This is a genomic window from Pseudomonas tremae (genome assembly GCF_001401155.1).
Lineage (GTDB): Bacteria > Pseudomonadota > Gammaproteobacteria > Pseudomonadales > Pseudomonadaceae > Aquipseudomonas > Aquipseudomonas tremae.
Window position 1 is genome coordinate 1 of sequence record NZ_LJRO01000353.1, and the last position, 50774, is coordinate 50774.

General features: G+C 56.8%; 50 protein-coding genes and 1 tRNA gene. 30 read left to right on the forward strand and 21 right to left on the reverse strand.

What is annotated here, in order from left to right:
• Window positions 1-340 precede the first annotated feature (340 nt).
• Window positions 341-1066 carry an amidotransferase gene (locus tag ALO43_RS19640; RefSeq protein WP_005887507.1) on the forward strand — a complete coding sequence of 242 codons (726 nt, stop codon included), beginning with the start codon at window positions 341-343 and terminating at the stop codon, window positions 1064-1066.
• A 35-nt stretch (window positions 1067-1101) separates the two neighbouring features.
• Here ALO43_RS19640 and ALO43_RS19645 read toward each other — a convergent pair whose 3' ends face one another.
• The 3 genes from ALO43_RS19645 to ALO43_RS19655 all read right to left on the reverse strand — a co-directional run bounded on the left by ALO43_RS19645 (window position 1102) and on the right by ALO43_RS19655 (window position 3281).
• The gene (locus ALO43_RS19645; RefSeq protein ID WP_053931337.1) at window positions 1102-2073 is read right to left on the reverse strand and encodes a magnesium and cobalt transport protein CorA; all 972 of its coding nucleotides are present in this window, start codon (window positions 2071-2073) and stop codon (window positions 1102-1104) included.
• A gap of 124 nt (window positions 2074-2197) precedes the next feature.
• Window positions 2198-2887 carry a crotonase/enoyl-CoA hydratase family protein gene (locus ALO43_RS19650; RefSeq protein WP_053931336.1) on the reverse strand — a complete coding sequence of 230 codons (690 nt, stop codon included), beginning with the start codon at window positions 2885-2887 and terminating at the stop codon, window positions 2198-2200.
• A gap of 100 nt (window positions 2888-2987) precedes the next feature.
• Entirely contained in the window at window positions 2988-3281 is a 294-nt protein-coding gene (locus ALO43_RS19655; RefSeq protein WP_005887510.1) for a DUF6388 family protein, read from the reverse strand.
• A 159-nt stretch (window positions 3282-3440) separates the two neighbouring features.
• Between ALO43_RS19655 and ALO43_RS19660 the strand changes: the two genes are divergently transcribed.
• Window positions 3441-3770: an EthD family reductase gene (locus tag ALO43_RS19660; RefSeq protein WP_005887512.1), complete on the forward strand. Its 330-nt coding sequence runs from the start codon at window positions 3441-3443 to the stop codon at window positions 3768-3770.
• A gap of 1 nt (window position 3771) precedes the next feature.
• Here ALO43_RS19660 and ALO43_RS19665 read toward each other — a convergent pair whose 3' ends face one another.
• On the reverse strand, window positions 3772-4191 hold the full coding sequence (locus ALO43_RS19665) for a DUF4124 domain-containing protein (RefSeq protein WP_054991553.1): 420 nt from the start codon (window positions 4189-4191) through the stop codon (window positions 3772-3774).
• Between the two features lie 150 nt (window positions 4192-4341).
• Here ALO43_RS19665 and ALO43_RS30955 point away from each other — a divergent pair, with 150 nt between their 5' ends.
• A complete protein-coding gene (locus tag ALO43_RS30955; protein WP_005887515.1) occupies window positions 4342-4509 on the forward strand; it encodes a DUF6021 family protein in 168 nt (55 codons plus the stop codon).
• Between the two features lie 52 nt (window positions 4510-4561).
• On the opposite strand, the gene ALO43_RS19670 is transcribed toward ALO43_RS30955, so the two are convergent.
• From ALO43_RS19670 to ALO43_RS19680, 3 genes are all read right to left on the reverse strand, one after another.
• Window positions 4562-4930: a c-type cytochrome gene (locus ALO43_RS19670; protein WP_005887516.1), complete on the reverse strand. Its 369-nt coding sequence runs from the start codon at window positions 4928-4930 to the stop codon at window positions 4562-4564.
• Window positions 4931-4996: 66 nt separating this feature from the next.
• Window positions 4997-5527, reverse strand: a complete 531-nt coding sequence (locus tag ALO43_RS19675; RefSeq protein ID WP_005887517.1) for a hypothetical protein — start codon at window positions 5525-5527, stop codon at window positions 4997-4999.
• 270 nt (window positions 5528-5797) lie between these two features.
• Window positions 5798-6301, reverse strand: a complete 504-nt coding sequence (locus ALO43_RS19680) for a cupin domain-containing protein (RefSeq protein ID WP_024670687.1) — start codon at window positions 6299-6301, stop codon at window positions 5798-5800.
• Window positions 6302-6479: 178 nt separating this feature from the next.
• Here ALO43_RS19680 and ALO43_RS19685 point away from each other — a divergent pair, with 178 nt between their 5' ends.
• A complete protein-coding gene (locus tag ALO43_RS19685) occupies window positions 6480-6737 on the forward strand; it encodes a DUF1652 domain-containing protein (protein WP_005887520.1) in 258 nt (85 codons plus the stop codon).
• 525 nt (window positions 6738-7262) lie between these two features.
• Window positions 7263-7727 (forward strand): DUF3429 domain-containing protein, encoded by a 465-nt coding sequence (locus tag ALO43_RS19690; protein WP_024670685.1) that lies wholly within the window; start codon window positions 7263-7265, stop codon window positions 7725-7727.
• 287 nt (window positions 7728-8014) lie between these two features.
• Here the strand turns inward: ALO43_RS19690 and ALO43_RS19695 are convergent.
• Window positions 8015-8104, reverse strand: a tRNA-Ser gene (locus ALO43_RS19695).
• A 178-nt stretch (window positions 8105-8282) separates the two neighbouring features.
• A complete protein-coding gene (locus ALO43_RS19700) occupies window positions 8283-9032 on the reverse strand; it encodes a 3-oxoacyl-ACP reductase family protein (protein ID WP_005887522.1) in 750 nt (249 codons plus the stop codon).
• Between the two features lie 113 nt (window positions 9033-9145).
• On the opposite strand from ALO43_RS19700, the gene ALO43_RS19705 reads away from it, so the two are divergent.
• Window positions 9146-9712: a cysteine hydrolase family protein gene (locus ALO43_RS19705; RefSeq protein WP_005887523.1), complete on the forward strand. Its 567-nt coding sequence runs from the start codon at window positions 9146-9148 to the stop codon at window positions 9710-9712.
• A gap of 15 nt (window positions 9713-9727) precedes the next feature.
• On the opposite strand, the gene ALO43_RS19710 is transcribed toward ALO43_RS19705, so the two are convergent.
• The 3 genes from ALO43_RS19710 to mfd all read right to left on the reverse strand — a co-directional run bounded on the left by ALO43_RS19710 (window position 9728) and on the right by mfd (window position 16548).
• Complete coding sequence (locus ALO43_RS19710) at window positions 9728-12484, reverse strand: DEAD/DEAH box helicase (protein ID WP_005887524.1); 2757 nt, start codon at window positions 12482-12484, stop codon at window positions 9728-9730.
• A gap of 75 nt (window positions 12485-12559) precedes the next feature.
• A complete protein-coding gene (locus ALO43_RS19715) occupies window positions 12560-13084 on the reverse strand; it encodes a CsiV family protein (RefSeq protein ID WP_005887526.1) in 525 nt (174 codons plus the stop codon).
• 11 nt (window positions 13085-13095) lie between these two features.
• Window positions 13096-16548 (reverse strand): transcription-repair coupling factor, encoded by a 3453-nt coding sequence (gene mfd / locus ALO43_RS19720; protein ID WP_024690331.1) that lies wholly within the window; start codon window positions 16546-16548, stop codon window positions 13096-13098.
• A 189-nt stretch (window positions 16549-16737) separates the two neighbouring features.
• Here mfd and ALO43_RS19725 point away from each other — a divergent pair, with 189 nt between their 5' ends.
• Window positions 16738-18201, forward strand: coding sequence for a glyceraldehyde-3-phosphate dehydrogenase (locus ALO43_RS19725; protein ID WP_007252208.1), 1464 nt, complete (start codon window positions 16738-16740; stop codon window positions 18199-18201).
• A 146-nt stretch (window positions 18202-18347) separates the two neighbouring features.
• The gene (locus tag ALO43_RS19730; protein WP_053480580.1) at window positions 18348-19610 is read left to right on the forward strand and encodes an MFS transporter; all 1263 of its coding nucleotides are present in this window, start codon (window positions 18348-18350) and stop codon (window positions 19608-19610) included.
• Between the two features lie 66 nt (window positions 19611-19676).
• Here ALO43_RS19730 and tcuC read toward each other — a convergent pair whose 3' ends face one another.
• Complete coding sequence (tcuC, locus tag ALO43_RS19735) at window positions 19677-20969, reverse strand: MFS transporter (protein ID WP_005887534.1); 1293 nt, start codon at window positions 20967-20969, stop codon at window positions 19677-19679.
• A 376-nt stretch (window positions 20970-21345) separates the two neighbouring features.
• On the opposite strand from tcuC, the gene ALO43_RS19740 reads away from it, so the two are divergent.
• Window positions 21346-22389: an FAD:protein FMN transferase gene (locus ALO43_RS19740; RefSeq protein ID WP_005887536.1), complete on the forward strand. Its 1044-nt coding sequence runs from the start codon at window positions 21346-21348 to the stop codon at window positions 22387-22389.
• Between the two features lie 162 nt (window positions 22390-22551).
• On the forward strand, window positions 22552-23946 hold the full coding sequence (gene sthA, locus ALO43_RS19745; RefSeq protein ID WP_005887538.1) for a Si-specific NAD(P)(+) transhydrogenase: 1395 nt from the start codon (window positions 22552-22554) through the stop codon (window positions 23944-23946).
• 42 nt (window positions 23947-23988) lie between these two features.
• On the opposite strand, the gene ALO43_RS19750 is transcribed toward sthA, so the two are convergent.
• Window positions 23989-24711: a glycerophosphodiester phosphodiesterase gene (locus tag ALO43_RS19750; protein ID WP_024670680.1), complete on the reverse strand. Its 723-nt coding sequence runs from the start codon at window positions 24709-24711 to the stop codon at window positions 23989-23991.
• A gap of 57 nt (window positions 24712-24768) precedes the next feature.
• Window positions 24769-25356, reverse strand: a complete 588-nt coding sequence (locus ALO43_RS19755) for a PilZ domain-containing protein (RefSeq protein ID WP_024670679.1) — start codon at window positions 25354-25356, stop codon at window positions 24769-24771.
• A gap of 102 nt (window positions 25357-25458) precedes the next feature.
• On the opposite strand from ALO43_RS19755, the gene ALO43_RS19760 reads away from it, so the two are divergent.
• The 4 genes from ALO43_RS19760 to queF all read left to right on the forward strand — a co-directional run bounded on the left by ALO43_RS19760 (window position 25459) and on the right by queF (window position 29696).
• Window positions 25459-26709: a lipoprotein-releasing ABC transporter permease subunit gene (locus ALO43_RS19760; RefSeq protein WP_054997936.1), complete on the forward strand. Its 1251-nt coding sequence runs from the start codon at window positions 25459-25461 to the stop codon at window positions 26707-26709.
• Between the two features lie 7 nt (window positions 26710-26716).
• Complete coding sequence (gene lolD, locus ALO43_RS19765; RefSeq protein WP_173402282.1) at window positions 26717-27400, forward strand: lipoprotein-releasing ABC transporter ATP-binding protein LolD; 684 nt, start codon at window positions 26717-26719, stop codon at window positions 27398-27400.
• Window positions 27401-27472: 72 nt separating this feature from the next.
• Entirely contained in the window at window positions 27473-28717 is a 1245-nt protein-coding gene (locus tag ALO43_RS19770; protein WP_005887547.1) for a lipoprotein-releasing ABC transporter permease subunit, read from the forward strand.
• A 148-nt stretch (window positions 28718-28865) separates the two neighbouring features.
• The gene (queF, locus tag ALO43_RS19775; protein ID WP_054997937.1) at window positions 28866-29696 is read left to right on the forward strand and encodes an NADPH-dependent 7-cyano-7-deazaguanine reductase QueF; all 831 of its coding nucleotides are present in this window, start codon (window positions 28866-28868) and stop codon (window positions 29694-29696) included.
• Between the two features lie 257 nt (window positions 29697-29953).
• Here queF and ALO43_RS19780 read toward each other — a convergent pair whose 3' ends face one another.
• A complete protein-coding gene (locus tag ALO43_RS19780; protein WP_005887549.1) occupies window positions 29954-30223 on the reverse strand; it encodes a DUF4404 family protein in 270 nt (89 codons plus the stop codon).
• Between the two features lie 103 nt (window positions 30224-30326).
• A complete protein-coding gene (locus ALO43_RS19785) occupies window positions 30327-30935 on the reverse strand; it encodes a phosphatase (RefSeq protein ID WP_053480576.1) in 609 nt (202 codons plus the stop codon).
• 202 nt (window positions 30936-31137) lie between these two features.
• Between ALO43_RS19785 and ALO43_RS19790 the strand changes: the two genes are divergently transcribed.
• A complete protein-coding gene (locus ALO43_RS19790) occupies window positions 31138-31839 on the forward strand; it encodes an MlaA family lipoprotein (protein WP_053931330.1) in 702 nt (233 codons plus the stop codon).
• Window positions 31840-31927: 88 nt separating this feature from the next.
• Here the strand turns inward: ALO43_RS19790 and ALO43_RS19795 are convergent, their stop codons facing one another.
• Window positions 31928-32227 (reverse strand): PilZ domain-containing protein, encoded by a 300-nt coding sequence (locus tag ALO43_RS19795; RefSeq protein ID WP_005887554.1) that lies wholly within the window; start codon window positions 32225-32227, stop codon window positions 31928-31930.
• A gap of 268 nt (window positions 32228-32495) precedes the next feature.
• Here ALO43_RS19795 and rssB point away from each other — a divergent pair, with 268 nt between their 5' ends.
• Together rssB and rssC are read left to right on the forward strand one after the other, a co-directional pair.
• On the forward strand, window positions 32496-33680 hold the full coding sequence (gene rssB / locus ALO43_RS19800; protein ID WP_054997938.1) for a two-component system response regulator RssB: 1185 nt from the start codon (window positions 32496-32498) through the stop codon (window positions 33678-33680).
• On the forward strand, window positions 33677-34162 hold the full coding sequence (gene rssC / locus ALO43_RS19805) for an anti-sigma factor antagonist RssC (protein WP_005887556.1): 486 nt from the start codon (window positions 33677-33679) through the stop codon (window positions 34160-34162). Before rssB ends, rssC begins: the two co-directional genes overlap by 4 nt.
• A 78-nt stretch (window positions 34163-34240) precedes the next feature.
• On the opposite strand, the gene tal is transcribed toward rssC, so the two are convergent.
• Window positions 34241-35167, reverse strand: coding sequence for a transaldolase (tal, locus tag ALO43_RS19810; protein WP_005887557.1), 927 nt, complete (start codon window positions 35165-35167; stop codon window positions 34241-34243).
• A 282-nt stretch (window positions 35168-35449) separates the two neighbouring features.
• On the opposite strand from tal, the gene ALO43_RS19815 reads away from it, so the two are divergent.
• The 4 genes from ALO43_RS19815 to ALO43_RS19830 all read left to right on the forward strand — a co-directional run bounded on the left by ALO43_RS19815 (window position 35450) and on the right by ALO43_RS19830 (window position 38862).
• The gene (locus ALO43_RS19815) at window positions 35450-36700 is read left to right on the forward strand and encodes a M20/M25/M40 family metallo-hydrolase (RefSeq protein WP_053480574.1); all 1251 of its coding nucleotides are present in this window, start codon (window positions 35450-35452) and stop codon (window positions 36698-36700) included.
• Window positions 36701-36840: 140 nt separating this feature from the next.
• Window positions 36841-37281 carry a LexA family protein gene (locus tag ALO43_RS19820; protein ID WP_054997939.1) on the forward strand — a complete coding sequence of 147 codons (441 nt, stop codon included), beginning with the start codon at window positions 36841-36843 and terminating at the stop codon, window positions 37279-37281.
• Between the two features lie 76 nt (window positions 37282-37357).
• A complete protein-coding gene (locus tag ALO43_RS19825; RefSeq protein WP_005887563.1) occupies window positions 37358-37597 on the forward strand; it encodes a hypothetical protein in 240 nt (79 codons plus the stop codon).
• A 137-nt stretch (window positions 37598-37734) separates the two neighbouring features.
• Entirely contained in the window at window positions 37735-38862 is a 1128-nt protein-coding gene (locus ALO43_RS19830; RefSeq protein ID WP_005887565.1) for a sensor histidine kinase, read from the forward strand.
• A gap of 86 nt (window positions 38863-38948) precedes the next feature.
• Here ALO43_RS19830 and ALO43_RS19835 read toward each other — a convergent pair whose 3' ends face one another.
• Window positions 38949-39764 (reverse strand): isocitrate lyase/PEP mutase family protein, encoded by an 816-nt coding sequence (locus ALO43_RS19835; RefSeq protein WP_054997940.1) that lies wholly within the window; start codon window positions 39762-39764, stop codon window positions 38949-38951.
• A 143-nt stretch (window positions 39765-39907) separates the two neighbouring features.
• Here ALO43_RS19835 and ALO43_RS19840 point away from each other — a divergent pair, with 143 nt between their 5' ends.
• The 8 genes from ALO43_RS19840 to ALO43_RS19875 all read left to right on the forward strand — a co-directional run bounded on the left by ALO43_RS19840 (window position 39908) and on the right by ALO43_RS19875 (window position 47537).
• The gene (locus tag ALO43_RS19840; protein WP_083492205.1) at window positions 39908-41017 is read left to right on the forward strand and encodes an alpha/beta hydrolase; all 1110 of its coding nucleotides are present in this window, start codon (window positions 39908-39910) and stop codon (window positions 41015-41017) included.
• Window positions 41018-41031: 14 nt separating this feature from the next.
• Complete coding sequence (locus tag ALO43_RS19845) at window positions 41032-41961, forward strand: ThiF family adenylyltransferase (RefSeq protein WP_005887573.1); 930 nt, start codon at window positions 41032-41034, stop codon at window positions 41959-41961.
• A complete protein-coding gene (locus tag ALO43_RS19850) occupies window positions 41870-43252 on the forward strand; it encodes an MFS transporter (RefSeq protein WP_235662581.1) in 1383 nt (460 codons plus the stop codon). The genes ALO43_RS19845 and ALO43_RS19850 overlap by 92 nt, the downstream gene beginning before the upstream one ends.
• Window positions 43203-43862 carry an N-acyl amino acid synthase FeeM domain-containing protein gene (locus ALO43_RS19855; protein WP_053480569.1) on the forward strand — a complete coding sequence of 220 codons (660 nt, stop codon included), beginning with the start codon at window positions 43203-43205 and terminating at the stop codon, window positions 43860-43862. The genes ALO43_RS19850 and ALO43_RS19855 overlap by 50 nt, the downstream gene beginning before the upstream one ends.
• A gap of 29 nt (window positions 43863-43891) precedes the next feature.
• A complete protein-coding gene (gene ectB / locus ALO43_RS19860; RefSeq protein ID WP_053480568.1) occupies window positions 43892-45172 on the forward strand; it encodes a diaminobutyrate--2-oxoglutarate transaminase in 1281 nt (426 codons plus the stop codon).
• Complete coding sequence (locus tag ALO43_RS19865; RefSeq protein WP_024670666.1) at window positions 45172-45882, forward strand: TenA family transcriptional regulator; 711 nt, start codon at window positions 45172-45174, stop codon at window positions 45880-45882. The genes ectB and ALO43_RS19865 overlap by 1 nt, the downstream gene beginning before the upstream one ends.
• A gap of 7 nt (window positions 45883-45889) precedes the next feature.
• Window positions 45890-46336, forward strand: a complete 447-nt coding sequence (locus tag ALO43_RS19870) for a cupin domain-containing protein (RefSeq protein ID WP_024670665.1) — start codon at window positions 45890-45892, stop codon at window positions 46334-46336.
• A 277-nt stretch (window positions 46337-46613) separates the two neighbouring features.
• Window positions 46614-47537 carry a LysR family transcriptional regulator gene (locus tag ALO43_RS19875; RefSeq protein ID WP_024670664.1) on the forward strand — a complete coding sequence of 308 codons (924 nt, stop codon included), beginning with the start codon at window positions 46614-46616 and terminating at the stop codon, window positions 47535-47537.
• A gap of 121 nt (window positions 47538-47658) precedes the next feature.
• Here ALO43_RS19875 and ALO43_RS19880 read toward each other — a convergent pair whose 3' ends face one another.
• Entirely contained in the window at window positions 47659-48201 is a 543-nt protein-coding gene (locus tag ALO43_RS19880) for a GNAT family N-acetyltransferase (protein WP_054997942.1), read from the reverse strand.
• 206 nt (window positions 48202-48407) lie between these two features.
• On the opposite strand from ALO43_RS19880, the gene ALO43_RS19885 reads away from it, so the two are divergent.
• Entirely contained in the window at window positions 48408-49958 is a 1551-nt protein-coding gene (locus ALO43_RS19885) for a sensor domain-containing diguanylate cyclase (protein WP_054997943.1), read from the forward strand.
• Window positions 49959-50774 lie beyond the last annotated feature (816 nt).

The window sequence follows — 50774 nt, forward strand, 5'->3', positions numbered from 1 at the left end:
GGGCGCGGTCAATTGACCGCTGGCCCGAGCGCTGAATGGATTTTGCGCGAATCCTGTTACAACTCTAACCATAGAGGTCATAAATGCAGGGGTTTATACCTGTTAGGCATTTGAGAGCGAAATAATCGATCTTAATGTTATTAACTATTGCAGCGAATGACCTGAAGGCCTTTGCTAGACACGTCGAACATAATCATCAGTTTTCTACCGTTCGTCCGAGTCGGATATTTCCTGCGATGATCAAGCATTCGTCTGGCACGCTCATCGCTTGATTTGGGCATGCCTACAGGGCAGTCTCCACCGTATATTCTCGCCTCATCGCCGCTTCAGGGTCCCATTTATGTCGTTACGCATCTGCATTCTTGAAACCGATAATCTCCGGCCTGAGCTGGTCGAGCAGTATCACGGGTATGGGCGGATGTTCGAGCAACTGTTCGCCCTTCAGCCTATTGCTGCAGAGTTGTCGGTATACAACGTCGTCCAGGGTGTCTATCCGGCTGAGAGCGAGCGCTTTGACGCCTACCTGGTGACTGGCAGCAAAGCCGATTCGTTTGGCACCGACCCCTGGATTCAAGTCTTGAAAGGTTATTTGCTGGGCTTGTATCAGCGTGGCGAAAAACTTCTGGGCATCTGTTTCGGCCACCAGTTGCTGGCTTTGCTGCTGGGCGGCAGAACCGAGCGGGCTGCGCAGGGCTGGGGTGTGGGTATCCATCACTATCAGCTGGCGTCGGCCAGGCCGTGGATGACCCCGGGCATGGACAGGCTTACGCTGCTGATCAGTCATCAGGATCAGGTCACGGCTCTGCCAGAGCAGGCGACGGTCATTGCGTCCAGTGATTTCTGTCCGTTTGCGGCCTATCACATCAATGATCAAGTGCTGTGCTTCCAGGGACACCCTGAATTCATTCACGACTTTTCACGCAGCTTGCTGGAGCTTCGCCAGGAGGCGCTGGGCGAGCAGCTGTATCGGCAGGGTGTCGCCAGCCTGGATCATGACCACCACGGGGCGATTGTGGCTGAATGGATGATGCGCTTTGTGGCCCACAGGCCCGATGATCGGGCCTGATTCAAGCTTTATCTGCGAGCGATGGATGCTCCACGCTACAGCCATCCCGACCGTTTGAAACTGGCGAACAGCGCTGCGCAGCCACCGAAGATCACGCTCAGCACGATGAAGTAGCCGTAGTGCCAGGTGAGCTCGGGCATGTTCTCGAAGTTCATGCCATAGATCCCGGCAATCGCCGTCGGGAAGGCCAGAATCGCAGCCCAGCCAGCGAACTTGCGCTGCACGATGCTTTGTCGCGAGGACTCCAGCAGCAAGCCGATTTCTATGGTCTGGCTGGCGATGTCGCACAAATTGCCCAGGTCTTCCATCTGCCGCTTGACGTGAATCTCTACATCGCGGAAGTAGGGGCGCATGTTCTTGTCGATGAAAGGGAAACTAAGGCGCTGCAGTTCTTCGCCCACTTCAACCATCGGCGCCACGTAGCGACGCATCCGCAGCAGGTCGCGGCGCAGGGCATGAATGTGCTGGATGTCAGACTCACGCAATGAACCGCCGATCACGCTTTGCTCGAGCATCTCGAGCTCGGCGTGGATGGCTTCGGTTACCGGTTGATAGTTCTCGGTCACGAAATCCAGCAGGGCGTAGAGCACGAAATCTTCGCCGTGCTCCAGCAGCAGCGGTCGGGCTTCGCAACGCTGACGCACCAGCCCATAGGACTTGGAGTGGCCATTGCGCGACGTGATGATGTAGCCCTTGCCGGCAAATATGTGGGTTTCGATGAACAGCAGCTTGCCGTTATCGCGAACGGGTGCGTAGGTCACGATGAACAGCGCGTCGCCGAAGGTTTCAAGCTTCGGGCGACTGTGAACTTCCATCGCATCTTCAAGGGCCAGTTCATGCAGGTTGAACTGCTCTTTCAGACTGGTCAGTTCGTCTGCGCTGGGTTGTTCCAGGCCGATCCATACGAAGTGTTCAGGCTTGGCGGCCCAGGCAGCGCCTTCTTCCAGACTGATATCGCGGACTTTCTTGCCTTTGCTGTATACCGCTGCTGCAACAACTCGACCCATGGTGCTATCACTTCTTCAATATGTCAGTGGCGCAAAGGTTCATGCGCGGTGCTGATCAGATTGATCAAATGCGGATGAGTTCGCCGTTAAGCAAAATCCCGCACATGCGGGCCAGCGTCGAGCATCAAAGCATGTTCTGACGGTCCTGCTCAATGGCTGTCTCAAGCGTGTCGAGCAGCGCTTTTCTGACCTTTAGCTTGGTCTTCCTGTGCGCGCTCATATTGATTTTCTTCATTTGCGCAGCAACCGCCAGAGCGGCGTCCCGCAGTTCTTCGACGCTGACTACCTTGTCCAGAAAGCCTGCGGCCATCGCGCCTTCCGGATCGAACATCTCTGCATTGATCACGGAGCGGTTGAAAGCCGATTTACGCAGTCGATCGCGGGCCAGTTCGATACCGGCGTGGTGCATGGTCATGCCGATCTGCACTTCGTTGAGCCCTATGCTGAACGGGCCTGCAACGCCTATCCGGTAGTCGGCGGACAGCAGCAGAAACGCGCCCTTGGCAACGGCATGGCCGGGGCACGCGACGATGATCGGGAAGGGGTGCGACAGCATGCGCCGCGCGAGCGTCGAGCCTTGAGTGACCAAGTTGATGGCAGCTTCGGGACTCGATGTCATGACCTTGAGGTCGTAGCCACCCGAGAGAATACCGGGCTGACCGGTCAGGATAACGATTGCCCGGTCCTTCTCCGCCTGATCCAGGGCCGCATTGAACGCAACAATCACGTCTGGAGAAATGGCATTGACCTTGCCATTGTTCAGGGTCAGCGTGGCGACACCGTCGTCCAGAGAGTACGAGACCAGATCACTCATGGTGTGATTCCTTTATTGAAGTGAGCAGACGTTACTCATCCACAAAGACGAGGTAAAGTGCTGACTGCCGGGTCACGAAACAACGCGTGCGCTTATGTGCTCACGGCTGGATATCATTCAGGCCGCAATACTCGTCCCATTCCATGCCCAGTGCTTCTGCCACCTGGGCATGGGCCTCCAGACGCATGCTTTTCAGCTGTTCAGGTGATTCGGCAATCAATTCCAGTGCCAGCTCCCACGGCTCGATGCCCTGCGTCTCGGCCTCGTCCTCGAATGCCCATTGCAATTGCTGCTTTTGCTCCTTGGGGCTCAGCACGCTTATTTCATCTTTCAGGGTCGGATGGGCCGCGAGGTATTTCGCCAGCGCAGCCTCGTTCCACTCAAGTGTATTCATGCCTGTTCCTCATACTGTTTGATGGCCGGGGCCGTGGTGATGGGCGACCCGACAAGACGGCGTGATTGTGCGCGAGCCGCTCATTGATGTCAGCAGCTGAACGCGACAATCGCCAGAGGGTCCGAGCATTTGTGACCAATCAATCAAGAGGACATCGATATGATCAAAGTCAGCGTGCTGTATGCGTATGAAGAGGGCGCCCGTTTCAACCATGATTACTATCGCGACAATCACTTGCCACTGGTGCAGGAACTGATGGGTGACTACTGCAAGGGCTACAGTGTCGACAGAGGTATCGGTGGTGCTACGCCAGGTTCGGACCCAGCGTACATCGCCATGTGCCATATCTATTGCGATTCCATCGAAGACTTCGAAGCCGGGATGGGGCCGCACTCAAAGCGGATTAATGGCGACATTATCAACTACACCGACCTGATCCCCGAGATACAGATAAGTGAAGTGCGTGCAGAGGTCAAAAACGCTCAGTAAGTTACCGGGCGCCATCCTGGCGAGCCGTTTGTTTTTTTGAGGACATGCCGCCCGAAGGATCGAAGCACTGACTGTTGTAGAGCGGGCTCTGACATTGCGAAGGCACGTTCGGTGCTGGAGGGCGGTTTCGCTGATAGGCCTTGTAGCGCTCCGTTTCGTACACTGTCACACGAGTGCGACCGCCGACCTTCAGGTATTCAGTGGCCTTGAGGTTGGTCTTGTGCACGTAATCCAGCGGCTCGCCCTCGCGCCGTATGTTCGGTGGCCCCTGACGCTGCAGCGCGCTTTGTGCAGTTTCATCGCAGGGGATCGACGCATAGCTCACCTTGCCCTGCGGCGACGTGCATTTGAATATCTCGCTGTGCGCAGTGTTCGCACCCAGCAAGGCTGCCAAGGCAAGTGTGATTGAAAGCCTTTTCATGGTTTCTCCCTATATGGCGCAAGGCTACCAGTTGCTTCCAGGTGTCGCCAGACCCTCTTGCTGCAAGGGGCCGTTCGTCAGTCGCGTCGCACGGTTATACCGATTTGCTTTCTGAACATCAGGTTCTGAATTTCAACAGTGGAGGCGCATATGACCGGCACACCGCCAGGCAACAACGAAGACAAGAATCATCCGGGCTTTGATGAAGAGTCACCGAAGACCAAAGACCCGCAAATCGACCCGACCGAGCCTGCAAAGACTCCGGCCAGTGATAAGGGCAGCAAGGATGACTACCCTCCATACACGCCCGACAAGTAATTGACCGATTGCCCTTGGTGAGCACCGAGGGCAATTCGTTTTCCGGCTTTTGCTACTTGTTTGCATCCAGGTATTCGAGCAGATCTTCCATTTTTTCATCGCTGCCCATCCACCATAGTTTCATCCGCGTACCAGGCACGACCTCGCTGGGGTCCTTGATGTAGGTGCGCAATTCTTCTCGATTCCAGACCACCCCGGAATTTTTCATTGCGTCGGTATAGACATAGCCTTCCTGCTGCCCCGCCTGCCGACCAATGATGCCGTTCAGTGGCGGGCCAAAAGCGCTGCGTGCTGAAGGGCCTATCTTGTGGCAGCCGGAGCACAGCCGCGTAAAGACCGCTTTGCCGGCTTCCGCATCGCCTGCACCTTGTGCAGGCGAGTGCAGCATCAAGGCCAACACCAATAACGCCGTCTTTTTCATCTATACCCCCTCGCGCATCCGGCCATTCGGTCAAAAGCGGCGAATCTTAACGCAGTTTTCTTCCGCTCACTTGCTGGCAGGCACCTGACTCGCCAGTTCATCGAAGTCACGCTTGTAACTCGCCATCTCGGCTGCACTGACGAAACTCTGTTCGAGCACCAGCTTTTTCGCTCCGGCCTCGAGACTGTCGAGTTGATGGAGAAAACGCTTCTTTTTTCTGGCTTCCATTCGTACGCCCGCTGCGTCGATTGACTGGCGAAGCTCTTGCGCACGGGTGTGGACAAATTCCTGCCCGCGTCGATCAACCGTCAGGCTATTGTTCTCGAGGTAGCCCTCCAGCCCGGTCTTTTTCAACACCAGCCAAAGAGCCTGATCCGGAGTGAATGTGCCTTTGAATTTTTTCACTTTTTTGCTGCTGTCCGCGCCGAGATTGACGTTGATCGGGCATCCGGAGCGATGAGCCAGTTGCTGCAGCGCCTCGTCCAGGCGTTGCGATGGCATGTCGTAGGCGACAGGGGCCATTTGACACGCGGCATAGGCCGGAGCACCTGCCATGCACGCAACGGTGAGGGCCAGCATTTTCAGGGTTTTTTTCATGTTTGCAGGGTTTTCATCTGAATGGACAGGGCTTGGAAATCGTTTTCTGCTGGATGTTCCCTATCTGCCCGACATGCGAGAGCCGTCGTATGCGGTGTATACCAAAACCTGTGAGGCGCATGGCAAAGAGGTCGTGCTCAAATTGCGGACAAAGAAAAGCCCGCGATGGGGGGTAGCGGGCTTAAGGTCTTGCTGGGAATTGAGTTAACAATAAACCCGCGAACGTGAAAAAAGCGTGAACTGCCTGATACAAATTTAAAACAATTGAAATCAGGGTTCGCCGTCCCAGTAATCAAGGTTTTCAGAGGTCCGCTGGTTGGCGCTGAACACACGGGTTCCGTTGGCTGAAACCATCGCCTGATACTTGCCTGAGTCCGGGTATTCACACACCTCCGGCGTCTCCCGCGTGCTGATCGACAGGTATTTCAGCGGTGCCTGCGAAGTATTGATGATCTGGTGAGGGTATTCAGCGCCTGGCGGGATGAACACGATGTCGCCCGTCTTGATTGGCAGCAGCTCGCCTGCGACACGCAAACTGCCTTCGCCCTCGATGATTACGAACATTTCTTCCTGCGCATGATGAAAGTGATAAGGACACGAGCGTTTGCCTGGCGCGACAACGTCAATCGAGGCCCCAAGCTTTTGCGCCGCGGTTCCCGTGCCGAGGCGGGCAGCTGCGCTTTCATACAGCGGCTCGCGAATTTCCTGTGCGAGTGGCGCCTCATTGAAGTTGCGGATCAGACGAGACGCCAAGTCACGTGCGCGTTCATTCATGTCGTCGAGGCTCTGAGAGTTCAGGAGAGAGTACTTTAGACCAGAGAGGGGGATGCGTTACAAGCCAGTGCCTTGATCAGGCAAAACAGCCTGCTGTAGTTGCGCAGTTCGGAAACCTATTGGCATAAAACTCGTCTACACTTCACATCACGATTTGGCCCTTTTCAGAGGACGCACCATGTTTTCAAAAACCGATATTCAGCGAGTTCTTGAAACAGCTTTTCTGCCTTCCCGGTGCGAGTGCGTCGTAGCGTCGAATGAAACCTTCTCAGTGAAGCTTCTGCACCCTCAATCAGGCGATATCCAGTTATACGTGATGGGGCTGTCTTTTTCCGAGGTAGAAAGCAGCAGATCCATCGCGCGGCTGGTGCTGTCCCTGAGAGAGCAGAGAGACCTTATGGGGCAGATGGAATTGTCCATGCGCCGACTGGCGTAGGACGAGAGCGGACATTCCAGCACCGAGCTTGAGGTATGCCTTTAAACAGGCGAGTGTGCTGAGACAGTTGTAGTAGTCAGATGACACCGTGTACTGCGACATCCACATGCCTGTGGCCGAAGGAAGAGAACTACTCCAGCGGGTTACCACGTTGCGAGGCTCTAAAGCCTACCCGAGCCTTGATAGGGTTCTCGAGCACATGCAGGACGAGTTCAGTGCCTCAATCGACATCGTTGATAACTCACTGACTTGGCGACCTGGTGCCAGTAAAACTCGCCACGCTCATAGAGTTTCTTTATCCCGCATACCCTGCTAAATGTCATTACCGGCATCGTACGATCTTGGTACTCTCGGCACCGCCATGTTGATTCTGCGCCAGAAGGCTTCAGAGAAACTGTAAACCGAGAAAGCAATCAGCCCTGATATCATTATCACCATCAACTAACCAGTTGGAAGATTTTGGAGCGGGTCTGAAGCCTTTTTTGGGTCTTCAGCCCTGAGTTTTGCTCACTGCAAGGAATACAAATGAACGCGTTACCTTCAACCTCTCTGCCAAAGCACGTCAGACTGCTGGGTTATGGCGGTCTGTTGCCGTTTATTTTTCTAGCGCTGCTGGTCCCGTTCTCTCTCGACTATCGGCCGTTGATTACGATTGCGCTAGTTAACTATGGTGCAGTTATCCTGAGCTTCGTCGGAGCCTTGCACTGGGGTTTCGCCATGACCGCGCAAGACATGAGTGCCGAGCAGAGAAGCGCCCGGTTCGTCTGGAGTATCATTCCTGCGCTTATTGCCTGGATTGCCACGTTATTGCCAATGCCATTGGGTTGCTTGCTGTTGGTCATCGGCTTAGTTGCCCACCTCCGGCAGGACAGACAGCTGTTGCGGATTATTAGCTTGCCCGCCTGGTACCTGCCGATGCGGTTGCGGCTTACCCTAGTGGCTAGCGCCTGCTTATTGCTTGCCGCGATAGTTGAGGCGCTTCACTCGTGAAGCCTCCTGTGCCTGGCAGTGGGGCCAGGGCAAGCTTCAGGTGCTTGGCGAATTACTGTCAGCGTCGGGGAATGTGCATCGGCTGAGGTGCTTGAAATGGAGCGTCAAAGGCGGCGAGTTTCTCGGGATCTCACTGCAGTCTCGCGATGCAAAAGCGACTGCTGAAACATAGAGGGTCGCCCCCAATCCTGAGCACTTCAGCAGTTTGATTGAATCTTTCAGACCCCAGAAACCACAAAACCCCTGAAATTCTTCAATGAATTCAGGGGTTTTGTGTGTTTCAAATATGGCGGTGAAGGAGGGATTCGAACCCTCGATACAATTTCTTGTATACACACTTTCCAGGCGTGCTCCTTAAGCCACTCGGACACCTCACCGTATCCCGACGACAACGTTGTGTCTGCCGAGGCGCGCTAATGTAGTCGAAAGCTTTTCTTAACGCAAAACTTTTTTTCAGATTTTTCATGTGGTTAAGCAAATAAATGCTTATTCGCCAGTAAATGGCTCAGGCAGGCGATGCGGCCCCGTTTCATGGGGCCGCCTGTCTCGGGGCGATCAGGCGCTGAAGCCGCCGTCGATGGTCAGGCTGGCGCCTGTGATGAAGCCAGCTTCAGGGCCGGCGAGGTAGGCAACAAAGCTGGCGATTTCTTCGCTTGTGCCGTAGCGGGGGAGCGCCATCAGCGCTTTCAGGCTTTCGGCGAATTCGCCTTGCGCCGGGTTCATGTCGGTGTCGACCGGGCCGGGCTGTACGTTGTTGACGGTGATGCCTTGCGGACCGAGGTCGCGGGCCATGCCTTTGGTGAGACCGATCAGGGCCGATTTGCTCATGGCATAGGTCGCGCCGCCGGCAAAGGGCATGCGGTCGGCGTTGGTGCTGCCGATGTTGATGATACGGCTGCCTTCCTCCATATGCCGGGCGGCTTCCTGACTGGCGATGAACACGCTGCGTACGTTGATGGCCAGCGTCCTGTCAAAATCCTCCATGCTGAATTCGTTGAGCGGGGCAATCGCCAGCACGCCTGCGTTATTGACCAGGATGTCCAGTCTGCCAAGGGTTTCGGCGGTTGTCTGCACCGCCTGGCGCAGAGCTTTCTCGTCAGCGCTGTCGGCATGAATAGCCAGTGCTCTTCCGCCGTTGGCATTGATGCTGTCTTGAATTTCCAGCGCATTGACTTCGGAGTTGGCATAGGTAAATGCCACTGCGGCGCCGTCTTTGGCCAGTCGCCGCACGATGGCTGCACCGATGCCACGTGAGCCGCCTTGCACCAGCGCTACTTTGCCAGCGAGTTTGAGGTGTTCGATCATGGTGTTCTCCTGTTGGGCCGGTCTCGGGCAAGCCTTGGCTTGTCGACGATTGCGACCAGAATAGACCCTGATTGCGATAGTCTTGCTGAACCAAAAGTTCGGACTGATTCATCATGGATATTCAAGGCAACTGCGCGTTGATCCTGATCGACCTGCAACAGGGCATCAATCACCCCAAGCTCGGGCGGCGCAATAACCCGCAGGCAGAGACGCATATCAGCGCGCTGCTTGACGCTTGGCGGCATTGCGGACGCCCGGTGATCCACGTGCGACATTTTTCGACATCGCCTGAGTCGGTGTTCTGGCCTGAGCAGTCTGGCGTCGAGTATCAATCGGCATTTCTGCCAAACGCCGATGAGCGTGAGCTGAGCAAGCAGGTGCCTGACGCATTTTGCGGGTCGTTTCTGGAGATGTGGCTGCGTTCTGACGGGATCAGGCAGGTGGTGATCGCGGGCGTGGTGACCAACAACTCCGTCGAATCTACTGCGCGCAGCGGTGGCAATCTGGGCTTTGAGGTGGTGGTGGCGCATGACGCCTGTTTCACCTTCGACCAAAAGGACTTCTTCGGCACGCCGCGCAGTGCCGAAGAGGTGCATGCGATGTCTCTGGCCAATCTGCACGGCGAATACGCCACGGTCTTGTCCACGGCGCAGATTCTTCAGTCCGTCACTGGAGAATAAGCGCTTCGGGTCAGGTCACTTTCGGGTCTTTTTCGGCGCTGCGGGCAGCGGTGCGAAAAGGGCCTGCAGGTCTTCGTCGCGCAGCTTCCAGTCGCCGCTGGTTCGGCCGTCCAGCACGCCGGCTGCCAGTGCCGATTTTTCCCGTTGCAGGCGCTGGATTTTCTCTTCCACGGTGCCGCGCGCTATCATTTTGTAAACGAATACCGGCTTGTCCTGGCCGATGCGATAAGCGCGGTCAGTGGCCTGGTTTTCTGCTGCCGGGTTCCACCAGGGGTCGTAATGGATCACGGTGTCGGCGGCGGTCAGGTTGAGGCCGGTACCGCCGGCTTTCAGGCTGATCAGGAAGATGGGCAGCTTGCCGCTCTGGAAGTCGTGAATCGGTGTGCGTCGGTCACGCGTCGAGCCGGTCAGCAATGCGTAGGCAATGCCGCGCTGTTTCAGCTCTTCTTCGATCAGGCTGAGCATCGAGGTGAACTGGGAGAACAGCAGAATCTTGCGACCTTCGGCCAACAATTCCTCGAACATCTCCATCAGGCTGTTGAGCTTGCCCGAGGTGCCTTGCTTGCTGTTGGCCGGCATGTCCTGATTGACCAGTCGCAGGTCGCAGCACACCTGACGCAGCTTGAGCAGCGCCTCGAGAATGATGATCTGGCTGCGCGCCACGCCCTTGCGGGTGATCTCGTCTCTGACCTTTTTGTCCATCGCCAGACGCACGGTTTCATATACGTCGCGCTGTGCGTCGTTAAGGTCTACCCAGTGAATGATCTCGGTCTTGGGTGGCAGCTCGGTCGCCACCTGCTCTTTGGTGCGGCGCAGCAGGAACGGCTTGATGCGCGCATTCAGGTGATGCAGGCGATCCTGGTTGCCGTGTTTTTCAATGGCCGTACGGTAGTTGCTGTTGAATTCCTTGCTGTTGCCCAGCCAGCCGGGCATGAGGAAGTGAAACAGTGACCACAGCTCGCCCAGGTGGTTTTCCAGCGGCGTGCCGCTCAGGCACAGGCGCTGACGTGCATTGAGGTTGCGTGCAGCCTGGGCAGCCTTGCTATTGGGGTTCTTGATGTACTGCGCTTCATCGAGAATCAGCACGTGGAAGGGCTGCTTTTCAAGCAGCTCAAGGTCCCTTGGCAGCAGCGCATAGGTGGTCAGAATCAGGTCGTAATCCTGCAGGTTGCCTGCGTCCTGATGACGATTGGCACCATACAGCGCCAGCACCTTGAGGTCTGGCGTAAAGTGCTCGGCTTCGTCCAGCCAATTGGGGATCAGGCTGGTCGGCATGACCGCTAGCGCAGGTCGGTCGAGGCGTCCGGCCTGTTTCTCCATCAACAGATGCGCCAGGGTCTGCAGCGTTTTGCCCAGGCCCATGTCATCCGCCAGTACGCCGCCCACTTCCAGCTCGCGCAACGACTGCATCCAGCTGAGACCTTCCAGCTGATAGGGCCGCAACGTGGCGTTCAGGCCATCGGGCAGGCTGACCGGTGCGTCCTTGATGTTGATCAGGCGCTCGGCAAAATGGCGCAGACGGTCGCCGCCCTGCCAGGTCAGCGGCAGGTCTTCAAGCTGGGTCAGGCGTGCAGCATCGGCCTTGCTCATGCGCAGCGCGTTGTTGCCGTCCTGACGCCAGTAGAAATCACCCAGCGTCGCCAGCACCGGCTTGAGCCGGCCGTAGGGCAGGGCGATCTGCACCGGGCTGCCGCCGCTCTGGGTGAAATGGTTGAGCTGCACCAGCAATTGTTCTTCGTCGCCGCGTTTGGCCACGGCGGTAGGGCTCATCAGTTCGGGATGGCTGCGAATCAGGTTGATCAGGATCGGCAGCAGGCTCAGGCGCTCGCCGTTGACGATAATGCCCAGTTCCAGGTCGAACCAGTCGCGCTCGTTTTCTTCGTCGATTACCGCGTACCAGTCTTCCACTGGCGTGACATCGAAGCCGAACTCTTCCTGAATCTCGATTTCCCAGCCTTGCTCACGCAGCCGGGGCAGGTCGTCGAGTACGAAATGCAGCCATGCCTTGTCGTTGGGCAGTTCGTACATGTCACCAGCGCTGTCAGGCAACGCCTTGCTCTGCCGGGTTGCGACCTTGAAGCCCAGATCGGCGAGTTCCTGACGCAGCTGCCGTTCCTTCTCGCCCTGGCGACGTATGCGCAGCGTTTCGGTTTCGGTGTGTTCGATGATGTCGCTTTTCTGGTTGACCAGATCACTGCCCAGCGAACTGACCAGAATGCTCACGTTGGTGGTGCCGACCGCGTAGTGCTTGCCGTAGGCAAATGCCAGTGCGGCGCGATGCTGGATGTGTCGCTGCATGCGGCCGTTACGTGGCTCGTAGGCACTGAACTCGATGCTCGCCAGTATCAGTCTGGGGCGAGGTTGCAGGTCATCGATCAAGCGCTCCGGCAGTTTGAGTCGTTGCACTGCCTGCTGTTCGACCTGTTGCTCTATCTCCCGCTGGTGCGAACTCAGAGCGGCCTGTAACAGTGGCCGGTTTTCCGGGTCCTGAAGAAAGAGCATCGCTGCCACGCAATGTTTGCAGTCGTTGCGAACCGGGCAGGTGCATTTGCAGGTCAGGAAGTTCTTGTAGCGATCAGGGTCTTTGAACAGCAGGGTCTGGGTATAGATCTGCAGGCCAGAGCCCCGGCATGCAGTACGGATGATCTGCGGGCTGGAGTCTTCCAGCACGATGCGTTTTTGCCGGGCATAGTCACGCCCTCGCTCAAGCGTTCGATCGTGGAATAAGTCTGTCCAGGCCGCGGCCAGGACTTTTTCAAGGATGGACGACAAGTTTTAAAAAGCCCTACGCCGCAGCGATACTCAAAAGAAAGGGAGCGCCGCAGCGTCCCTTGCGTACGTAAAAAATCAAAGAGGAGAAACCTTGATCAGCAACGCGAGGTTGCCATTATCCAGATAGGTCAGCTCGCCATTTTTCACCCTGGCGGTCTGCTTCAGCCGTTCGCTGCTGATGACCACGCCGTGCGGGTCCAGCTGATTGACCCAGAATTGCGCATCGATATCAGTGAAGCGCGCCAAGGCGAGAGTCACGGTGCCCTCGATAGGGAAATGCCCGAGTTTCTCTTCACCGCTGGTCACCGCCATTTTGCCGGGCTCGGTGCCGATGTTCTGCTGCCAGGCGCGCTGCATCAGCACGTCATAGCCGCCGCTGCCTTGAAGTTTACCCGCCAGATCCATCAGCGCGGGGCTTCGTTCATTGCCCGAGTCGATTCTCTGCGCGCCATTGTCCCAGTTTTCCGGCACGCGCTGGCGGGTCGAGGCGGGTTCGCCATGTTGGCGAAACAGCAGGACCTCGACCTGATACAGGCCGTCCGCGAACGCTGTCGGGGCGACCAGCGTCAGCAGCAGGATCAATGAACGGAACAAAAGCATGCGTGAATCCTTCAAGCAGTTTTCGGGGTCAGGCGCTCAAACAGCGCTTCGATCGTATTGAAGCGCTCTTCCGGACGCTCCATTGGCACCATGAATTTGAACAGTGTGGCACCCTCGAACTTGTAGCGGTTGGGCTGGCTCTGGATCAGCTTGATCAGCGTCAGCGGGTCAACCGGGGTATCGGCCGCGAACTCGATACGGCCACCCTGGGGACCCGCGTCGACTTTCTTGATACCCAATTGTTCGGCCTGCAACTTGAGCAGCGTGATCCGGACCAGATGCTTGGTCGGCTCTGGCAGCAGACCGAATCGGTCGATCATTTCGACTTGCAGGTCCTTCAGCGCGTCTTCGTCTGCCGCGTTGGCAATGCGCTTGTAGAGAATCAGGCGGGTGTGTACGTCTGGCAGGTAGGCTTCCGGGATCAGGGCCGGCACGCGCAGGTTTATTTCCGGACCGCCGCCCAGCGGTTGATCAAGGTTAGGCTGTTCGCCCTTGCGGATGGCCTTGACCGCACGCTCGAGCATCTCCATGTACAGCGTAAAGCCCACTGCCTGGATCTGCCCGCTCTGGCCGTCACCCAGCAGCTCACCTGCGCCGCGGATTTCCAGGTCATTGGTGGCAAGCACGAAGCCTGCGCCGAGGTCCTGAGTATTGGCGATTGCTTCCAGGCGCTTTTCGGCGTCATGGGTGATCTGCTTGCGCGGTGGGGTCAGCAGGTAGGCATAGGCCTGGTGGTGACTGCGCCCGACGCGACCGCGCAACTGGTGCAACTGAGCCAGGCCGAACTTGTCCGCGCGTTCGATGATGATGGTGTTGGCGCTCGGCACGTCGATACCGGTTTCGATGATGGTCGAGGCGATCAGCACATTGAAGCGCTTGTGGTAGAAGTCGCTCATGACCTGCTCGAGATCACGTTCGCGCATCTGCCCGTGGCCGATGCCGATACGCGCTTCCGGCACCAGTTCGGCCAGGTCTGCCGCGCATTTCTCGATGGTCTTGACGTCGTTGTGCAGGTAATAGACTTGCCCGCCGCGCAGTAACTCGCGCAGCAGGGCTTCCTTGATCGTCGGTTTGTTCTGCTCCATGACGAAGGTGCGTACCGACAGCCTGCGCGCCGGTGGCGTGGCGATGATCGACAGATCACGCATGCCCGACACGGCCATGTTCAGGGTGCGCGGGATCGGTGTTGCGGTCAGGGTCAGAATGTCGACTTCGCTGCGCAGCGCCTTGAGCTGTTCTTTCTGGCGAACGCCGAAGCGGTGTTCTTCGTCGATGATCACCAGACCGAGGTTTTTGATCTTCACGTCGTCCTGCAGCAGCTTGTGCGTGCCGATGACGATGTCGATCTTGCCTTCTGCCAGATCGGCAACGGCAGCACTGACTTCCTTGGCGGATTTGAAGCGGCTCATCACCTCTACAGTTACCGGCCAGTCGGCAAAACGGTCGCGAAAACTGTTGTAGTGCTGCTGGGCGAGAAGTGTGGTGGGCACCAGGATTGCGACCTGACGCCCGCCGTGAACGGCAATGAATGCGGCACGCATGGCCACTTCGGTCTTACCGAAGCCCACGTCGCCGCACACCAGTCGGTCCATCGGTTTGGGCGCCAGCATGTCGGCGCGCACGGCTTCGATGGTGGTCTGCTGGTCCGGAGTTTCCTCGAACGGAAAACCGGCACTGAACGTTGCGTAATCGGCTTTCGGGTCGGCGAACGCATAGCCTTCGCGGGCGGCGCGGCGCGCATAGATATCGAGCAATTCGGCCGCCACGTCTCGGACCTGTTCGGCTGCCTTGCGTTTGGCCTTCTGCCAGGTTTCCGAGCCCAGCCGGTGTAACGGCGCCATCTCGTCATCGCTGCCTGTATAGCGTGCGATCAGGTGCAGGTTGGCGACCGGTACGTAAAGCTTGGCGTCCTCGGCGTAGGCCAGCATCAGAAATTCAGCGACCTGGTTCTCGACTTCCAGCGTCGCGAGTCCCAGATAACGACCGACACCATGATCGATATGCACCACCGGCGCGCCTTCGCGCAGCTCGGTCAGGTTCTTGATCACGGCATCGTTGTTGCCGCCGTCGGTGCGTTTTTCACGGCGCCGACGCTGCATCACGCGTTGACCGAACAGCGGGCTTTCCGCAACCAGCGCCAGCGCAGGCTGTTCAAGCAGCAGGCCGTCGTCCAGCGGTGCGATGGTGATTGCCAGGCGGTCTTTGCCGTCGACAAAATCGAGCCAGCTGTCGACCGTTTTCGGGCGCAGCTTCAGGCGCTCGAGCAGTTCCAGCAGCACTTCACGACGTCCGGCGGATTCGGCGGTGAACAGCACGCGACCGGGGAACTCGTCGAGGAATTTCGATAATGCCGCCAATGGCTGGGTGGCCTTGGCTTCGATGGACAGGTCTGGCAGAACCTGCGCAGGAAAGCGTTCGCGTCCGGCGCCGGCGTCTACGTCCTGCTGGCTCGCCACCACGCGCGGCCAGTTCTTCAGGCGCGCGAAGCAGTCTTCCACCGGCAGGAACAACTCGGCCGGAGGCAGCAGCGGACGGGTCGGATCGACGCGACGCTCTTCGTAACGATTGCGCACGTCGTTCCAGAAGTTCTCTGCTGCCTGCTCGATGCCTGGCAGCGAGAACACTTGGGTGTCCTGCGGCAGGTAATCGAACAAGGTCGAGGTTTCTTCGAAGAACAGCGGTATGTAGTACTCGATGCCGGCCGGGGTAATGCCGCTGCTCAAGTCCTGAAAGATCGGGCTGCGTCGGAAGTCGACATCGAAGCGCTCGCGAAAGCGCGCCTTGAAGCGCGTGACTTCCTCTTTCTGCAGCGGAAATTCGCGGGCCGGCAACAGACGCACCGATTCGACCTTGTCGATGGAGCGTTGGGTGTCCGGGTCAAAGGTGCGCAGGGTTTCGATCTCGTCATCGAACAGGTCGATGCGAAACGGCAGCTTGCTGCCCATCGGGAACAGATCGATCAGCGCCCCACGAACAGTGAACTCGCCGTGCTCGTAAACCGTGTCCACATAGCGGTAGCCGCTGGCTTCCAGACGGGTGCGCATGGCGTCCACGTCGAGCTTCTGACCGACATCCAGCACCAGGCTGCTGCCAAGCAGGAATTTGGTCGGCGCGAGTCTGTGTAGGGCCGTGGTAATAGGTACTACCAAAACGCCATGCTCCAGCTCCGGCAAGCGGTAAAGGCTGGCGATACGCTGGGAAATGATGTCCTGATGCGGCGAAAACAAGTCGTAGGGCAGGGTTTCCCAGTCCGGGAAGTGCAGCACCGGTAGCGTGGGGGCGAAAAACTTCAGCTCTTGCTCAAGACGCTCGGCGCTTTGGCTGTCGGCGGTCAAAAGCAGGGTGAAGCGCTTGGCTGCGCTGGCGGCCTCGGCAATGGCCAGGCTCAGTGCAGCACCGGGAAGGTTGCCCCAGTGTTGTTTGCCTGCAGCGGCAGAAAGATGCGGTAGACGCAGAACGGGCACGGAAGGTCAGGCTCCAGGCGTTGCGACAGGGGCGGCGATTGTAACGGGGGAAGGTGGTGGCTGTCAGTTTTCCAGCGTGTTACCTGATATTTACGGCCAGAAATTATGTAGTGCCGGCTGATCTGACAGCCGCGCATTGCTCATAAACACTGGCGCGGTCATAATGTAGCCCCTTTTTTCAGCCCCTACATGTGGAAGGTTCCCGTGACTCAGAAGCCCGACCAGTGTCTTGGTGAATGGATTGATCGTGAAGCCCTCGCCGAAGCGATGATCCCTCTCATCGGTCAGCTCTACCGCAATAACAACGTGGTAAGTTCGATCTATGGCCGCAGCCTGATCAACCGTTCAGTCATCGCGATTCTCAAAGCTCACCGCTTCGCGCGTCATCGTCAGTCCGATGCGGTCGAGTTGTCCGTACATGAGACGTTCCCGCTTATAAAGGCGATGAGCGAGCTCAAGCTGGGTGCCGCTTCGGTGGACCTCGGCAAGCTGGCCGTGAAATTCAAGACTGAAGGCAACGGTCGCACGCCTGAGCAGTTCGTGCGCGAAGAACTCGCCAGTGTAGTGGGTCAGCAGGGCACCAGCCCGCGTAAAGGCACCGACGTCGTGCTGTACGGTTTCGGCCGTATCGGTCGTCTGCTGGCGCGAATCCTGATCGAGAAGACTGGCGGCGGCGATGGCTTGCGTCTGCGCGCCATCGTGGTCCGCAAAGGTGCTGAGAACGACCTGGTCAAGCGTGCCAGCCTGCTGCGCCGTGATTCGGTACACGGCCCGTTCGACGGCACCATCACCATTGATGAGGCCAACAGCACCATCACTGCCAACGGCAACCTGATTCAGGTGATCTACGCCAAGAACCCTACCGAGGTGGATTACACCCAGTACGGTATCAAGGACGCCTTGCTGGTCGACAACACCGGTGTGTGGCGTGACGCCGAAGGTCTGGGCCAGCATCTGGCGTGCCCGGGTATCGATCGCGTCGTGTTGACCGCGCCTGGAAAAGGCAAGCTGAAGAACATCGTGCACGGCATCAACCACGGTGAAATCACCGCTGACGACAAGATCGTTTCTGCGGCATCCTGCACCACCAACGCCATTGTGCCGGTGCTGAAGGCTGTCAACGACAAGTTCGGCATCACCAACGGTCACGTCGAAACAGTTCACTCGTACACCAACGACCAGAACCTGATCGACAACTTCCACAAAGGCGATCGCCGTGGCCGTAGCGCTGCACTGAACATGGTAATCACCGAGACCGGTGCCGCCACTGCTGCTGCCAAGGCATTGCCTGAACTGGCCGGCAAGCTGACCGGTAACGCGATTCGCGTTCCGACGCCGAACGTTTCGATGGCCATTCTCAACCTCAACCTTGAGAAGCCGACCTCCCGCGAAGAAATGAACGAGTACCTGCGCTACATGGCACTGCACTCGGACCTGCACAAGCAGATCGATTTCGTGAACTCGCAGGAAGTGGTATCCACCGACTTCGTGGGCTCGCGCCACGCCGGCGTCGTGGATGCCGAAGCCACCATCGTCAACGACAACCGCGTTGTGCTGTACGTCTGGTACGACAACGAATTCGGTTACAGCCACCAGGTTGTGCGCGTGATGGAAGACATGGCAGACGTCAATCCGCCAGCTTTCCCGCAATAAGCCTGAACGCTTGAGTTGCCGGGCCTGACCGGGCAGCGATAAAAACGGGCCGAACCCTGCGCCAGCAGGTTTCGGCCCGTTTCGTTTTGTGGTGTGTCGTGAGAATCTGTCAGGCGCAGCCCATAACAATGACAGAGCGGTAAAGGATGAGCAGTTCGGCCATGGACGATTCGCAGCAACCACTCAGAAGCAGCTTCTTCCTGCTGTTTTTGACGATTTTCATCCCCTTTGGTCTGGGGCATTTCGTTTCCTACCTGTTTCGTACTGTCAACGCAGTGATCTACGTTGACCTGCAAACCGACCTCAGCTTGCCTGCGAGCAGCCTCGGGCTGCTGACGGGCGTGTATTTCCTCAGCTTCGCAGCCGCGCAGATTCCCCTCGGCGTAATGCTCGATCGTTATGGCCCGCGCAGCGTACAGGCGCCGATGCTGTTGTTTGCGGTCGCCGGTTCGGTCATTTTTAGTGTCTCCAGTACCGAGACGGGGCTGCTGATAGGGCGTGGTCTGATCGGGCTTGGGGTAGCGGGCTCGCTGATGAGTGCGATCAAGGCGTGCGCCATCTGGTTGCCGGTCGAGCGTTTGCCGCTGAGTACCGCCTGCCTGCTGTCGATTGGCGGACTGGGCGCGATGGCGTCGACCACGCCCCTGCATGTACTGCTGAGCTGGTTGACCTGGCGGGAAGCGTTTCTGATTCTGGCGCTGCTGACCTTTTGTGTGGCGGTGGTCATACACCTCAGTGTTCCCAAGGCCTACGAGAGCAAAAGTACCCGCTACAGCGATATGTTTGCTGCGGTCGGCAAACTGTACTCGTCATGGACGTTCTGGCGTCTGGCGTTGTACTCGGTGTTCTCCCACGCCATCTACATGTCGGTCCTGTCGCTGTGGATGGGGCCGTGGTTACGCGATATGGCGGGCTTGAGTGATTCGGGGATGGCCAATGTGCTGTTGTTCGGCGCTATCGCAATGGTGGCGGGGTCCCTGGCGTTCGGCACGATCACCGATTATCTGCGCAGGTTCGGCGTGCAGCCGATCATGATCTGCGGCACCGGAATGGTGATCTTTATCGTCTTCCAGATGCTGATGGCCAGCGGCTTGCCAGTATCTCCATACCTGATTGCCATGGGTTTCAGCTTCTTCGGGACCTCGACCACCATGAACTACGCCATCGTGGCGCAATCGGTATCACCGGAGCTTGCGGGAAGGGTCAGCTCTTCCTTCAATCTGGTGGTGTTCGTGCTCGCGTTTTGTCTGCAATGGCTGATAGGGGCGTTGCTGAGCTTGTGGCCAGTCGGGCAGGGAGGCGGGCATCCACTTGAGGCCTATCAGTGGTCGCTGGGTCTGATGATTGCGTTGCAATTGCCTGGCGTGCTGCTTTGGCTCAGCTTCCGGCCCTGGAAGCGTATTGCCTGAAAACAAAAAACCCCGGTCCGAGATACCCGGGCCGGGGTTTTGTTTGTCTACAGGTCCAGCGATGAATCAGCTGGCGGAAGCCGCGACTGGTGCTTCAAGCTTTTGCCCATTCTTGCGGAACAGTACCAGCGTCGCGATCAGACCCAGCACGGCTGCGCCGGTCAGCCAGATGCCTGGCGCTGCCTTGTTGCCCAGCTCGTGGATCAGGTAGGTACAGGCTGCCGGAGTAAACCCGCCAAAGGTCGCGGTCGCCAGGCTGTAGGCCAGCGAGAAGCCGGTGGTGCGCACATCGACCGGCATGATCTCGGTCAGGGCCACGACCATCGCGCCGTTGTAAGAGCCATACAGGAACGACAGCCACAGCTCGACCATCAGCAGGTTGCCGAAGCTCGGGTGCGCAACCAGCCAGGACAGCGCAGGGTAGGCGGTAGCAATGGCCAGCACTGTCGCCGCAATCAGCAGCGGCTTGCGGCCGATACGGTCCGAGAACGAACCCATGATCGGCAACCAGATGAAGTTCGACACGCCGACACAGACCGTCACCAGCAGGCTTTCGAGGTCAGTCAGGTTCAGCTCGTTCTTGCCGAACGTCGGGGTATAGGCTGTGATCAGGTAGAAGGTCACAGTGGTCATGACCACCAGCGCCATGCCACCCAGCACCAGGCCGAAGTTCTGGCCGATCGAGCGCACGACTTCACGCAGGGTTGGACGATGCGTGCGGGCTTCGAACTCAGGAGACTCTTCCAGCGAGCGGCGGATGATGAAGATTGCTGGCACGATCAGGCAGCCGATCAGGAACGGCACGCGCCAGCCCCATTCACCCATTTGCTCCGGGCTCAGCCAGTGGTTCAGGCCAACGCCCAGCAGACCGGCGAACACCACGGCAGCCTGTTGACTGGCGGACTGCCAGCTGACGAAGAAGCCTTTGCGGCCCGGGGTCGAGATTTCAGCCAGATAGACCGAAACACCGCCCAGTTCCACGCCCGCCGAAAAGCCCTGCAGCAGGCGACCCAGCAGTACGAGCAACGGCGCAATCACGCCCAGCGTGGCATAACCTGGCACGCAAGCAATCAGCAGAGTGCCCATTGCCATCATTGCAAGGGTGATAATCAGTCCCTTGCGCCGTCCGTGACGGTCAATGTAGGCGCCGAGAAAGATTGCTCCCAACGGGCGCATCAGGAAGCCTGCGCCGAAGGTCGCCAGCGATAGCATCAACGATGCAAAAGCGCTGTCGGAAGGGAAGAAGGTCTTGGCAATGGCCGTGGCATAAAAGCCGTAGACCATGAAATCGAACATCTCGAGGAAGTTACCGCTGACAACGCGAAAGATCGCTTTGCCCTTACTGGTGCTGGAGGCCATTTAGTTACTCGCTCAGGCTCGTCGGCTTGGAGTCCGTTGTCGTTGTTATCCGTTTACATCGCCGCTACGTGTGTGCGAATGGCGATGCACACTTGTAACAGTATGTGTAAAGAGGCTCAAAAACAACCGTTTCGGCGATTTGCTATCAACTGACGAGCACTTGACAGATGGGAAAAATAAGACAGCGTCGTCAGGCGTGGTGGTGGCGTATCCAATGAAGAATGAATGGGCTGAACGCTCGTATGGGAACCCTCTGACTGTCAGAGACCACTCACTGCTCCGTTCATCCTCGCCTGGGCGTTGTTTATGGCGCGCCCCGATATGCTGCGATGAACATCTTTCTGACTTGCCCGCCATTGCATGCAAGTTGCTTTGAATGGTTTTTAAGCTGCGGGGCACGGATTTGCGCGGGTTTGGCAGAATTGCAGGGTGCCTGGTGTTACTTGTGTGCGGCGGTTGTGGTCGCGAGCGAACGCTGGAAAGCTTCGGCGGGCCGACCATGGGCAGTCACTACTCTGTGGTGTATGTGCGCGCTGCCGGCCAGCCCGAGGCAGCAGCGTTGCGGCCAGAGGTAGAGGCGATTCTTGACGAGGTCGACCACCAGATGTCGCTTTGGCGTAGCGACTCGGACATTGAACGCTTCAATGCGCTGCCTGCCAACAGCTGTCAGATCATGCCCGAATCAATCCTCAAGCTTATCGGTGTCGGCGAACAGCTCTCCCGAGACAGCGACGGCGCCTTTGACTTAACAGTCAAACCGCTGGCGGACTTGTGGGGGCTGGGTGCTCATGGGCCTCTCGAACAAAGGCCGTCGGCACGACAACTGGACGTGACCCGCAAGATCGTCGGCTATCGCAACTTGCGTATCGTCGGCCAGCAACTGTGCAAGAGCGCTGCTGTGCAGGTAGACCTCAACAGTATCGCCGCCGGTCACGCGGTCGACCGTATCAGCCAACTGATGAGCACGTTGGGGTTGCACGATTACCTGGTGCAGGCCACAGGCGAAATGAAAGTCAGCGGTTTCAAGCCCGACGGCTCGCCCTGGCGGGTGACCCTCGATGTGCCAGGCAGTGAGGGATACGCCACGCAAAAAGTGTTTCCCCTGAACGGTTACGCTGTTTCTACCTCGGGCGACTACCATCGTTACACCGAAACCGATGGCCTGCGTATTTCCGACACGCTAGACGCGCGGACCGGCAGACCCATCCAGCACGCGCTGGCCTCTGTCACTGTTATTCACCCCTCTGCACTGATGGCTGATGGTCTGTCTTCCCTGTTACTGATGCTCGGTCCGGAGCGAGGCTGGAATTATGCGCAGGAACACAAGATCCCTGCTTTTTTTGTGATTCATGCCGATAAGCACTTTATCATCCGTAGCAACGCGTCGTTTGATCGCCTGGCTGTGGAGCAACCGCGATAAGGCGAGAGCACGGAACAGCCGATAACGCACCCTGCGCAGACAAAAATTGGCCTTCGACGCGACCAAGGGTTAATGTTCCCCGCCTCGTTGAAGCGCTAAACTGCGCCGCGTGATTTAGCCAGAGATGCCAAAGTGGCGCCTCGGTCTGTTTAAGGAGTACGCATGGCTGTCTACAACTACGACGTAGTAGTACTGGGTTCCGGCCCTGCCGGAGAAGGGGCGGCAATGAATGCCGCCAAGGCGGGGCGCAAGGTCGCCATGGTCGACAGCCGTCGGCAGGTGGGCGGCAACTGCACCCATTTGGGCACCATACCGTCCAAGGCTCTGCGTCACTCGGTCAAGCAGATCATCCAGTTCAACACCAACCCCATGTTTCGGGCCATCGGCGAGCCACGCTGGTTTTCGTTTCCGGATGTGTTGAAAAACGCCGAAATGGTCATCTCCAAGCAAGTGGCTTCGCGCACCGCCTACTACGCTCGCAACCGCGTCGATGTGTTCTTCGGCACCGGCAGTTTCGCCGACGAGACCAGCATCAACGTGGTCTGTTCCAACGGCGTCGTGGAAAAACTGGTTGCCAACCAGATCATCATCGCCACCGGTTCGCGGCCTTACCGCCCTGCGGATATCGATTTCAGCCACAAGCGTATCTACGACAGCGACACCATCCTCAGCCTGGGCCACACCCCACGCAAACTGATCATCTACGGTGCTGGCGTAATCGGCTGCGAGTACGCGTCGATCTTCAGCGGTCTGGGTGTTCTGGTCGAGCTGGTGGACAACCGTGATCAGTTGCTGAGCTTCCTGGATTCGGAAATCTCTCAGGCGCTGAGCTATCACTTCAGCAACAACAACGTGATGGTTCGCCACAACGAAGAATACGAAAAGGTCGAAGGCCTGGATAACGGTGTTGTTCTGCACCTGAAGTCCGGCAAGAAAATCAAGGCGGACGCCTTGCTGTGGTGCAACGGACGTACCGGCAACACCGACAAGCTGGGGCTGGAGAATATCGGCCTGAAGGCCAACGGTCGCGGCCAGATCGAAGTGGACGAGACCTACAGCACCAGCGTTTCCAACGTCTTCGGCGCCGGTGATGTGATCGGCTGGCCCAGTCTGGCCAGTGCCGCCTATGACCAGGGTCGTTCAGCGGCGGGCAGCGTGGTCGACAACGGCAGCTGGCGCTACGTCAACGACGTGCCGACCGGGATCTACACCATCCCCGAGATCAGTTCGATCGGCAAGAACGAGCACGAACTCACTCAGGCCAAGGTGCCTTACGAAGTCGGCAAGGCGTTCTTCAAGGGCATGGCCCGTGCGCAGATCTCCGGTGAGCGGGTCGGGATGCTGAAGATCCTGTTCCACCGTGAAACGCTTGAAGTGCTGGGCGTGCACTGCTTCGGCGACCAGGCGTCCGAAATCGTACACATCGGTCAGGCCATTATGAGTCAGCCGGGTGATGCGAACACGATCAAGTACTTCGTCAACACCACGTTCAACTACCCGACCATGGCCGAAGCCTACCGGGTAGCTGCTTACGACGGCCTCAACCGGCTTTTTTAAGCGACTCCGGCCGGTGGCCTGAGCCGGCCGGGGAGACCGATTTCAGTGATTCCCGAGCGTGGCGGTGGCCAAACCGGGAAAGTCTGTAATCAGGCTGTCGACGCCGAAATCAGCGAGCCTGCGCATCAGTGCAGGTTCGTTGACCGTCCATACCGACACATGCAGGCCCTGACGTTGTGCTTTCTGCAGGCGCTCCGGGGTACACAGTGTCCAGTTCAATGCGAGCATTTCACAGCCATAGTTCTGCGCAACCTTCAACGGGTCGAGCCAGGCGTATTCGGCTACCAGCCCGCGCGATATATCAGGCGTCAGCTCAAGGGCTGCGCGCAGAACTTCACGTGAGCTGGAGGTGATGGTCACCTTGTCCAGCAGCCCGTGACGCTGCACCATTTCCCGGATTGCCAGCACGGTGTTGGCCGCGCGAGTGCGTGAGGCGCTTTTGACCTCGAGCTGCCAGTGGTCGAAATCGCACTGTTCGAACAGCTCTTCCAGACGCGGGATGGGGCAGGGCGATACCCAGCCCGGACCACCTTTGCGCGCGTCGTAGTTCACCAGGTCGGCGGCAAGATGCTCGTTGACCTTGCCGCGCCGATCGGTGGTGCGCTTGAGAGTCGTGTCATGGATGACCATCAACTCTCCGTCCAGTGACATGTGCAGATCCAGTTCACAGCGACGTACGCCGTGCTTGAGGCACTGCTGGAAGCTGACCAAGGTGTTTTCCGGTGCTTCGCCCTTGGCGCCGCGGTGGCCGTAGATAAGGGTCACGTTTACTCCTGGCCGTTAAGGCGCCGATTGCTGATGTGAAATAAAGATGGCGGGCAGTCAGTTCCCGGAAGGCTGACCTTGTTCCAGTGCCTGACGTCGATGCTGGGCCTGACGCTGCAATACATGGCGCGCGAGCAATTGGCGTTGCGCGTCCGGCAGGTTGACGAATTCAGTGCTGACGTCGAAATTACCGTCGGCCAATGCATCGCACTGAGACACTCTGGCGCGCAGCATAAGGCCCGCTGCCTGAGGCATCAGCACCATCTTGATCGACAGTTGTTCGCCTGTTGCAAAACCTTGTTGCGAATTGAATTGAATGCCGCCTTCGGACAGTTTTACCGGCTGAGGAGCCCCCAGTTTGCCCAGTGCGGTGTGCGCAACCACCTCGCCCAGCAGGTCGATGCGCTTGCTCAGGGATTTGAGAAAGCTGTTCAACACCCGGTCGCGTTCGTCGAGCTGGCGCATCAGGTGCTGCGATTCGAACTCGCTGACGTGCAGTTCGCTGAGCAGGTCGAACAGCGTCGAAGTGTCCTGCATGGCATCCTGGCTTGCCTGATCGGCGGAAGACAGGGGGTTAATTTCCAGTGCGACGCTGTCGTCGATACGGTAGTATTCGCGGCGTCCTGCTTCATCTAATGTCGACATGGCGAACCCAAGCTAACGGCGGTGGTCAGAGATTTCCGAGTGTAAAGCTGCACAGCAAGGCCCGCCACATGGACGTCCTCATTCCTGCGAACAAATTCCTACATGTTCAGACCTCTTTTTGTATTCATCGGCACGCGCTACACCCGTGCGAAGCGACGCAACCACTTCGTTTCCTTCATTTCCCTGACGTCCATGATCGGCCTCGCCCTCGGTGTTGTGGTGATGATAGTCGTGTTATCGGTGATGAACGGTTTCGATCACGAAATGCGTACCCGCGTGCTTGGCATGGTGCCACACGCAACCATCGAATCCGCTGACCCGATCACCGACTGGCGTGGCCTGGCGGCCAAGGTGCAGGAAAACCCCCAGGTGCTGGCGGTTGCGCCTTTCACCCAGATGCAGGGTTTGCTGACCCATGACGGCAAGGTGCAGAAGGTCTTGCTCAACGGCATCGACCCGGTTGAAGAGCGCAAGGTCTCGATCATCGATAACTTCATCAAGCAAGGTCGGCTCGACAGCCTGTCGCCCGGCAGCTTCGGGATCATGATCGGCGACAAGGCTGCGGCCAAGCTGGGTGTGGTGGTAGGCGACAAACTGACCTTCGTTGCACCGGAAGTCACTGTCACGCCAGCCGGCATGTTTCCGCGCATGAAGCGTTTCGAGGTTACCGGCATTTTTCATGTGGGTGCTGGCGAAATCGACGGCTTTTTGGGGCTGACCAACCTGGACGACCTGGCCCGTCTGCATCGCTGGAAGCCTCATCAGGTGCAGGGCCTGCGTCTGAAGTTCGATGACTTGTTCGCAGCGCCGCGCACTTCGTGGGAAATCGCCCAGAAACTGGGCGAAAACAATTTCTATTCCCGTGACTGGACGCGCACTCACGGCAACCTCTATCAGGCCATCCGCATGGAAAAAGCCATGATCGGGCTGTTGCTGCTGCTGATTGTGGCCGTCGCGGCGTTCAACATCATTTCCACGCTGGTGATGGTGGTCAATGACAAGAAAGGCGACATCGCGATTCTGCGCACACTGGGCGCCACGCCCCTGCAGATCATGGCGATCTTCATGGTGCAAGGCACGGTGATCGGTGTGGTCGGTACGCTGATCGGCGCGGGGCTGGGCATTCTGGCTGCGCTTAATGTCAGCGCCGCGATTTCGCTGCTTGAAGGGTTGATCGGCCACAAATTCTTGAACGCCGACGTGTATTTCATTGATTACCTGCCTTCGCAGCTGATGGCCCAGGACGTGTTCCAGGTCTGCGGTGCAGCGTTGGTCCTGAGTTTCCTCGCCACCCTGTATCCCGCCTGGCGTGCTGCGCGCACCCAGCCGGCGGAGGCGTTACGTTATGAGTGAGTCGGGCATGTCTGATAAAGCAGTATTGAGTTGCCGGAACCTGGGTAAGTCCTACGAGGAAGGCCCGGAGTCGGTGGTGGTGTTGTCCGGTCTGCAACTTGAATTGCACCCTGGCGAACGCGTGGCGATTGTCGGTACCTCGGGTTCGGGTAAAAGTACCTTGCTGAACCTGCTGGGCGGGCTGGACACGCCTTCGCAAGGCAGCGTCTGGCTGGCAGGTGAAGAGTTATCGGCGCTCGGCGAAAAGGCCCGCGGGCTGTTGCGTAACCGTGCATTGGGCTTCGTCTACCAGTTTCACCACCTGCTGCCCGAATTCACTGCGCTGGAAAACGTCTGCATGCCGTTGTTGATCGGCCGCACGGCAATTCCCGAAGCACGTCAGCGTGCCACGGCGTTGCTGGAGCGCGTCGGTCTCGGTCATCGTCTGGCGCACAAGCCTTCGGAGCTTTCGGGCGGCGAGCGTCAGCGCGTGGCCATTGCCCGCGCATTGGTCAATCAGCCAGGTCTGGTCATGCTCGACGAGCCCACCGGCAACCTCGACCACCACACCGCGCAGGGTATTCAGGACTTGATGCGCGAACTGAGCACGTCATCGCGCACCGCGTTTCTGGTCGTCACTCATGACATGGGTCTTGCCAGGCAGATGGACCGCGTGCTGCGCCTTGAAAACGGTCACCTGGTCGAGGCTTGATTACCGGCCCGGCGCAATCCATCGCGTCGGGTTTCATATTTTTACGACGCTATTTTCCACGGTGCTTCGCGAATGTTCAGACCGTTACCCATCTTCATCGGCATGCGCTATACCCGCGCCAAACGCCGCAAAAGCTTCATCTCGTTCATTTCGATGACCTCGATGATCGGTCTGGCACTGGGTGTGCTGGCAATGATCGTGGTGTTGTCGGTCATGAACGGTTTTCAGCGCGAAATGAGCTCCCGGATTCTGGGCATGGTGCCGCACGCTGTCATCGCCGGTAATACGCCGGTGGGTGACTGGAAGCCGCTTGCTGCCGCTGCGTTGAAAAACCCCGAGGTCACCGCCGCCGTGCCGTTTACCGACATGGAGGGCATGCTGTCCTACAAGGGGTCTATGCAGCCTATCCAGATCAGTGGCGTCGATCCCGCGCTGGAACATGAGGTTTCGATCGTTACGCAGCACATTACCCGTGGCAGTATCGAAGACCTGAAGCCTGGCGAGTTCGGCGTGGTGCTGGGTGATCTCACCGCACGTCGCTTTCGCCTGACCATTGGCGACAAACTGACCTTGATCGTGCCTGAAGTCAGCAGCGCGCCGGGTGGCATCACACCGCGCATGCAACGCTTGACCGTGGTCGGTATCTTCAAGGTCGGCGCAGAACTTGACGGCTCCATGGGGCTTATAAATATTGCCGACGCTGCGCAGATGCAGCGCTGGCAGCCTGATCAGGTGCAAGGCGTGCGGCTGGCGCTGAAGGACCTTTACAAGGCGCCTCAAGTGTCGACTGCCATTGCGGCGGGGCTAGGTGACGGCTATCACGCCGACGACTGGACCCATACGCAGGGAAGCCTGTTCAGCGCCATGAAAATGGAAAAGACCATGATCGGCCTGTTGTTGCTGATGATCGTCGCTGTAGCAGCGTTCAACATCATTGCCACGCTGATCATGGTGGTCAACGACAAGGGCGCGGACATCGCCATTCTGCGCACCATCGGTGCCACACCCCGGCAGATCATGGCGATCTTTATGGTTCAGGGCACGGTGATCGGTATCGTCGGCACACTGATCGGTGGTGTTCTCGGTATCATTGCCGCGTTGAACGTCAGCAGTCTGGTGGGCTGGATCGAGCGGGTCAGCGGGCAACATATTTTCAGTTCCGACGTGTACTTCATCAGCAACCTGCCTTCCGAGCTGCAAGGCGGCGATGTGCTGCTGATCTGCAGCGCTGGCTTCATTCTGAGTTTTCTCGCTACGGTTTACCCGGCGTGGCGCGCTGCGCAAATCCAGCCGGCGCACGCGCTGCGCTATGAATGACGCGCTGCAAGCCATCTGACGCCCCGCTAAATGCCTCGCGGCACCGTAACCCGGTCCGCGACGGCGCACAGACAGACGCGGATTTTCGCTGAAAGCCCGCCGCAAACCCGATAAACTCGCCGCGTTAATCCACGATCCAGGTATCGCCATGCATCCCGCAGCCGAACACTCGCCGCTGGGCAAGTCCAGTGAGTACATCGCCACCTATACGCCGTCCCTGTTATTCCCGATCCCTCGTGCCGCAAAATGGGCCGAACTGGGGCTGACGGCGCAGACGCTGCCTTATCAGGGTGTGGATTTCTGGAACTGCTACGAGCTCTCCTGGCTGCTGCCGTCGGGCAAGCCGGTGGTCGCGATTGCCGAGTTCAGCATTCCTGCTGATTCGCCGAACATCATCGAGTCGAAGTCGTTCAAGCTGTACCTCAACTCGTTGAACCAGACTGCTTTCGACAGTGTTGCAAACGTGCAAACCACTCTTGAGCAGGACCTTTCAGCTGCTGCAGGCAAGCCGGTTGGCGTACGTATTCGCAGCCTGTCCGAGATCAAGAGCGAGGGTGTCGCGGCGCTGCCGGGTGTTTGCATCGACGACCTGGACATAGTGGTCAGCAGCTATGACCGCCCGCAGCCCGAGTTGCTGCGTTGCGATGATTCCCGGATTGTCGAAGAAAGCGTATACAGCCACTTGCTCAAATCCAATTGCCCGGTGACCAGCCAGCCTGATTGGGGCAGCGTGGTCGTCGAGTATCGCGGCGCAGCTCTGGATCACTCGAGCCTGCTGGCCTACATCGTCAGCTTTCGCCAGCACTCCGACTTTCATGAGCAGTGTGTAGAAAGAATCTTTCTCGACCTGCAGCGCCTGCTCAAGCCGGAAAAGTTGACGGTTTACGCACGCTACGTACGCCGCGGTGGCCTGGACATCAACCCGTATCGCAGCACTGAAGTGCTCGACGTGGACAATCGCAGGCTGGCACGGCAGTAATTTAGTAACGCTCGTGCTCAGCGTCGTAAGCAAGTCCTGAGATGCCTATGAAGTATGCCTCCGCCCGGAGGGCGTGGGAGCGAACTGCCGGGGACCGGCAGAAGAATCCGCTTCCCTGACTGCACCTGATGTACCGTACCCACCGGTTTCACCGTCGGTTCGCGGACAAGCGAAGCTTCGCTCGGTCCGCTCCTGCGTAAGCTCCGGTTTTCAGGCTTCTGAGAACTTTTATATAGCGTTTAAGCAACGCAACCCTATCAAACCCCGATGTTACCCAACGTCTGCACAATGTTTCGCAGTGTTCCGGCGATAGTCGGATGTTCCAGTTCGAACCGCTCGACCGCAAGGTTCACGCCATCTGCCAGGCTGCTGTCCTGTTCATGGGTTGCCTGTTCGAGCTGAATTTTAGTTTCAATTTGTTGCATGAGGTCGTGCAGGTTTTCCCGCTCGGCTTCTGAAAGCGGCGGGTTATGTTCAAGCTGCTCGCGCAGGGTATTGAGTTGTTCTTGAAGTTCGCGGGCGGGCATGACGTGCTCCTTGATTGATAAGTCTGTCTCATGGACTTCGCCGAAAGGCTAAAGGTCCACCATGACGCAAGACTAATCCAGTAAGCACGCCTCTGCATGTGTATCAGGGTTTTTCGCCCTTGCTGCGTCGCAACGCGATGTCCGCCAGACAGGATTCCAGTTCGCCCAGGTGGTCAATCACAGAATGCACGCCCAGCGCGTAAAGCTTGAGTGTGGCCCTGGCTCGTCGCTGTTCGCGCTCGGCATCACTGAGGGCTTGCCATTGCGTTGGAGAAAGCCCGCACAGGGGGCCGCATGAGGCCAGACCGATGGTCCACAACCCGGCGTTCAGGCCGGACTGCAACAGGCGCGGATCGCCGCTGATCAATACGCAGCCCTCAAGATGACTGACGTTCAACGCCATCAGAGCCATCCAGCAGGCGTCGGGGGCAGGCCAGGCGGCGCTTGGCCGCGGCGCAGGGATGACCCATTCGTTCACTGGCGCGGCAAGCGTTTCGCTCAGCGCATCGGGAAGTTCATCAATCCAGGCGCACGGCATGCCTTTGGCACGCAACGTTTTGAGGGCCTGCTCGGCACCTGGTGTGAGTTGCGCGTGTTCGCGGTCGAGTTTGCGGGCATCGCCTGCCTGTGCGCCAAAGTCCACCAGGCAGCCGCTGAGGCCGAAGAGCAGGGCGGGGAAAGTTGGCAGAGGGGTGAGCACAGGCGCGAGCATGAGGATGTCTCTGAAATAACCAGAGACGCTACCGGTCTTGTGTGACACTTCAATGAACGTGCGATGACGAGGTTTATCCGCCTCCCTTTGCTGACAGATATGCCTTATTCGCGACAGAAGGCTTTATACTCACCTTCTTACTTAGCGTGTGGGGCGCAGCACCCGCGTCATTATTTCGATATCTCGATCAGGAGTGTCAGCTATGCCCGTGAACGGTGCAGGCTTTATCAAACGTTTGATGCAAATGTCCCTCTGCGCTGGCATTGCGCTTGTTCCAGTGGCCGTACAGGCTGCCGAGGACGATCCATGGGAAGGCATCAACCGCTCCATTTTCACCTTCAACGATACCCTTGATACCTACACGCTCAAGCCACTGGCGAAAGGTTATCAATACATCGCACCGCAGTTCGTCGAAGACGGTATCCACAACTTCTTCAACAACATCGGTGATGTCGGCAACCTGGCGAACAATGTACTCCAGGCCAAGCCTGCAGCTGCCGGTGTCGACACCGCGCGCATGATCTTCAACACCACCTTCGGGCTGCTGGGCTTTATCGACGTGGGTACCCGCATGGGCCTGCAGCGCAACGATGAAGACTTCGGCCAGACACTGGGCTATTGGGGCGTACCGAGCGGGCCGTTCGTGGTCATCCCGCTGCTGGGGCCGAGCACCGTGCGTGACGCGTTCGCCAAGTACCCCGACACCTACACTTCGCCATACCGTTACATCGACCATGTGCCTACCCGTAACACGGCGCTGGGCGTCAATCTGGTCGACACGCGGGCCAGTCTGCTGTCGGCCGAACGTATGGTCAGCGGCGACCGTTACACGTTCATCCGCAATGCTTACTTGCAGAACCGCGAGTTCAAGGTCAAGGACGGCAAGGTCGAGGATGATTTTTAATCATCACGCAGCACTTGTCTGAATCAATAAAGGCGACCTTAGGTCGCCTTTATTATTTTTCGAATATGTGAACCCGTTCCGCCTGCGGTCAGCTCATCGAGATGATCGAGAGGCCCAGTTTCTGTCCGCCGCCTTCTACATCATTGACCCAGACCACTTCTGTTTCCGCCTCAAGACCCTTGAGCGCCGGATGGTCGGAGTCGATACTCACGCTGAGTCGATCGCCCACCTGAAACGAGCGGGGCGCCTGGACCTGCATGCCCGAGCTGGAAAGATCAATGCACACGGCAGGAATGACCTGGCCTGCGTGAATCAGGTTGACGTCAGCATCAACACGCATGCGGATGTAATCCCGCTTCTCCTCGTAGTCGCGATCATTTCGACTCATGTTCAGTCCTTCGTTTTAGTTGCTGATTTGTCTGTTCTTATAACTCCCGGTGATTTGTGATGTAAAGAGCGCAACGTGAAGGCCGGCGCATGCTTGAAACGCCACTCGGATGGGAGTACCGTCTGCGCCTTGAAGGGCAGCTCTGAAACACGACAGGCACAATCAGTTGTGCTCGTGTTATTGCGGAGAGGCTAGAAGCGAATCCAGTAAGCGATTTCCGGTTGAACCGGGTCGCCTACGCCAACCTGATCTGGCGCCGTTTGCCCCCATGCCAAAAACCAGTGCCAAGCTGCTGATTATCGATGACGACGACGTAGTGCGCGCGAGCCTCGCAGCCTACCTGGAAGACAGCGGCTTCAGCGTTCTGCAGGCCAGCAATGGCTTGCAGGGAATTCAGACGTTCGAGCAGGAAACCCCCGATCTGGTGGTCTGCGACCTGCGCATGCCGCAAATGGGTGGCCTTGAGCTTATTCGCCAGGTCACCGCGGTCGCTCCGCAGACGCCTGTTATTGTGGTGTCCGGCGCGGGCGTGATGAGCGATGCGGTCGAGGCCTTGCGCCTTGGCGCTGCCGACTATCTGATCAAGCCCCTCGAAGACCTTGCCGTCCTCGAGCATTCCGTACGCCGTGCGCTGGATCGAGCGCGCCTGCTGACCGAAAATCAGGTTTATCGCGAAAAACTGGAAAAAGCCAATCGCGAACTTGAAGCCAGCCTTCACCTGTTGCAGGAAGATCAGGACGCCGGTCGGCAAGTTCAGATGAACATGCTGCCCGTCACGCCGTGGTCGATTGACGCATTCAAGTTCGCGCACCAGATCATTCCTTCGTTGTACCTGTCTGGCGACTTCGTCGATTACTTCCGCGTCGACGAGCGGCGCGTTGCTTTCTATCTGGCGGATGTCTCGGGACATGGCGCTTCATCAGCCTTCATTACTGTGCTGCTGAAGTTCATGACCACGCGCCTGTTGTTCGAGTCCAAGCGCGGCGGGACTTTGCCGGAGTTCAAACCTTCGGATGTGCTCGGGCACATCAACCGCGGGCTGATCAGTTGCAAGCTGGGCAAGCATGTCACCATGGTCGGGGGTGTCATTGACGAGGAGTCGGGTAAACTGACTTACGCCGTCGGTGGGCATCTGCCGCTTCCTGTGTTGTATTCCGAGGGGCAGGCGCATTATCTGGAGGGCCGTGGCCTGCCAGTAGGCCTGTTCAACGAAGCGACCTATCAGGATCACGAGATCGACCTGCCGGCGTCCTTCAGTCTGACCATGCTGTCTGATGGCATACTGGACTTGCTACCCGGTGATACACTCAAGGAGAAAGAAGCTGTGCTCCCCGAATTGGTGAAGACAGCTGGCGGCAGCCTGGATGGCTTGCAGCGGGTTTTTGAATTGGCAACGCTAGGGGAGATGCCGGATGATATCGCCTTGTTAGTGTTAAGCAGGAATCTTGAATGAGTACCGGTAGAATCCAGTTCGCCGAGCAGGAAGGCACCTTCGTTCTCAAGTTCGTGGGTGAAGTACGGTTGACGCTGTGTTCGGCCTTGGATGCGACGATAGAGCGCATCTTCACTGCGTTGAATTTCTCGACGGTGGTGATCGATCTGACCGAGACTCGCAGCATTGACAGCACCACCTTGGGGTTGCTGGCCAAACTGTCGATCCTGTCACGGCAAAAGGTGGGCTTGTTGCCGACCCTGGTCACTACCCACGAAGACATCACGCGTCTGCTGCAATCGATGGGCTTCGATCAGGTCTTCAATATCGTCGACCGGCCCTTGCCGCGGCCTGAGTGCCTGACTGACCTGCCATCGCAGGACCAATGCGAAGAGGTGGTCAAGGCCAAGGTGCTTGAAGCGCACAAGATCCTCATGGGCCTCAATGACTCGAATCGCGAAGCGTTCCACGACCTGGTCAATGCACTCGAAGGGCAGCGCTAAGCGAGCCTTTCTCATAACGTACCGAATCGCAGACAGCAAAAAGGGCGACACCCGCGAGGGTGCCGCCCTTTAACGTTTTCAGAGCTTGGCGGACAGCAGCGCTTCCAGCTTTTCCTGGTCGCGAGCGAACTGACGAATACCTTCAGCCAGTTTTTCAGTGGCCATGGCATCTTCGTTCGACGCCCAGCGGAACTGACTTTCGGTCAGGCTCTGACGCGCCTCGCCTGCATTGCCAGGAGCAAGTTTGCGCTCCAGCGTGCCGGTATCCTCGGCCAGCTTGTTGAGCAACTCGGTGCTGATGGTCAGGCGGTCACAACCAGCCAGTTGTTCGATCTGGTTCAGGTTGCGGAAGCTTGCACCCATGACCACGGTTTTGAAATCGTTGGCCTTGTAGTAGTTGTAAATGCGAGTTACCGACTGTACGCCTGGATCTTCTGCGCCGGTGTAGTCGGTGCCTTCCGCTTTCTTGTACCAGTCGTAGATGCGGCCCACGAACGGCGAAATCAGGAATACGCCGGCTTCGGCACATGCAACGGCTTGCGCGAAGGAGAACAGCAGGGTCAGGTTGGTCTGAATGCCTTGCTTCTCGAGATGTTCGGCGGCGCGGATGCCTTCCCACGTGGCAGCAAGTTTGACCAGCACGCGATCGCGGCTGATGCCTGCCTTGTCGTAAAGATCCATCAGACGCTCGCTGCGGTGGATCAGCGCGTCCTTGTCAAAAGACAGTCGAGCGTCCACCTCGGTGGATACGCGACCGGGTACGACTTTGAGAATCTCCTGGCCGATGGCAACTGCGAAGCGGTCGCAGGCCAGACCGATGTCGCCATTGCTGCCACCGAATGCCTCTTTGAGCATCGGCTTGTTGCTTTCGCTCGATGCCGCTTTAAGCAGCAGGGAGGGGTTGGTAGTAGCGTCCTGCGGCTTGAGCTTTTCGATAGCGCCAAAGTCGCCTGTATCAGCGACGACGGTGGTGAATTGCTTGAGTTGTTCCAGCTTGGAAGTCATGAGCGTGCTCTGTCCTGTGCGGTTGGATGACATTACCCGAGCGCTGCCGCCCACTCAAGGCCGCAGCGCATAACGCATGCAGATGAAGGGCTTCAAGGTCGGCATTGTCGTGAAAACCTTGTAGAGACTGTTTTTGAGCCCATCGCGGACTGCTTGTTCCCTCGGAGTGAATTTAACCGCTCAGCCTCTGCGTGCAAGGTCTCTGATCTATAACACGCTGGTGCTCGCAGCAGCGTTGGATAAAGATGTAACTTCAATCTGCACTGATCCGAGGGAACCCACATGCAACCAGGACGCTCATCCATCGCTGCCGCGATCGGCTTCTCACTGCTGTCCATAAGCGCTTTTGCCGAAGGCCTGTCACCTGACGAACTCTTGAAAAAAGCCCAGGCCGAACAGAAACCTTACCTTGCAACTGTCAAGGAGCTGGTAGACATCGACACCGGTACAGGCCAGGCACCTGGCCTGAAAACCGTCAGCGCCATGCTGGTCGACCGCCTCAAGGCATTGGGGGCTGAAGTCGCGACGACCCCGGCCGAGCCCTCTTCGGGTGACAACATCGTCGGTACGTTCAAGGGCAACGGTACTCGGTCCTTTTTGCTGATGGTCCACTACGACACGGTATTCGGGCCGGGCACTGCCGCCAAACGACCTTTCAATATCGACAGCGAGCGCGCCTACGGCCCCGGTGTGGCGGACGCCAAGGGTGGCGTAGCGATGATTCTGCATTCGCTGCAATTGTTGCAGGATCAAAACTTCAAGGGCTTCGGCACGCTCACTGTGTTGTTCAATCCAGATGAAGAAACCGGCTCCAGCGGATCAAAAAAAGTCATTGCCGAACTGGCTCGCCAGCACGATTACGTCTTCTCGTACGAGCCCCCTGACAAAGACGCTGTGACTGTCGCGACCAACGGCATCAACGGGCTGATTCTCGACGTCAAAGGCAAGTCTTCGCACGCAGGTTCGGCTCCTGAGGCCGGGCGCAATGCTGCCCTGGAGCTTGCGCACCAGATGCTGCAGCTCAAGGACCTCGGCGATCCGGCCAAAGGCACGACGGTCAACTGGACGCTCAGCAAGGCAGGAGAGAAGCGCAACATCATTCCAGCCAGCGCCTCGGCCGAAGCGGACATGCGCTATTCGGATCTGAGCGAAAGCGACCGGGTGCTTACCGACGGTCAGCGTATCGTGAAGAACACACTGATCGATGGTACCCAGGTGACACTGCGCATGGAAAAGGGCCGCCCGCCATTGGCGAAAAACACAGGTTCCGAACAACTGGCCAGAACTGCGCAGACGCTTTACAAGAAAATCGGTCGCAACATCGAACCTATTGCCATGCGTTTCGGCACTGACGCAGGCTATGCCTATGTGCCTGGTAGCACCAAACCGGCGGTACTGGAAACGATGGGTGTGGTTGGCGCGGGGCTGCACGCAGACGATGAGTCCATAGAGCTGTCGAGCATTGCGCCCAGGCTTTATCTGACCGTGGCAATGATCGAGCAATTGTCGCAGTCCGAAGCGGCGCCGCAGTGAGCCTGCGCGAGGCACATGCCAGCCATGCGCTTCGCGCAGATGATTGCCACCGGTCGAGGCTGAGGTATCCGGGATTGACCTAGCGCCGGATAACCGATTAACTGTATATGTATACAGTTAATCATAAAAGGCTCGCGTTCATGAGTGTCACCTTTCTCGGCCCGCTATCCGCGCGGAGCATAGGCCTGCCGTTCGTCTCTCTGTCATCCGTCGGTTCGCAAGCGCGTGGAGAGCGTCATGTCTCGATCGCGGAGCTCTGCGAAGTTCGCGAGCCTCACGTCTATCTGGCCAGGGTTGAAGACGAGGGCATGCGAGACGCTGCCATGTGCAGCGGAGACATGCTGGTGGTTGATCGCAGCCAATACGCCGAACACGGTGATATCGTTGTCGCCTCACTCAATGCCAGGCAGATATGCCGTCGTTTGCACATGCGTGGCGAGGTGGTAATCCTGGAGTCGGAGAACGCGGACTATCCGCCGCTTCGCGTTACCGACAACGATGATCTGATCATCCTGGGTGTCGTTACCTACAGCCTTAAAAGCCTTATCGAGGAACACGCCGAGCCTTCCAGGGCTGGATGATCTGCCTATTGTCTTGCAATGCATAACGCGCCGTGATCTGCTGCCGCCCCTAGGGTTTTGACCGGGAATTGAACGCATGCAGGAACAACTTGATCAACTTCGACTATCCAAACCCGTCCAGGGGGAGATCAGCGATCTGGTAAGAGCGCTCGACGCCGCCAGTACCCGTGCCGATCTCGAAGCCGAGGCCGCGTTGCAGATCGAATACATTCACGGCTTGGAGGCGTCCAGAAAACTGCGTCCTGCCGACGCCGAGAAGCTATACATCATTTTTGACGATGCCGTTCAGGCTCGCCTTCAGGCGCTGTCCGACTAGGTTTGGTCAACAGGTTGCGGCATTGGCAACCCGAAAATTTTTTCGACAAATATGCACCCTTTCTTCATTCAGTCAGGGTGTCTGACTTAAAGCTCGAACCTGCGGCTCGCATGGTTCTTTTTCAGGTTTGATTTGCTATGCGGTTATCGGGCTTCATTCTTGAAAACATCGAACCTATTGTGCGCGAGTGGACCGATTTCGCACGCACATTGGGAACACCTGGTGAGCCATTGGACTCCAGAGAGCTCAAGGACCATGCCGAGCAGATGCTCCGGGCCATCGCTACAGACCTGCGAACTGATCAGTCGTCTCAGGAACAGGTCGAAAAATCACAAGGTCAGGTGCTGTCGGATGACCAGACTGCGGCAAAGACTCACGCCATCACCCGATTGATGTCAGGGTTTACCATCGATCAGGTGGTTTCCGAGTTTCGTGCGCTGCGAGCGAGCGTTATCAAGCAATGGATGACCCATCAGACCGCCGACCCGCAGTTGCAGATGGAGGACATGATCCGGTTCAACGAAGCAATCGATCAGGCTCTGGCTGAATCCATATCCAGTTACACGAGCGCGGTTCAGGTTTCACGCAATATTTTTCTCGGTATTCTCGGTCACGATTTGCGCACCCCTTTAAGCGCGATATTGCTCGGCGCTGACGTGTTATTGCGTACCAGCGATCTGGGCGCGCGACCTACCAAGGTCGCCTCGAGGATCTACTCGAGCGTCAAGCGGGCGAGCCAGATCGTCGGCGATCTGCTGGACTTCACCCGTTCACAGATCGGCCCCGGCATTCCGTTGAAAAAGACCAATATAGATATCCAGCCTATCTGCGCGCGGATTGTCGACGAGTCCAGTACGGTCAATCCCGAAGCGGATATTCGCCTGATCTCAAATGACCCTGTCATTGGCAATTTTGATGGTGATCGGCTGGAACAGGTCTTTTCGAACCTGATTGGCAACGCGATACAGCATGGCAGCAGCCGTGATCCTGTTGAAGTGACACTGAATGCCGCTGACGGGATCCTCCAGTTCACCGTACACAACTCGGGCAGTCCGATTCCCGAAGACGTGCTTCCGTTCATTTTCAACCCGATGGACCGCTACTCGCCCGAGAAAATGACCGATAACGGGCCCTACTCGAGCCTGGGGCTTGGTTTGTTCATTGTCGCCAGGATCGTCGATGCACATGGTGGGCGTATCGAGGTGACATCGAAAGCTGACAAAGGAACCACATTTGCGGTGTTCATCCCCCTGAATGCAGAGTGAGCCTTCGCTGTCATATGCTCCATATCCGCACCCCCATCAAAAACGGATGCCAGGTTGAGTGCGGTCGCCAGACCTGTCTTTGCTGGCTACCGCATGACATCGTCAAGCTGACTCAAGCTCAGCCCCGATTTTAGAAAATCCAGCCCATCCGGGTTTTCAAGCTGCAACAGAACAGTCGAAATCTGCCGGTAGGCGGCACGAAACAGCGAGCTGCCCAAGCTGATTCGGCGAATGCCGATTGTTCTGAGCCTGTCGATTGTCATGCCGGAAACCGGGATGACACTGAGCGGCTTGGTGAGTGAGCGGCGAATTACTTCAAGATCCTCGATTGACCTCACGCCGGGCGCGAACAGGCAATCGGCTCCAGCTTCTTCAAACGCGACCAGCCGCGCTACGACCTCATTCAGCGAATACTCGTTTGCCCCGAGCAGATAGTCTGTCCTGGCCGTGACGATAAAGTCGGCATCAAGCGCATGGACTGCCCCACTGGCAGCACGCACCCGATCGCATGCTTCTGCGATAGGGAAGTACAGCGGAGTGTTCGGGTCACTGTAGTCGGATATATCTTCAATGGACGCGCCTGCGCAGCCTATGCTCAAGGCCCGCCTGAAGTGCTCCTCGACCTGCTCCAGCGTTTTTGCCAGCCCATTCTCCAGGTCTGCGGTCACAGGTATGTCCACCGCCCGCACGATACGATCAATTGCCGCAAATCGATCCTCGTTATCCATCGAGGGTGATGAGTCGCGGTAACCCTTTGCATAGGCAATTCCGGCGCTGGTGGTGCCGATACTGGCGTAGCCCATCTGCTGTATAAGCCGCGCGCTTCCCTCGCACCATGCGTTGGGCATGACGAATAACTCATTGCGCTCATGCAATGCTCTGAATGCCTGACATGTGTTCATGGTGGCTCCCTGAAAGCACTATGTTAGTTCTCTTTACGAGGAGGAGGATTAAAAAAACGTGAAGGGTATTAAAAAAGATTGAACAGACAATAAAGGTCGCTTGTGGAATGCTTTTATTCAACTTATCGCATGGACGTCAACTGATGAAAAGGACCGCTTCCGCTGCCTTGTTTTTTGCTTCCTGTACCACCGTACTGTTAGTGTCCGCCTCCCCAATGGCTACCGACAAGGCGGTGGCTGTAAAGGAAGTGGAAGTTCATACTGTCATGCTAAAGAAAGACGCGTTGAAAGTGGCACTCTGGCGTGAATCGCCAAAAGGGGTTAACGCGCGCACTCTGAAAGAATCAAACGTTGTCCTGTTTATTCATGGCGCCACTATCTCGGGCAAACTCTCGGCCGGGTATGCCATAGAGGGTTATTCGTGGGCGCAGGATGTTGCCTATTCAGGGCGCGATGCCTGGGTCGTTGACCTGCCGGGTTATGGTCGTTCTGATGATTATCCGGAAATGCGCAAGGCCACTCCGGATGCCAGCGCTGAATCAGTGGGCAATGCCAAGAGTCTGGTGCCTGTCATTGATGCGGCCGTCGACTATGTATTGAACGTCACCGGCGCTAAAAAACTGACCCTTATCGCCACGTCCAGGGGCGCCATACCGGTAGGGTATTACCTGAGTGCGCACGGCGATAAGGTAGACAAAGTCGTGTTTAACTCTCCCATTGTCCGGCGTGACCACACAGACTCCAGTATTGTGCAGGGCGTGTTCGGCAGTGCCGAAAGACCCGACAAGAGCTTTTATGAAATCCCGGTGGCCACACGGTTGTCCATGATAGAAGACGATCGCCCACCTGGCACCGAGACGCAACTCGAACACGGGTTTGTAAACAACTGGCCCCGTGACGCTGCGTTGGAGAGGGCCCATCAAAACAATATGATCAAAGTGCCCGGAGGCTTTGCTCAGGATATCTATGACGCCTGGCAGGGTGTGTATTGGGACCCCGCGAACATCAAGGTGCCCGTTTTAATAACGCGTGGAGATTACGACCACGTGCTGACCACCGCAGCAGACATTGAATGGCTGTACGCACACTTGAGCAACGCCCCCAGTAAACGCTACGTGCTGATTGATAAAGGCACCCACGCCATGCTGTTTGAAAAGAAGCGCTTCGAACTATACCGCGAAGTTCAGGTTTTTCTGGACGGTTCATCCCCCCGATTGTCACTGACCTGCAGTTTTTGTGGCGGCCGCAACTAATCAAGGATCAGACCATGTTGAAGAAAGCACGCATTGTTAAATTCCCCGGCGTTTTTATCGAGCAGGTGTACAACGAACGGGTCTCACGCAGCGGTTGTTTTCTGGGTAATACGAAACTGCAACAACTTGCCAGTCAGCGCAAACTCTCCGGTGCGGTGGTCGGCGTCGCTGGTGCGGGAGGTATTGGCGGGGCCGTGGCCCTGGGGTTGGCACGCTTAGGTGTAAGACACATCAAAATTGCCGACCCCGACTCGTTTGATATCAGCAACATCAACCGGCAAATGGGCGCTTCACTGGAAACCATTGGCCGCAATAAAGCGTTGGTGGTTGCCGAGTTGGTTCACCGGTTGGCAGGTGACGTGAGTGTCGACGTGTTCCCTGAGGGCATACAGAAGCACACGGCTGAAGCGTTCGTGGAGGGCTGTGATCTGGTACTGGATCAAATGGACTTCTACAGCATTGCCGAGCGCTATGCGCTGCATCGGGCATATCGCAACTCCGCCAAGTGCAAAGGCCTGTTGGCATCCTCGGTGGTCGGTTGGGGCGCCAACGTCTACAAGTTCGACAAGGCCGGCCTGACGCTGGAAGATTTTTATAATATTCCGGAAGACGCCGATATGACGCCTGAACTGGTCGAAAAACTGGTGATGCTTCAGGCGTCTTATCAGCCCCGGTTCCCGAGCATTCCCGACATTTTCAACTGGATGAAAGAAACAGGAAACGTCCCCATTCTTTCCGTGGCACCGACAGCCTCGCATTACCTGATTCTCTGTCGCTCAGCGCTGATGCTATGCGACCTTGAAGGCGCACCGTACAGCACTGAACTTCCCCCGATGCCCAAGTATTACTGGTTTGACGGCTCTACATTCGATAACGGCATTTATGAGTTCAACGGCACGTGGGCAAATCCCAAAGAGAATCGCAAACATTTCAATGTCGATTGACCGCCATGGCCCCGACCGGGGCCAGGCCTTTGAGGTGTGCGCCGTGAACGAAGTGCTCGATACTCAGGAACGGCACAATGTCTCCAGATTCTTCCTGGCCTCCAGTCTCTGGTTCATCTGCGTGGGAATACACAGCGTATTCTTGCCTTGGGTGCTGATCAGCGTTGTCCATGCATCTGCCTTTCAATTTGGCGTTGCCCAGATGTGCCTGATGTTGCCGGTGCTGATTCTTGTGATCTACGGAGGTTATGTTGCTGATCGCAAGCCGTTACGCAAGTTGCTGGTCTGCGTGTACCTCGCCAGCGCCCTGACCGCACTTGTGTTCGCCGTGTGGAGTTACCAGTCTGCAATCACTTACACCAAGGTCCTGATCTATGCGTTGTCATTCGGGGTGCTGTCGGCGTTCTGCGCCCCTGCCAGAGAGCTGTACCTTAACGTACTGGGCAAGAAGCAACTGCAGAAGATCGTCACGATCAATATAGGGATTGAGTTCGGGATTCAGACTGTAGGGTTTGCCATCGGTGGTATTGCGCAGCAGGTGGGCATCAGCCTGATGTTCTTGTCGTTGTCGCTGCTGTTCGTGATGTCGTCTCTGGCCGCTTCTCGTATTTCAGTGACCACGCCGAGCAAGCGTCATTCGGGCCTGATCGCCGAGACACTTACCGCACTGCGATTTTCCATTCGGCACCCGGTCATCTTTCCGGTGTTGTTGTTGAATGGCCTGATCGGTGTTTTCTTCCTGGGCTCGTTTTTCGTCATGATGCCCCTCCATGTTTCCGGGTTACCGGGGTACAGCGCCTCTTTGTTGGCATTGTTCAATACCGTGTTCATGGGCGGGTTGATTGCCTCTGTCGTTACCCTGGTCGTTAAAGGGGGAGTCCATCACACCCTGCGCGCGCTGATCAGCTCCTGCCTGCTCGCCTCAGTTCTGCTGGCCGTCATCCCGTCAGTACTGACAGAGTGGGTTTTATTTTTACTGGTTTTTGGTTGGGGGTTTCTGGGGGGGATTGCACTTAGCATGGGCCAGACCCTGATTCAGGAAAACGCACCGGCCTCTAATAAGGCTCAAGTATTAGCGCTACTGATGTTGTTCTTCATGGGGGGCTGCCCCATAGGGTCGTTCCTGCTGGGCGCACTGCTTGAGTTTGTCGAAGCGCCGGTCGTGGGCCTCATCAGTGCAGTTGCAATGATTGTTTCAATAACGGCAGTAACCTATCTATACGCGCTATGGAATGCACACCATGAACGGACCGACACTGCCCTTTTACGACGCCACATCGACAGACTTTAAAGGCCGGGTACAACTGGCACAGTCTGATCTCGAACTCGCCAGTGTCAAGGCTGTCTGGCAAGAAGTTTACAGTGAGGAGTTAGGTTGGCTGGACCGTGATGCCACGGACCCTCGCAATGATCGCTACCACACCAGTTCGGTTTACTTGCTGGCTACTGACGACGGGGGCGAGCCAGTGGGTGTGATGCGCATGATCATCGATGGGGACCAGGGGTTGCCCATCGACAAGTTTGCCGATATTTCTGCAGTGCGAGAAAGGGCTCAGGGTGCGTTGATCGAATGCGCGCGGCTCATGGTACCGGCCAGGTACCGTGACCGGATATTCGCCGCTTACCCCTACGGCATTTTTGCCGCCTTGGTAAAAGCGGCATTGCAGTATTGCCTGAGAGAGAAAAACTACAACGTCCTCGCCAATTGTTTTCTCGACACACCCCACACACCGATCAATGCATTGGCGCACATGGGGTTCAATGACTTGAACATTCGCTTTAAGGACGAATTGCACGAGTCGTCAGAATGCACGGTCTTGCATCTGGACATCAGGGACATGCTGTCAATCTTTTACGGGCCGGAAAAAAGCCTGGGTCATTACATCATGACGCGCGCGTAACTTAATTTCCCCAGGCAAGGATTACAGGCATGAACTCATTACTGTCTATCTATACGCGTGAGTCGGAAGTGCGTTCTTATTGTCGCGACTGTGACGTGGTGTTCGCAACGGCCGAAGGTGCAGTGATCAGGGATATCGAAGGGCGCGAGTTTATCGACTTTTTCGCCGGCGCCGGATCATTGAACTATGGCCATAACAACCCTCGTTTGAAAACAGCGTTGCTGGACTACATTCAGCAGGACGGCATCACGACAACCCTCGACTTTCACAGTGCTGCAAAGTCCCGGTTTATCGAGCAGTTCGACCGGATCATCCTCGCGCCGCGAGGTATGGACTACAAACTGCAGTTCACGGGCCCTACCGGAACCAATGCTGTCGAGGCTGCCTTGAAGCTGGCTCGAAAAATAACCGGGCGCGCCTCCATTGCAGCATTTACCCATGCATTTCACGGCGTCACGCTGGGCTCCCTGGCAGTTACCGCCAACGCTGACAAAAGAGCCGTGGCTGGCGTGGAGCTTTCAAACGTCATCCGGCTCCCGTACGACGGTTTTCTGGGGCCTGACATCGACAGTGCGGCGATCATTGAAACGCTATTCACGACAGCCGGAGCAGGTGTCGAGCCGCCCGCTGCCGTTATTCTCGAAGTTGTGCAGGGCGAGGGCGGTTTGAATTGCGCGCGGCCGCAATGGCTGCAGCGCGTCCAGCGATTGTGCAAGGCATCAGGTGCACTGCTGATCATTGACGACATCCAGGCAGGGTGTGGTCGTACCGGGACATTTTTCAGCTTTGAATCCGCCGATATCTCCCCGGATATCATCTGCCTGTCAAAGTCCATCAGCGGTTATGGTTTGCCGATGTCACTGGTACTGATAAAGCCGGAACATGACAAGTGGGCACCGGGTGAACACAACGGCACCTTTCGCGGGAACAACACCGCTTTTATAACAGCGGCCGCGGCCCTGAGCTATTGGCAAGATAATGCGTTTGAACGTTCGATAGCTGAGCGGTCCGATATTCTTCGCACTGCACTGGAAAAGTTGATTGCTCAAACACCCTCTGAAGCCGTCAGCATTGTAGGGCGGGGTTTGTTCATGGGGTTGAAGTTTGGCGATTCACGGCGCGCAAGCAAGATGTCTGCCGAGTGCTTGTTGCAAGGTCTGCTTGTAGAGACCTGTGGTCCGTCAAACGAAGTCCTCAAACTGATGCCGCCGCTGACCATTGATCTGCCGACGCTAGAACGTGGGTTGGACAGGCTGAAGCGCGCGTACCTGTCTACCCTGCACAATCAAACATCGCGAGGGATTGCCTGATGAATTCAGTTGTTGAACATACCCGTGTATTGACTGCCCGCCCGTTGGGCAATGACTTCATATTGCAGGAACTCGCACAATTAAAAGATGAAATGATCCAACAGATTTCCGGTCATCCCTTTCTGGTTCAGTGCCGTGCGGCGACCATGCCGATAGCGCGGCTGAAAGACTTTCTGGTCCAGCAGGGAAAATACAGCCGTCATTTCACCCGGTATATCTGCCAACTGATGAGCCATCTGGAAAGGGATGAAGATATCCTGGCGGTGTTCGAAAATCTTTTCGAGGAACTGGGGTTTGGTGAAGTCGCCGAACCGACACATTCGGCTCTCTATCGAGACATGCTGCGCTCCTTCGACCTGACACTTGAAGCACACGCCACCCTCCCTTCGACCCAGCACCTCATCGACACCATGATGAGCTTTTGCAAGCAACCCGATGGTGTATATGGTCTCTCGGCACTTTGTCTGGGGGCTGAGGCGATTGTTCCTCATTTGTACAGCGACATTCTCAACGGCTTCATCGGTCAGGGCGTCGCGGTAGATAAACTGAGGTTCTTCTCATTACACATTGACTGTGACGACGGTCACGCTGACACCCTGTTGGCGATTCTTTCGCGTCTTGTGGTTGAAAAACCATCTCGTTTTGAAGTAGTCCGGCACGCGGCCTTCATGATGATCAAGGCGCGACTTGAATTTCTGGATAACCTTTGAGGTGAGCATGAACAACCACTCATTTTCTTCGCGTGATTTTGTGCATGTTCCCGCCAGCCTTGCCGCAGGAGAGGTTACCGGTACACTCCTGCACGAAAGGGTCAGAAAGCCCACGCTCGACGCATTCAGCGATGCAAGAAAACACGAAGTTCATGTCGTCGACTTACCGTGCCGATCAATCAGCATGACGTTCGGAGCGCTGCGGCCCTTGCAAGGTTCGGGGCTGCACCGGCATAACTATGAGAGCGTCATCTACATCATTTCAGGTGCGGGTTTTTCTATGGTAGGGGAGACCCTCGTTTCATGGACTGCAGGGGATGCTATTTATATTCCCGTTTGGCGTTGGCACAAGCACGTCAATACGTCAGAGGACGCAGAGGCCACGTATATCGCATGTGAAAATACGCCTCTGCTCCAGGCGCTCGGCGTGGCATTGAGGGAAGAAGCTTCCTGAACGAATGCAGCCACCGGACGAGGACCTGAATGGATCAGACTTTCCGTCCGGCAATAACCTATGCAAGTGTCATCTGAAGCAGCAAAAATCGATTCAGCGTCCGTTTTATCCATATATTTCCCCTGCGTGTACGGAATACTTTGCGCACACTCGCAGAATGGCCTAACTATAGAGGGGCATATGGAAAGCCGGGGTGCAGTTGGAAAATCCCGGAGCAGGAAATCATTCGGTTGCCAATGTCATCACCCATTAGGCACCGGGTCATCAGGGAAAACGGATGCCTCGAATTTTTGATGTAGATACAAACCTTTGGCGCACGTTCAAATCGGTGAGCGAAACTCGGAGTATCACTCGGTCTGCTGACATTCTGTGCAAAACTCCGCCTGCCATCAGCATGCAAATAAAAAAGCTGGAAACGCTCATGGAGGTAAAACTGTTCGTCAGGGGCGACGACGGTTTTCGGCTGACAACGATAGGCGAAGAAGTATTGGCCGCGGCCGAAAAAATTCTTGCCATGCATGACAACCTGTTTCGCTTGAAGAACAAGAATCCTGATAGCGAATTGCGTCTGGGTATGCCGGATGATTACGCACTGTTTTTTCTGCACGGCATTGTCCAGACCCTGACTCGATCAGACCCCGATCTGAAAATAAAACTGGTCTGCAAGACGTCGTCATTATTGCTGGATGACGTCGAACACGGGCGACTGGACCTTGCTGTTGTCGCGGTGCCTGACTCCCGGGTCATGGAGCACTCCGAGCACATAAGGCATGAGGAACTCCACTGGATCGGCGATGCCAGGCTGGTTATGCCAGGGCAGCCCATACCTCTGGTGCACTTTCCGGAAGGTTGTATCTGCAGGGAAGTCTCGATGAACGCCTTGCAGCACGCCCGCATGGCGTCTGAGATACGATTCACGTCCGAGTCCAACTTTGCTGTTTTCAATGCTATCGGCGCCGGTGTGGGCATAGGCGTGGGCGAGTTGTCACTTATTCCGGGCGATACACCTATTATCAAGAGTTCGCTGCTTCCGCCGTTACCCGCAATAAAAATGTGTGTGCTCTTCAGTAACGATCGTATTGCCAGATCGGTCCTTTCCAGAATAAGCCAACGCATCGTTCTCAGCATTAACGATGTCTGCGATAAAAACGTTTCTGGGCATACGCACTTAAAAAATGCCTTTGCTATCGGTGCTTGTTGATGCATCACTACCGGCGCCTGGGCGCCGAATGCACACGTGATCAACGCTAGCGCAGTCCTGACAGGTTAACTGCTCCCTGTTGACCGCGTCTGTGCGTGGAGGTCGTTGTGTGGCCCCACGCTCACGGCAGGCGATCAAGCCTGACTTGATCGGGTAAAGCCAAACCGTACCTCACCTCTGCCAGAGTCACACCCCCCCTCTCGAGAGTACGCTCACTCCCTGTTTCTTCAACACATCCCGCCCTGCGATAAAAGCGGATAGCCCGCTCGTTACGGGCCAATACCCAAAGGGTCAACCGCTGATACTCTTGCTCCATCAACCACTGCAGGCCTGCCTTCCACAACGCCAGCCCGACGCCGGTTTGCCAATGCCTGGCTAAAACGTAGATGGCCATAACCTCACCAGCAGTGTCCGTTGTGGCATCTTCGTCACGGCTTGCGCCGACTGATATCCAGCCGACTACCTGCTCATGCAACTCCGCAACCAGCACACAAGGCTCGTCCGATTCAATAGAGCGAGCCCAAAATGATTCACGCTGCGCCAGAGTTGTTTCCAGCGAACTCAAGTATTCAGCAGGCATGAGGTCACGATAAGCGTCTTGCCAACTGCCGATATGTACCCGCGCAATGGCATTTGCATCGGAGGGTAACGCTCTGCGAATCATCAATGTACTCCTTCTTGTAATGCTGAATGCGGCCACCACTCGCCATGTTATAGCGCACATGCTTGATCCGTCCGGCAAGCGCAAAGCAGTCTGGCGTGGAAAGATGACAACTATCGGATTTGGCCAGCAGGACATTTGCGCTAGCCAATCCAACTGAGGTATGGAAACTGCATGGGGCGTCCGGCCGCCAATTTGATGACGACCTCATGAAGCCTCATTATCTTAACTCAAAGCGACTTTCCCCCTCGACGCTCACCAGAGCTTTGGTTGGCTTCATTGGTCTGGTCTGCCTATCGTTGATCCTGGCCACTGCCTGGCAAATGAACCAGTCCAAACTCGAGCGTGTGGCCAATGCCAAAGTTGCGGTCTCCAATATCGTTCTTGCCGCTGAACAACAGGCTCAGGACACTTTCCGCCAAGCGGATAACGTGTTGCGCGATCTCGTCGAGCGGGTGGAACACGATGGTGTGGGAAGTCAGCAGCAGAGTCGACTGACAACGCTCATGGCCAAGGACGTGGGGCATGTAGAAGGGATTCAAGGGCTCTTCATCTACGACGCCCTGGGCAACCGGGTTGCCAATTCCTTTTCCCGAAGTGCTCAGGTGAGGGACAACAGCGACCGCGACTACTTTGTGTATCACCGCGATAACGCTGACGAGTCCATCCACATAGGTTCAGTCGTTAAAAGCCGCAGCACAGGAGATATGCTTATCCCTATCAGCCGCCGTATCAATGCTGCTGACGGGACGTTTGCTGGAATAGCTTTAGCGACAGTACCCGTTGCCTATTTTGAAGCGTTCTTCAAACGTATGGGCGTAGACGATAAGGGCGTTATTTTCCTTGCGCTGAATAACGGCGACTTGCTGGCTCGTAGGCCTGTAGTGACCGCACTGATGACGACCAATGTGGCCAAGGGAGACATCTTCACTCGCTATCTGCCATACCACGATAGCGGAACCGCGGTAATCAAGTCTGTGGTGGATGGCGTGGATAGAATCTATGCCTATCGCCGGGTCACCGGGCTGCCTATCGTCGCTGCTGCGGGTGTCTCCTGCCAGCATATTTTCGCGCCCTGGTGGGCCTATGCATACAGGTCCATGGCTTTGAGCGGCATGATCATTTTTACGCTGGCTTTACTGGGTGTTCTGTTGTATCGGCAAATCCAGCAGTTGATCAGTGCGGAAGGCGAATTGAACAACACCAGGCATGAGCTGGAGATCATCGCTCAGACCGACAGTTTGACGAATCTGGCCAATCGACGTTGCTTCGACGCTAGCTTGCAAAAGGAGTGGGGAAGAGCCTCACGGAATAACTCAGTACTCGCCATCATTTTGTTGGATATTGACTGGTTCAAGCAATACAACGACCGCTACGGCCATTTGAAAGGTGACGACTGCCTGATGCAAGTGGCGGAGATCCTCGGCAGCTGCATCAACCGATCCGGCGATTTAGCAGCACGGTACGGCGGTGAAGAATTTGTGATCCTTTTAGCCGAAACAGATCTGGCGGGCGCTCTTAGCGTGGCGGAAAAAGTCAGGTTAGCCATCGAGAATGCTTTTATAGAGCATTCAGCCAGCCCGGTAGGCAATTTAACAATCAGTTCTGGTGTGGTGGCGATCAGCGCACCCGAGAAGGAAGATCACAAAGCTGCTCTTGAGGAAGCAGACCGACTTCTCTACAGCGCCAAAACCAAAGGCCGCAACCGCGTCGAGGGTCGATCAATCGCCCATGCCACAAAGCAGCAGCTCATATGTTAGCCGGTGCTGGTGGATTCGTAAGCGGTGCACGCGTCACTACTGCGTGCGTCGCAATGGGTATTTCTACTGGTTATAATTTCTCATGGATGTATCGGAGCTACCGAATGATGTCCCTTCGCACCTATTCATAGCATTTCGAATAATAGGGCCTCTTTTGGAGGCCACACTGAAAGTCGTTCGGTACAGCCACCGGTCTTTGTTGCCTTTCCGACGCTTGGGCGATAGAGGTTGTGGTGGCAAGTAAAGGGACGTTGTCGGGCGCTGAGGCGAAGCGGTTTTGTGCTTCCTCCGCAGGGGCCGTGTAATTGAAGCTGGAATTTGCTGAACTGGTTGGAATGCTATTCGTTGGGAATCCTCTTTCCCAAAGGATTTAGGGTGCAGGAGCATTCCTGCAGGTAATAGTCCCCTTGTTTCGTTGCGACCATGGCTCGGCAGAGTGAAGACCATTGCTTGGTGGTCACTCTGTCATGTCTGTCATGTCTGTCATGTCTGTCATGTCTGTCAGCTGAGCCGGTGACGGAACATCTGCTTTTTCTAACCGGTCTCTCAATACACAGGATTTTAAAAATGACTGTGCATCAAGATGGAACTTTTTCTTGCCCAGTTACCACTCAGTTGCCCTGCAGGCCAGTATGCGGTGGTGGGTATCAACAGAACGGGTTCACATGGCGCTTAATCTAGTGGGCACACCGAGTCTGAACCAGCGCGCGCAACTCCAGTAGCGCGAGCCCCTAGTCGGGTTGGCTGTTTTTTACATGAATCCTTGCCAACCCTCAAGATAGGCTGATGGAAACATCTGGGGTTCCGGCTTACAAC

Bases quoted from the DNA above. Each gene is read 5' to 3' on its own strand.
- ALO43_RS19840 (WP_083492205.1), top strand. From the start codon at position 39,908: ATGAAAAGGACCGCTTCCGCTGCCTTGTTTTTTGCTTCCTGTACCACC.
- ALO43_RS19820 (WP_054997939.1), top strand. From the start codon at position 36,841: ATGAGTGTCACCTTTCTCGGCCCGCTATCCGCGCGGAGCATAGGCCTG.
- ALO43_RS19760 (WP_054997936.1), top strand. From the start codon at position 25,459: ATGTTCAGACCTCTTTTTGTATTCATCGGCACGCGCTACACCCGTGCG.
- ALO43_RS19785 (WP_053480576.1), bottom strand. From the start codon at position 30,935: ATGCTCGCGCCTGTGCTCACCCCTCTGCCAACTTTCCCCGCCCTGCTC.
- ALO43_RS19770 (WP_005887547.1), top strand. From the start codon at position 27,473: ATGTTCAGACCGTTACCCATCTTCATCGGCATGCGCTATACCCGCGCC.
- ALO43_RS19655 (WP_005887510.1), bottom strand. From the start codon at position 3,281: ATGAATACACTTGAGTGGAACGAGGCTGCGCTGGCGAAATACCTCGCG.
- tal (WP_005887557.1), bottom strand. From the start codon at position 35,167: ATGACTTCCAAGCTGGAACAACTCAAGCAATTCACCACCGTCGTCGCT.
- queF (WP_054997937.1), top strand. From the start codon at position 28,866: ATGCATCCCGCAGCCGAACACTCGCCGCTGGGCAAGTCCAGTGAGTAC.
- ALO43_RS19660 (WP_005887512.1), top strand. From the start codon at position 3,441: ATGATCAAAGTCAGCGTGCTGTATGCGTATGAAGAGGGCGCCCGTTTC.
- ALO43_RS19875 (WP_024670664.1), top strand. From the start codon at position 46,614: ATGCCTCGAATTTTTGATGTAGATACAAACCTTTGGCGCACGTTCAAA.
- rssB (WP_054997938.1), top strand. From the start codon at position 32,496: ATGCCAAAAACCAGTGCCAAGCTGCTGATTATCGATGACGACGACGTA.
- ectB (WP_053480568.1), top strand. From the start codon at position 43,892: ATGAACTCATTACTGTCTATCTATACGCGTGAGTCGGAAGTGCGTTCT.
- lolD (WP_173402282.1), top strand. From the start codon at position 26,717: ATGTCTGATAAAGCAGTATTGAGTTGCCGGAACCTGGGTAAGTCCTAC.
- ALO43_RS19680 (WP_024670687.1), bottom strand. From the start codon at position 6,301: ATGAATGAACGCGCACGTGACTTGGCGTCTCGTCTGATCCGCAACTTC.
- ALO43_RS19715 (WP_005887526.1), bottom strand. From the start codon at position 13,084: ATGCTTTTGTTCCGTTCATTGATCCTGCTGCTGACGCTGGTCGCCCCG.
- ALO43_RS19675 (WP_005887517.1), bottom strand. From the start codon at position 5,527: ATGAAAAAAACCCTGAAAATGCTGGCCCTCACCGTTGCGTGCATGGCA.
- tcuC (WP_005887534.1), bottom strand. From the start codon at position 20,969: ATGGCCTCCAGCACCAGTAAGGGCAAAGCGATCTTTCGCGTTGTCAGC.
- ALO43_RS19725 (WP_007252208.1), top strand. From the start codon at position 16,738: ATGTGGAAGGTTCCCGTGACTCAGAAGCCCGACCAGTGTCTTGGTGAA.
- ALO43_RS19650 (WP_053931336.1), bottom strand. From the start codon at position 2,887: ATGAGTGATCTGGTCTCGTACTCTCTGGACGACGGTGTCGCCACGCTG.
- ALO43_RS19730 (WP_053480580.1), top strand. From the start codon at position 18,348: ATGAGCAGTTCGGCCATGGACGATTCGCAGCAACCACTCAGAAGCAGC.
- ALO43_RS19665 (WP_054991553.1), bottom strand. From the start codon at position 4,191: ATGAAAAGGCTTTCAATCACACTTGCCTTGGCAGCCTTGCTGGGTGCG.
- ALO43_RS19790 (WP_053931330.1), top strand. From the start codon at position 31,138: ATGCCCGTGAACGGTGCAGGCTTTATCAAACGTTTGATGCAAATGTCC.
- ALO43_RS19865 (WP_024670666.1), top strand. From the start codon at position 45,172: ATGAATTCAGTTGTTGAACATACCCGTGTATTGACTGCCCGCCCGTTG.
- ALO43_RS19705 (WP_005887523.1), top strand. From the start codon at position 9,146: ATGGATATTCAAGGCAACTGCGCGTTGATCCTGATCGACCTGCAACAG.
- ALO43_RS19795 (WP_005887554.1), bottom strand. From the start codon at position 32,227: ATGAGTCGAAATGATCGCGACTACGAGGAGAAGCGGGATTACATCCGC.
- ALO43_RS30955 (WP_005887515.1), top strand. From the start codon at position 4,342: ATGACCGGCACACCGCCAGGCAACAACGAAGACAAGAATCATCCGGGC.
- sthA (WP_005887538.1), top strand. From the start codon at position 22,552: ATGGCTGTCTACAACTACGACGTAGTAGTACTGGGTTCCGGCCCTGCC.
- ALO43_RS19845 (WP_005887573.1), top strand. From the start codon at position 41,032: ATGTTGAAGAAAGCACGCATTGTTAAATTCCCCGGCGTTTTTATCGAG.
- ALO43_RS19645 (WP_053931337.1), bottom strand. From the start codon at position 2,073: ATGGGTCGAGTTGTTGCAGCAGCGGTATACAGCAAAGGCAAGAAAGTC.
- ALO43_RS19780 (WP_005887549.1), bottom strand. From the start codon at position 30,223: ATGCCCGCCCGCGAACTTCAAGAACAACTCAATACCCTGCGCGAGCAG.
- ALO43_RS19830 (WP_005887565.1), top strand. From the start codon at position 37,735: ATGCGGTTATCGGGCTTCATTCTTGAAAACATCGAACCTATTGTGCGC.
- ALO43_RS19815 (WP_053480574.1), top strand. From the start codon at position 35,450: ATGCAACCAGGACGCTCATCCATCGCTGCCGCGATCGGCTTCTCACTG.
- ALO43_RS19685 (WP_005887520.1), top strand. From the start codon at position 6,480: ATGTTTTCAAAAACCGATATTCAGCGAGTTCTTGAAACAGCTTTTCTG.
- ALO43_RS19755 (WP_024670679.1), bottom strand. From the start codon at position 25,356: ATGTCGACATTAGATGAAGCAGGACGCCGCGAATACTACCGTATCGAC.
- ALO43_RS19640 (WP_005887507.1), top strand. From the start codon at position 341: ATGTCGTTACGCATCTGCATTCTTGAAACCGATAATCTCCGGCCTGAG.
- rssC (WP_005887556.1), top strand. From the start codon at position 33,677: ATGAGTACCGGTAGAATCCAGTTCGCCGAGCAGGAAGGCACCTTCGTT.
- ALO43_RS19870 (WP_024670665.1), top strand. From the start codon at position 45,890: ATGAACAACCACTCATTTTCTTCGCGTGATTTTGTGCATGTTCCCGCC.
- ALO43_RS19670 (WP_005887516.1), bottom strand. From the start codon at position 4,930: ATGAAAAAGACGGCGTTATTGGTGTTGGCCTTGATGCTGCACTCGCCT.
- ALO43_RS19835 (WP_054997940.1), bottom strand. From the start codon at position 39,764: ATGAACACATGTCAGGCATTCAGAGCATTGCATGAGCGCAATGAGTTA.
- ALO43_RS19700 (WP_005887522.1), bottom strand. From the start codon at position 9,032: ATGATCGAACACCTCAAACTCGCTGGCAAAGTAGCGCTGGTGCAAGGC.
- ALO43_RS19885 (WP_054997943.1), top strand. From the start codon at position 48,408: ATGAAGCCTCATTATCTTAACTCAAAGCGACTTTCCCCCTCGACGCTC.
- ALO43_RS19740 (WP_005887536.1), top strand. From the start codon at position 21,346: ATGGTTTTTAAGCTGCGGGGCACGGATTTGCGCGGGTTTGGCAGAATT.
- ALO43_RS19690 (WP_024670685.1), top strand. From the start codon at position 7,263: ATGAACGCGTTACCTTCAACCTCTCTGCCAAAGCACGTCAGACTGCTG.
- ALO43_RS19855 (WP_053480569.1), top strand. From the start codon at position 43,203: ATGAACGGACCGACACTGCCCTTTTACGACGCCACATCGACAGACTTT.
- ALO43_RS19880 (WP_054997942.1), bottom strand. From the start codon at position 48,201: ATGATTCGCAGAGCGTTACCCTCCGATGCAAATGCCATTGCGCGGGTA.
- ALO43_RS19825 (WP_005887563.1), top strand. From the start codon at position 37,358: ATGCAGGAACAACTTGATCAACTTCGACTATCCAAACCCGTCCAGGGG.